This window comes from Pseudomonas sp. RGM 3321 (assembly GCF_022836805.1).
Taxonomy (GTDB): Bacteria; Pseudomonadota; Gammaproteobacteria; order Pseudomonadales; family Pseudomonadaceae; genus Aquipseudomonas.
This window is the reverse complement of the sequence record NZ_JALHBH010000120.1, coordinates 115344-173014: the sequence shown is the minus strand read 5'-3', so window position 1 is coordinate 173014 and position 57671 is coordinate 115344. Positions and strand designations below refer to the sequence as shown.

The window sequence follows — 57671 nt, the reverse complement described above, 5'->3', positions numbered from 1 at the left end:
ATCACGGAATCGCAAATCCTGATGCCGCGCCGCCACGACGACCGCCGCCCGGACTTGTGGAGCGTGTTTAACCGCACGCAAGAGAACCTGACCCAAGGCGGCCTGCGGGGGCGCAGCGTCAACGGACGCCGCCAGCAAACCCGCCCGGTGCAGGGCATCGACCAAAACATCCGCCTCAACCGTGCGCTTTGGCTGCTGGCCGATGGCCTGCGCCAGTTGAAAGCCTGAACCCCCACGCGGCAGGGGCAGGCAGCAGCCCTTGCCGCTTCTCTCGCTGCTGCATCCCTAACCGCAAGGAGTTATCACCATGAACGCCGTTACCCAAATCGAAACCCGAGCCATCGAAACCGCCGCGCCGCTGGAAGTGGCCGACCCGACCAAGAACCTGATTTTGGTTCCGCTCTCGCAGTTGCTGCCGCGCCGCTCCAAGCGCAACGCACGCAAGACCCCGCGCCTGTCCATTCCCGAACTGGCCGCGAGCGTCGCCCGCATCGGCCTGCTGCAAAACCTCGTCGTCATCCTCGCCGCCGATGGCGAGCAATACGAAGTGGTGGCCGGCGACCGCCGCCTGACCGCCTTGAAGCTGCTGGCGAAGAAGAAGCGCATTGCCGCCGACTTTGAGGTGCCTTGCCTGCTGGTGCCCGACGCTTCGGCCCGTACCGTCAGCCTCGCGGAAAACCTGCTGCGCGAGCAGATGCACCCGGCCGACCAGTTCGAGGCGTTCGCCGCGCTGGTCAAGGAAGGCCGGCCCATCGAGGACATTGCCGCCGACTTCGGCGTGTCCCCGCTGGTGGTGCAGCGCCGCTTGAAGCTGGCCAACGTCTCGCCGCGCCTGCTGGCCGACTACCGGGCCGCAGCCGTCACGCTGGAACAGTTGATGGCCCTGACCATAACCGACGACCACGCCGCGCAGGAAGCCGCGTTCTACGGTGCGCCCGAATGGCAGCGTGGCGCGTCCGCGTTGCGCGAACGCCTGACCGAGCGCGAAATCGACGCCACGCATCCGCTGGTGTGCTTCGCCGGGCTGGACGCCTACACGGCGGCGGGCGGTGGCATCTGCCGCGATCTGTTCGCGGAAGGCGATGCCGGAACCTACCTGACCGACGCCACGCTGCTGGAAACGCTGGTGCGCGGCAAGCTGGATGCGCTGGCCGGGGACGTGCGCGCCGAGGGTTGGGCGTGGGTCGAAGCCGTGCCGCACATGAGCTATGCAGAGCGGCAGGCGTTCCAGAACGCACCGCGCCAGCGCCGCGAACCGAGCGCCCGCGAAGCCCGCCGCATCGCATCGCTGCAAACCCGCCTCGACAAGATCGACGCCGAACTGGAAGAAGCGTACGACGCCGAGGACGAAGACAAGACCGAAGCGCTGGAACCGCGCCGCGAACAGGTCGCCGGGGAACTGCAAGCCGTGGAGGAAGCCTTGCAGGGCTACGCCCCGGACGTGCGTGCCGTGGCCGGTGCCATCGTCACCCTCGACCGCAGCGGCGAAGCCGTGATTCATCGCGGGCTGCTGCGCGAAGCCGAAGCCAAGGCGCTGCGCACGCTGGAACGCTTGCGGCAGGGTTTCGGCAGCGCGGAAGGCGAAGCCGGGAACGACGACGAAGGCGAGGCCGCCGAGCAACCCAAGGCCGCGAGCCTGTCCGACCGGCTGGCGCAGCGTTTGAGCGCGCATCGCACCGCCGCGCTGCAAATCGAAGTGGCCCGGCATCCGCAAGTCGCGCTGGCCGCGCTGGTGCATGGCATGGTGCAGACCGTCTTGCAGGACAGCCACTACCGCCACGACTTGCCGCTGGGCGTCAGCCTGAAAGTGCAAGACCGGCTGGAAGGCATGGCCCCCGACTGGCCCGAATCGCGCGCCGCCGTGGCCCTGCGCGAGTTGCAGCGGGTCGCGGGCGAAGCGCTGCCGCAGGACAGCGCCGAACTGTTCGCCGCGCTGCTGGCGATGGAGCAAGGCGAACTGGTGCGGTTGCTGGCGGTATGCGTGGCGGAGACCGTGGACGTGGTGACGCCTCGCGCCACGGCGCACCAGCCGGGCGCGGAACTGGCGCAGGCCGTGGGGCTGGACATGGCCGCATGGTGGCAGCCCACCGCAGACGGGTATTTCCAGCATGTGCCGAAGGCCGCGATTCTGGAAGCCGTGGGCGAGTTCGCACCGTCGCACGCTGCCCGACTGGCGAAGTTGAAGAAGGCCGACATTGCCAGCGAAGCCGAACGGCTGGCCGATGGTACGGGCTGGATGCCCGCCATCTTCAAGACCGAAGGCCCGGAAGCTACGCCGGAGGAAACGCAGACGCAGGACGCCCCGGAGGATGCCGAGGCAATGGCGGATGAACCCGCCGAGGCACTGGCCGCTTGACCCGCGCCGAAGGCAAGCGCCCCGGCCTCAACCGGGGCGCTTCGCTTGAAGGAGAAGCCCCCATGACCCGCACCACCAGCCGCCCACGCATGGCGGCGACCTATGCGCCCGGCACGGTACGCGCCCGCCGCTGGCACGGCGAAGGCGACGTGCGTGGCTACCGTCCGTCCCCCGGCTGGACAGCCTGCGCCGACCTGACCGACTTGCATCCCATCACGGGCCGCGCCTTGCCGCGTGCCGTGTGGTGGATCATCGAGACCAAGGAATAACGAGCAGCGTCCAGAGCAAAATCGCCACGTCGCCGCCTTCGACCAGGCGGCGACGTGGCGGACGTGCAAGTGCCTTGCACGCGGTACAGCCATCGGCGCCCGCTGGCGCGGGCAAGGTTTCGATGGCGCCCCGCCGCAATGGGCGGGGCTTGTGAGGCTACGCCCCGGCTTGCTGCGGCAGGTTGTGCCAAAGCGTGCCGTCCTCGACGCTGGCGGTTCGCGCCTGTACGTCACGAAGGACGGTTCACCGACACGCCACCCGGCTTCGCTATGGAGCATCCACGCCACGCCTCAAGCCCGTCGTCGCAATCTGCGGCAAGGAGCGTTCTCGCTCGTCGTTGGGGTATTGGCCTTGCCCGCGTCAGGGCGCAAGCCAGTGAAGCCGTCATGCGGGGATGCCGAGTCGGCCACGTCTCCATTCGGGAGCGGGCGGCCGGTGCGTCCTTGGCTTGTCGTGAATCCTGGCGAGGGAACGGCTGTGCCTTGGGCTTCATGGCCGCAACCTTCCAGGCTCTCCACGGTGTTGCGACCGCTGCGCGGTGCGGCCAGCCCATCCCCCGCCGGCCGGATCACAACAAGGACGCACTGGCGCGACCTTGTTAAACCCGAAAGGAAAAACATCATGGCTAACATCGGCACCTTCACCGCAGAGAAAGACGGCTTCACCGGCCAGCTCCGCACCCTGACCCTCAACGTCAAGGTCAAGCTGGTTCCCAACGACAAGGGCGAGAGCGAGAACGCCCCCGACTTCCACCTTCAGGCGGCCGGCCACGAGATCGGCGCGGCGTGGAAGAAGACTAGCGAAGCCGGGCGGCCCTACGTGTCCGTATCCCTCGACGACCCTTCGTTCCCGGCGACGGTCTATGCCCGCCTGATCGAAAACGAGGACGGCACGCACGACCTGATCTGGTCGCGCAGCAAGCCCAAGGCAGCCTGACGGTCGCCCACCGCGCCCCGCCCATTGCGGCGCGGCGCTTTTCGCCGACAGCCTACCTCTCGGACACTGACGCGAGCTGGCTTTCCGTCGCGGCCATCAGCACGGCGGTACTGCAACCAAGCGCGCTGGCGATCTTGAAGATGATCGCCAGCGTGGGCATATGCTCGCCGCGCTCGACCTTGCCCATGTGGGAACGTTCGATGCCAGCCAGGTTGGCCAGCGATTCCTGCGCAATCCCGCGCTCCATCCGCAGCGCACGCACCGCCGCGCCGAAGGCTTGCGCCAACTCGGCATCGAAGGTGGTGGCACCGGCCGGTCGGCCGGGTTGAACGGGTCGCTTCTGCATAGACAGAAGCGTCCAGTCGCGGGAAAATTAAAACCACGTTATCTTTAACTCATTGCAAAAATTTAGTCCGCTTCCGTGCCTTTCCTGCCCCTCACAATTCCGCTTCTGCGTTTCTGTGCATGTACGGATTCGATGGCTTGCGCCTTCGTGCTTTCCCGCCAAAGCATGCATCCGCTTCGGCGGTTCCGCGCTTCGGTGGAAAATCGTATCCGTGCATCCTCGGATGCGTGGGGATTCGGGCCATGACCCAGCCACTCGTCACCGCTGAACAGCGGGCGCAACTGCTTGCCGTCGGTGCGGCACGCGCCGCTGGTCGGGGCATCGACCCGCTGCCGTCGGTGCGGCTATTCACCCCTGACGCGCACGCCATCTGGCTACTGGCCGCGCTCGACCCGGCCGATGGCGATACGGCATACGGGCTGATCGACCTGGGAATAGGCATGCCCGGCCTGGGCCATGTGAAGCTGTCCGATCTGGCGTCTATCGTCGGGCCGCGCAAGCAGCCGGTGATGCGCGATCGCTACTTCCAGGCGGCGCGGTCGCTGTCGGAGTACCTGCGGCTGGCCGAAGAAAACGGCTCGATCACCGACTGACCAACCCCAGCCAACGACGGCGCGTTCTGACTATTTCAGTCTTACCCAAGACCCGGAAGGTCTGAATCCACACTCTTGCACCGAAGCGGCGCGCTTCTGATGCAAACAGTCATGATCTTTGGCGCGGGCTGCTGCACGGTGCTCCACGCTGCGCACCATTTTTGTGGCGACGCAGCCGTCGCATTCAGACGATTTCCGCAATGCCCCGGAGCCAATCGGTCTTGACCCCAGCATTTAACAGCGCACCCCGATTCTGATGACGACTTGATGGCGATTCGATAGCTCCCGCGTACTGGAATCCGTGGCGACGTTCCTGCTGATCGACAGGAGGTTGCGTCATGGCTGACCCGAGCGCCAAACACTGGTATCCGACCGCCGCGTATGTCTACACGCTGCACCTCGACGGCCCCGCGCTGGCGTGGGAGTACCTGCGCCGCCACCCCGACTACCGCCGCGACTGGCTGCGCCGACCGGAGGCCGCCGGGCGCTGGGGACTGCGCCTGCTGGAAGATCCCGCCCTGGATGCGCGCGACGCGCATCCGGCCTGGTTCCCTGACCATGATGCCGTCGTGCAGATCTACCCGGACGCCGACCCGCCACCCGACGCGGTGGCCTTCGCGTTCTGGCACATCCCCGGCCACAAACATCTGATCCACGATGGCAAGCGCCTGCTGCTGCTGACACGCTGGCCGGGCTGCTGCCTGCGGCTCGTGGTCGCTCCCGGCTTGGCCGATGGCATGGCCTACGCCTATGCCATCCGTGCTTGCGCCGCGCCCTGCGCGCGCTTTCAGGCGCTGGCGACCGAACTGGACAAGCTGGCCGCTGCTGGCGATGCCGTGCCTGCGGGAACAGCACGGCCACGGCCGTCAACCGCCGCGTTGCTGGAGTTGAACACGCTTCAGGCGCTCGATGGCGCCTTGGCGGGCGCGTCCCTGCGCGACGTGGCCGAAGGGCTGTTCGGCGCCGATGCCGTCGCGGATGACTGGTACGCCGACAGCGCCTTGCGCGCCCGCGTTCGCCGGCTGGTGCGCCGGGGCGAGGCGCTGATGCGCGGCGGCTATCGCCGCTTGGCACAGCTTCCGCCCGTTGCACAGGGACGCGCGGCATCCCCTGCAAAACGTCCCTGAGCAGGAAGCCATGCTTTCTTGAGACTGCCTCCATCCGGTCGTGCTGTGTGGCCGGTCGTTTTCAAACGATGGAGGTTCACACCATGCGTCCCGCTCCCTTGCGGCCTGCCGCCACTGCCTCGACCGCTGCCGCGCAGCCCCAACGCTATCTCACCAACGACGAAGCCGCCGAGTACCTCCGCCTGTCGCCGCGCACGCTGGAGAAACAACGCGTGATCGGCGGCGGCCCGCGCTTTCGCAAGTTCGGCCGCCGCGTCATGTACGCCGTGGCCGACCTCGACGCCTGGGCCGCTGACCGCAGCTTCGAGACGACTTCCGATCCCGAGTACGCCGAGCACCACTCGGCCGACAGCCGTGCGCGCTGATCGGCGGCGCGCGGCAGGCCATCGCCATGTCCAGCACCGCGCTGCCGTCCCGGCAGCGGCCGTTGCAAGAGCGCGAACAGCTCGACCTGTTCCGCGCCTTGCCCGGCGACATGGCGCCGCGCGACAGCCAGGATTTGATGGCCTATCCATTCTTCTCACTCGGCAAGTCCAAGCGCGTCAAACCCATCGACTTCCGCGCGGGCAACGTGACGATCCGTGTGGAAGGCACGGCCGAGCACGGCATCGCCACGATTTGGGATGCGGACATTCTCATTTGGGCGGCCTCGCAGATCGTGGAAGCGAAGGACGCGGGCCTGCGGCCATCGCGGCTCATGCGCGCCACGCCTTACGAGATCCTGCGCTTCATCGGCCGTGGCAAGTCGCTACGCGACTACCAGCGCCTCAAGGCCGCGCTCGACCGGCTGCAATCGACCACGGTGGCCACGTCGATCCGCGAGACGACCGGGCGGCGCCTGCATCGCTTCTCGTGGATCAACGAATGGAAGGAACTGGCCGATGCCAGCGGCACGCCGCTGGGCATCGAGCTGATCCTGCCGGACTGGTTCTATGCGGGCGTGCTCGATGCCGCCCTGGTGCTGACCATCGACCCGGCGTATTTCCGGCTCACGGGCGGCATCGAGCGATGGCTGTACCGCCTGGTGCGCAAGCATGGCGGCAAGCAGGAATACGGCTGGCAGTTCGACTTCCGCTACCTGCACCAGAAATCCGGCAGTACCGCCAAGCCGTACGACTTCGCCTGCGACCTGCGCGCGCTGGTCGCGCGGCAATCGCTGCCCGGCTACGTCCTGGGCATCGAGCGCATGCCGGACAACGGAACGGAACTGCTGACGTTCCGGCCCGTGCCGCAAACGGCACGGGGATAACTCCGGGAGAACCTGTGCATGGTGTCGTGCTATCAGGCGTGCGGGGTATCGTGCTATCGGGCGTGCCAATCGGCCGCGAACCCGCGCCAGCATTGGGTTTGCGCGCCCCTTAACTTCCCTAACTTAAATTCTCTAACTTTTAGTAGAGCAGAGCCGTTTCGGTGGACAACTGCCGAAAGGCAAAAAGCACCGCAACCCCAAAGGCAAAAACAACCCCAAAACCAACCCCGTTCGGCAGGGCAAAACCGGGCCGGCTTTCCAGATCGGAGGGCCGCGCCATGATCGTCGCCTTGCTCAACCAGAAAGGCGGCGTCGGCAAGACCACGCTTGCCACGCACATCGCCGGCGAACTCGCGCTGCGTGGCCAGCACGTCGTCCTGCTGGATGCCGACCCGCAGGGATCATCGCTGGACTGGACGCAGCGCAGAAGCCAGCAAGGTCTGCCACGGCTGTTCAGCGCCGTGGGCCTTGCGCGGGAAACGCTGCATCAGGAAGCACCAGAACTCGCCAGGCGGGTCGATCACGTCGTCATCGACGGGCCGCCAAGGATCGCCGCCTTGGCGCGCTCCGCGCTGCTGGCGGCCGAGCGCGTGCTGATCCCGGTGCAGCCCAGCCCCTACGACCTGTGGGCCAGCGCTGAGATGGTGGCGCTGATCCGCGAGGCGCAAGTCTTTAGGCCTGCGCTGCGCGCGGCCTTCGTCATCAATCGGCGCGTCAGTACCACCGTGATCGGGCGCGAAGCACGGCAATCGCTGGCAGAGCAGCCGTTGCCTGCGCTGCGTGCCGAGGTGCGCCAACGCATCGTTTTCGCCGACAGCGTGGCCGCCGGGCGGCTCGCCCGCGAGACGGCGCCACACAGCGCCGCCGCGCGCGAAATCACAGCGCTGGTGGAAGAACTGCTGCGGTGGCCGACATGAGCAGCGGCAACAGCACACGCAACGGCGCGCGCATCAGCAAGCGCGTCGGCATCGGCGCACGTCCGCCCGCGAATCCGCACGCCGAAGCGTGGATTCGCCAGGGCGACGCCGATGCGCTCAACAAGGGCGACCTCTACACCGCGCGCCTGACGCTCGACATCACGCCTGCGCTGCGCGCGCGCATCAAGGTGTCGGCCTTCACGCAAGGCGTGACCGTGGCCGACCTGCTGCGCGGCTTGCTGGAGCGCGAGTTTCCATAACACCGCAGGGAGAACACGCCATGACGGCATCCGCAATGCCTGCCACGAACGCGGCATCGGCTGCGCCGCTACCTGCGCTGTCGGGACTCGCCGGCCAGGCCGGCAACGCGCCGCTTACGCGCGTGTCGCTGGCCTACATCGAGCCGCAATTCAAGCTCTATCTGCGCTTCGGCGAACCTGCGCGCACGCTACGGCTCGACCGCTGGCGGCGCTGCGCGGTGTTCCTGCCGGGCGCGATGCTCTGCCGCATCCGCTGGCAGGCCAACGACTATGGCACGATCCGTTGGCAGCTCATGGTGATGCAGGCTTGCACGCCGCTGGACGCCATGCAGCGCATTGCCGGTGTGCAGCCGGGCGCGCGCTTGCTGCTGCACGCCGAAGGCGATGCCAACGTGCGCGCCGTGCTGGAACGCATCGACGCCAGCGAGGCGCTGGGCATCGCCGCCATCGACGTGTCACCCGCGTACTGGCGCACGCTGGGCAACCGCCTTGCGGCTCGCCTTGCATTGCCCGAATACACCGCCGAGCGGCACGCCGCCTGGCTGGCCGGGAAGGTGCTGCCATGACGGCCCCGACCACCACGGCCAGCATGCCCGCTGTCCCGCCGCATCCTCGTTCGCGCATGCGCGAACGCATCGTGCTGGCGGGCCTGTCCGCCCTCGGCTTCGCTGCGCTGGCCTGGGAGGCTTTCGTGTCGCCACTGCCGCGCATGACCTACAACCCGTCCGACAGCGTGGCGGTCGGCTGGTATCGCATCGATCCGTTCGACCCGCGTACCGCCTCGCTGCCACGTCCGTTGTCCGTGGACAGCATCGTGCTGGTGCCGCTGCCGGCCACGGCTTCCGTGCTGGCTGCGCAGCGCGGCTACCTGCCGACGCGCATTCCGCTGCTCAAGCGTGTGGGCGCGATCGCGCCGCAACACGTCTGCATCGCCGCCGGTCATGTACGCATCGACGGCGTGCCTGTGGCCGCTGTGTGGTCTGCCGACCGGCTGGGCCGGCCGCTGCCGTCCTTGCAGCTTTGCCGCCGCCTCGAATCGGGCGAGCTGTTCCTGTTGAGCGTGACCAATCCGGCATCGTTCGACAGCCGGTATTTCGGGCCGGTCAGCGCATCCGCCGTGATCGGCGTTGCGTATCCGGTCTGGCTGGATACTCGCCCATGATGGCCGCCTATTCGCTGCACGTTGCCGTGCATCTTGTCGTGCCATCGGGCGTGTCATTTCAGTGGTTGCTGCCGTGTCGTCGCGCGTGCAGTGCGAGCGCATCCGCGCTGCACTTCGCGCTGCCTCCGGCGCAGCCGTCCAACGTGCAGGCGTCTTGCCTCGAACGCACCCGGCCTGTGGCCGTCGCCGCGTTCGCCGGCGCGCTGCCGGCTCACGCAGCAGCGCCGCCGGGCCGACGCTGCCCGGAGCGCCAGCGAGGGGCAAAGGCGGAAGGCAAGACAAAAGGACGCGGCACCGGGCCGCGTCGAAAGCCAGTCTGCACATGGGGGTGGCGCAGCACGGCGCGGCTTCGCCGTCGTGCCGCGTGGGGCGCGAAGCCCGCGCCGATGCAGGCATGTCCGCGTGCTTCGCACGACAGGACACGCCATAGCTTGCAGGGAGAGCGGCCATGACCGACCGCCGCGACGACGATTTCCGCGTGCGCCCCAGCGCCCCGAAGAACCGGGGCAAAGGCCAAGGGCAAAGCTTCGTGTCCAAGGTGCTCAAGCAGGCTGGCAAGGCCAGCAGCGGCAAGTCCTCAGTGCGCCGCCCGGCGTCGGCGCGTGGCACCGGCCAGCGGCCCGGCGCGCGGCTGGGGCGCGGTCACACGGCGGCGCGTTTCGCGGGCGCGAAGCTGACGCCCATGTCGCGGCGCGTGACCATCAAAACGCTGCTGGTCAACCAGCGACAGGCCAGCCCGCAGTCGCTCGCCAAGCACCTGCGCTACATCGAGCGCGACGGCGTGGGCCGCGATGGCGAACCAGGCCGGGCCTACGGACCGCAGACCGATGAAGCCGACCTCGACGCCTTCAAGGAACGCTGCCAGGACGACCGGCACCATTTCCGCTTCATCGTCTCGCCCGAGGACGGGGCCGCGCTGGACGACCTGCGCACCTACACCCGGCATCTGGTGAACCGCATGGAAGCCGACCTGGGCACGCGGCTGGATTGGGTGGCGGTCGATCACTGGAATACGGACAACCCGCACACGCACCTGATCGTGCGCGGGCGCGACGACACCGGCAAAGACCTCATCATTGCGGGCGACTACATTGCCCACGGCTTCCGCCACCGGGCCGCCGAGCTGGCGACGGAATGGCTGGGGCCGCGCACCGAACTGGAGATCCAGCAGACCTTGCAGCGCGAGGTGGAACAGGAGCGGTGGACGAGCCTCGACCGCACGCTGCAACGCGAGGCCGGCGAGGATGGCCGGGTGCAGGTCGAACGCTTCAATGAACCCCGGTTGCAACGTCAGCGACTGTTGTTGATCGGCCGCCTGCAACGCTTGCAGCGCCTGGGCCTGGCCGACGAGACGCAGCCCGGCACCTGGGCCATCCATGCCGATGCCGTGAAGACCTTGCGCGCCCTGGGCGAGCGCGGCGACATCATCCGTACCATGCAGCGCGCCATGAGCGGGCAGCCGCGCGAGCTGGCAGTGTTCGAGCCGGGCGAGGATGGCCGTACCGTCATCGGCCGCGTAGCTACCAAGGGCTTGGCCGACGAACTGCACGACCGGGGCTATCTGATCATCGACGGCACGGACGGCAAGGCCCACTACGTCGCGCTGAACGCCCGCGACGAGCTGGCGAACTACCCCACCGGCGCGGTGGTGGAAGTGAAGGGATCGGCCGACGTGCGCGCGGCCGACAGAAACATCGCCGCGGTGGCAAGCGATGGTCTGTACCGCACCGACCACCACCTGGCGATCGAGCAGGGCCGGGCCAAGACCGGGCGTGACCCGCAGGAGGTTGTCGCCGCCCACGTCCGGAGGCTGGAAGCGTTGCGCCGGGCTGGCATCGTGGAACGCGTGGCCGAAGGGCTGTGGAAGGTGCCGGACGACCTGGCCGAACGTGGTCGCCAGTACGACGCGCAGCGCCTCGGCGGGGTAGCGATAGAACTGAAATCGCACCTTCCCATTGAGCGGCAGGCCCGCGTGATCGGCGCTACATGGCTAGACCAGCAACTGATCGGCGGTGGCCGCGGGTTGGGCGACCTGGGTTTTGGTGCAGAGGCCAAACAGGCGATGCAGCAGCGCGCCGACTTCCTGGCCGAGCAAGGGCTGGCGGAGCGGCGTGGGCAGCGTGTGATCCTCGCCCGAAACCTGCTGGGTACGCTGCGCAACCGGGAACTGGCGCAGGCCGCCAAGAACATTGCCGCCGACACCGACCTGAAGCATCGGCCTGTGGCGGACGGCCAGCGCTTCGCTGGCATCTACCGGCGCAACATCATGCTTGCCAGCGGGCGCTACGCGATGCTCGATGACGGCATGGGATTCAGTCTGGTGCCGTGGCGGCCGGTGATCGAACAGCGGCTGGGGCAGCACATCGCCGCGACCGTGCGCGGCGGTGGAGTATCGTGGGAAATCGGACGCCAGCGTGGGCGCTCTGTCGGGTCGACTTAGACTCAGGTCAGCATCGCTGACGCTGGTCTGCAGCGGAGTATCAGTTGTTTAACTTGACTCGATCGGACGATATTCCAAGAGCCGCCTGATATCGCCGACCTCCAGCACACGGCGTCCCGAACCTATGCGAGCAGCATTGAGCATGGCGCCAGCCACCTCCTCAGTGGTGAGAAAGTATTTAGGGAGCAGCCGCTTTATCAAAGGCATGAAGGGTCGGGTGAATTGATACAGCCTTCTATAGCTGGCAGTTTTTGATTGCGCACCATGTAGCGGCTGAATGAACGCGGGACGAAAGAGATAGACGCCGCCGAAGGGCAGCTTCAAAAGATCGTTTTCGGTTCGCCCTTTTACGCGTGCCCACATGGCGCCTGATGCTTCCGTACTGTCCGTGCTGGCACCAGAAACATAGACAAACACCATGCTGGGATTGATGGCCGCCATAAGCCGCGCCACGGCGAGCGTAAGGTCGTATGTGATGCGCGTGTACTGGTCTTCGGTCATGCCGGATGAAGAGGCGCCGAGACAGAAGAAGCAGGCATCGAATCCCGTGAGTTCGGCTGCATGATCCGCGATAAGCTTGAGGTCAGGAACAAGAACCTGAGTCAGTTTCGCGTCTTGTTGGTCTACCCGAGTCCGTCCGACCAGCGTGATCTGTGAAACATCGGATGCCAACAGGCACTCGCGAGTAATGCCGTGTCCCAACATTCCAGAAGCACCGAAAACAAGAACTTTCAGAGTACCGCTCATGGCGCTACCAGCCGGCGTACGGCCTCGATGAGAGCCTTGCGCAATGATGCTGTCTCCCCATCATCTGATTTCGCATGATCGAGCTGCACCGTCGAGAGGCGATAGATAAGGATCAAGAGATGTTGCGCGGGGATTGCGTTTGTGACTGCGCCGGCCTTCTGAGCTTCGATTAGCTTTGCTACTTTTCCCGCGTTGGCTTCGGCCGCCGCACCCCCCATTTCCGCGATGCCACCGCGTTCAAGCTGCTGCCATGTGGCCAGCCGAAGCACTTCAGGATGGGTTTGAAACCAGTCAAATGTTTGCGCGGCATAACTCGGTAGATCATGCGGGTCGAAATGAATGTTGCTGACAACGTTCAAGACCATCGCGTCAAAAACCGCATCAAACAAGCCGTCCTTGCTTCCAAAGTGGCCATAGATCGACTGTTTGTTGCAGGAAGACGCTTCTGCGATGCGCTCCACACGCGCACCGGCGATGCCGTAAGCCGCAAATTCGGCAGTGCCGGCCTCTAGCAGGCGGCGGCGTGTCCCTTCTGGATCTCGCACAAATAACCTCAAATTAGTTAACAACTGGTTGGTTGACAAGTCTAGCAGAGAGACTAGAATCATACAAACCAACCGTTTGGTTGCAATAAATGGAAAGAGATCATGCTCGACATCACTCACAATTTCATCGGCGGTCGCCGGGTGGCGCCCCAAGGGACCGAAATCTTCGAGGTCCGCTCCCCATTTGATGGTGCTCTGGTGGGCACCGTGCCAGCGGCCACCCCCGCTGATATCGACTTGGCTGTCAGCGCCGCTCGCCAAGCCTTCGACACCGGTCCGTGGCCGCGTCTTAGTCCAGAGGAGCGCCAAGCCGTTCTCAAGAAGTTCTCGGACCTTCATGCCGCCGCAGCCAACGACATTGCTACACTCATTAGCCGGGAGAACGGCACCCCGATCAGCGGTGCCCTCGGACTCCAGCAGGGGATCGTGCCGCAAAACCAGGCTTATCTCGAAGCCGCCGCAGCCTTCCCGTGGGAAGAGCGTCGCCCCGCTTTCATCAAGGGCGATTCGATCTGGCGCCGCGAACCGCTGGGTGTGGTCGCAGCCATCATTCCCTGGAATGCGCCGCACCAATCGGCGCTGGTGAAGTTGTTCCCGGCATTGCTGGCTGGGTGCTCCGTCATTCTCAAACTGGCGCCTGAAACAGGACTTGACGGCCATCTGCTGGGCGAACTGTTCAACGAAGCCGGCCTTCCCGAAGGTGTGTTGAGCATCGTGACGGCCGAACGTGAAACCAGCGAGTATCTGGTCAAGCACCCTGGCGTGGACAAGATCGCCTTTACGGGCTCTACAGGGGCAGGCAAGCGCATCGCAAGCCTGGCGGGTGAAAACCTCAAGCGTATCAGTCTCGAACTGGGCGGCAAGTCGGCGACCATCGTTTTGCCGGACGTGGATATCGCGGCAACAGTCGCCGGCATCCAGTACACCTCGTACATGAACAACGGCCAGGCGTGCATTGCTCATACCCGCGTTCTGGTTCCCGCCGAGCTGCATGACCGCTTCGTCGAAGCACTGGCCAAGGTAGTCAATGCCATCAAGGTCGGTGACCCGAGTGATCCCACGACTGCGCAGGGGCCGCTGGTTGCCAAGCGGCAGCAGGAACGTGTCTGGGGCTACATCGAAAGCGGGATCGCAGAAGGTGCAACGCTCGCCGCGGGTGGCCTAGGCATGCCCGAAGGGATCACTGAGGGTTCCTTCGTCCGTCCCACGCTGTTCGCCAACGTCAAGAACAGCATGCGTATCGCCCAGGAAGAAATCTTCGGCCCTGTGGTGTGCGTCATCCCGTACAAGGACATCGACGAGGCAATTGAGATCGCCAACGACTCCCCCTACGGATTGTCTGGTGGCGTCTGGACCAATGACGAGTCCAAGGCGATTGCAGTCGCTCGACAGATCAGGACGGGTGCTGTTGCCGTCAACGGCCAGTGGCCTGACTTCCGTGCTCCGTTTGGCGGATACAAGCAGAGCGGCATCGGCCGCGAGTTTGGTGCCGAGGGCATCTCCATCTACTTGGAGCACAAGGTCATCAGCCTTTAACAGCGCCGCAGGCCAAGCATCGCGGAGATTCGCCAGTTCACTTGCGCGCAAGTGCTTCTGGCGGACTCCGTTTATCCAAGAGTGTTTTTGCCCGCCGCAAGCGAGAGTTCTCCAATGACTATTCTGTCGTTTTCGTTCATTGCACGGCCCATCGCGCTGCTGATGCAACGCGCAAAGCCCAATCCGCCTGCGCATCTGAGTTTTCCTGAGATACCCCGCAACATGCAGGCCATCGTTATTCCGACCAGCGTCGGCGATGCCACCTGCACGGCCTATCGCCCCTCCGAACACAAATCCGCATGTCCGCCGGTCCATGTCAACTTCCACGGCGGCGGATTCATCATGGGCTACCCGCAGCAAGATGATCCACAGTGTCGCTACCTTGCGGCACGTGGCGATCTGGTCGTGATCAACGTTGACTACGTCCTGGCGCCACAGAACCCGTTTCCGGCCGCCGTACACCAGGCTTTCGAGATCGTGCGGTGGGTCGCCGGGAACGGCGCAGCCAATGGCTGGGACGGCGCAAGGCTTACCATTGGCGGGCAGAGCGCCGGAGGTGCGCTGGCCGCCGCCGCCGCACTCCAGGCACTGGATGCTGGCGGGCCGGACATCGCGCTGCAGTTCCTCCACTATCCACCTCTTGATCTGGTGACCTCCGGCTACGACAAGCACGCCAAGATCGACAATCCGGTCGTGTCGGCGCGCGTGTCGGAAATCATCAACACCGTCTACATCCCCAACGCCGCTGATCGCGCCAGCTCGCTCGCCTCGCCCGTCCACGGTTCAAACGCCGATGGCATCGGGGGCATTGCCCCGGCCTTCGTCGTGACCGCCGAGTTCGACCTGCTGCACGACGAAGGTGTCGCTTATGCCAACAAGCTGCGCAACGCTGGCGCCCTAGTCGAGCATCGGGATCTCAAGGGTGTGGACCATGCCTACAACATTCTCGGCAAGGACCAGGATGGTTCGCAGGCGCTGACCCGGGAAATCTACGAATTGCTTATCACGCACATCCATGAAACTCACGCCACCAATGGGAGAAAGGCCCTTGTCCGAAACCATGATTGATGTCGCCCAACTGGCGGTACGGAACTACTTCGCCGGCGAGCGCAACGAAATGCTGGCGATCCTGGCGGTATCCGTTGTGCTCGCGTTGTCTGCGTTCGCCCTTTACTACAGTTCCGGGTCCGGCCTAGCCAAAGGCTTCCTGATCACCACGCTAGTGTGCGCGGGCCTGATGTCGGCGACGGCACTGTCTCTGATGGTTCGCGACGGCAATGCGCCCACAAACCTTACCGTCGCGATAGGGTCCGAGCAAGCACCGCAGGCTATCGCCAGTGAGCGGGATCGTGTCGCCGTGGTGATCTCCAAGTACAAATACTACCGATACGGCGCCGGTGTGCTGGGCGCGATTGCGCTCGCTGGTCTTCTGCTGTCATCGCGGGGATGGGTTCATGGGGTCGCGGCGGGTCTGTTGCTGCTTGTCGTCGCCCAGGTGCTGATCGACCATTTCTCAGAGCGGCGTGCCCACCTCTATCACGAGCAGCTTTCGGCTTGGAAATCGTCTTGAGGTCGAATGAAACTATTAAAAAAATAAAAAGGAGTTATTTTTAATGAAGCGATTTCAAGGAAAAACAGCCATCGTCACGGGGGCAGGCTCCGGCATTGGCCGGGCAACGGCCTTGGCCTTTGCTCGTCAAGGCGCACGCGTAATCGCGACCGACATCAATGCCGCCGCACTGGAGAAGCTGGCTGCCGAAGCGGACGGGTTGGTCGAAATCGTGCCCGGTGACATTACCCGACAAGAAACCGTGGATGCGGTTGTTGCGTCCGCCAGCCCTCACGTCGAAATACTGGCCAACATTGCCGGCATCATGGACGGCTTCCTGCCGCTTGGCGAGGTGGACGACGGCACCTGGGACAAGGTGATCGCGGTCAATCTCACTGCCATCATGCGGCTCAGCCGGGCAACGATTCCATTGATGCTCGCGGCTGGCGGTGGCGCGATCGTCAATATCTCATCGGAAGCCGGCTTGCGTGGGTCGGCGGCTGGAGCGGCTTACACCGCTGCCAAGCACGGCGTCATCGGCCTTACCAAGAGCGCCGCCTTCATGTATGGCCCACAGGGCATTCGCGTGAATGCGATTGCTCCGGGGCCTGTCACGACGGGCATGCACGAACCGATGCGGTCCGGGCTTGCCGGTGAACGCATCGGCGCCTTGATGCCCGTCATCCTGCCACCGTCAGCATCGGCTGAAAGCCTCGCTTCCAATGTCCTCTGGCTGGCGAGTGAGCAGGCGGAGAACATCAACGGCATCGTGCTCCCATCGGACGGTGGGTGGTCCGCCGCGTGACAAACGTTGGTCGCCGCTGGAGCAAGCCGGTGCCAGTGAATCCGATCCGGGAACGCCGGCGCCAGGAGCCATGGGTCGCCGAGGCCACGAACTCGCGATCGAATGGGATAAGTGCGGTCAGGTGGATGGTGCGGCGCAGTTCCTGGCCACTTCCCGTCGCCGGTTCCTGCCCTTCTTCCAGTGTCACCAGCGCGATCCGCGCCCATTCGACGATGGTCCGGCCTTCGCTGGTGATGCGCGGCTGGCGCGGTGTCCCGCCTTCCTGCGCACAAGGGTTTAAGGATAGGTGAATCATGGAACTTCGGCATCTGCGCTGCTTCCTGGCCGTGGCCGAAGAACTCCACTTCGCCCGGGCGGCCGAACGACTGCACATCGAACAGTCGCCACTGTCGCGGGCTATCAAGGAATTGGAAGAAGAATTGGGTGTGGTGCTGTTCGCTCGCACCACGCGCAGCACACGGCTGACCCGTGCTGGCAAACTGTTCTTGGAGCACGTGCGGCGCGTCTTCGCCGCGCTGGAACAAGCGCGCGACAGCGTGAAAGCAGCGGCGAATGGGTTTCATGGGCAGTTACGCGTGGCCTTGTCCGACGGCATTACACCGTCGCGCCTTCCTGCTTTGCTTGCCCTCTGCCGGCAGGAAGAACCCGAGGTCGAAATCCGCTTCTTCGAGGTGCCGCTGGCGCAGCAGATCAAGGGGTTGCATGACGACCTATACGACGTGGGGTTTGCACAGTCCGAAGATGTGGGCGATGGCATCATCACCATACCCGCTTGGAGCGATGCGCTCATGGTGGCGGTGCCCGCACGGCATCCGCTGTTGGCCCACAAGCGTATTCCGCTGGATGAACTGCTGCGCTATCCGCTGGTCCTTTGCGATCCGCAAGCCTGCGAAGGCCATGCCAAACACGTTGATCGGGTGCTGCGCCGGGCGGATATGGAGCCGCTGATCGCAGAACGGGTCGCTACGTGTGATTTGATGATGGCGCTGGTATCGGCTGGCTTCGCACTTGGCTTGACAGGTGCAGCCCACATAGCCACCAGCCGTGAACCGGGCGTAGTGGCACGTCCGCTGGCCTCGCGCGTGCCACCGCTGACGACCTATCTGCTGCGCCTCAAAGGCGAGCCGTCCGATGAACTGGCGCGCTTCATTGATCGTGTGCAAGCCATCGAATCGCCAGAATCCCCTAGGCCAACGCCGGGCCAGCATCCCGATCCACCGGAGGAACCGAAGCCATGAAGAAGATCATCCCATTCCTGTTCGTGGCAACCCTGACGGCCTGCGGCCAGTCCGAGACACCTCGAAAGGCCACCGATTCAGAGGCGAGCGTCCCGACAGTCGAAGAACTGGCAGCCAACCCCGAACGGCTCAAAGAGCTGCGCCAGCAATGCAAGACGGATCGCCCCAAGCTGGGCGACGTGCTGTGCAACCGGGTGGCCGAAGCCACGCGAAAGCGGTTCTACGGCGACGGCCAAACGCCATACACGCCGCCGAAAGAATCGCCCAAGTTCTGATCTTTGGCGGCTCGCCGCATCGACTTCATTTTTCTGTTCAACACGTCGCAACGCGCTATCGCTTGCGGCGTTTTTCTTTGCCTCGACGCTGCACGAATTCTTTCCTTTTGCTCGACCTTTCTGCCGATAACGGTCTTTGACCGGCACTGACCCGGCACTGACCCGGCACCGATCCTGACGCCTGCGGCACTTCCTTGTGCCGCTTCTTCCATGAGGATTCAGCGCAGGAGAAATCGGAGGCCAGGTCATGCAGGGGACGAACGTGCCGTTCGGGCAGATCGCCGTGGTATTCGGCATCGTGATCGCCGGAGTGTGGGGCGCCACACAATGGGCAGCAGCGGCCCTTGGCTATCAAGTACGCCTCGGCTCGCCCTGGTTCGACTTTCTTGGCACGCCCATCTACCACCCGTGGAAGCTGTTTGAGTGGTGGTTCTTCTTCGGCGCCTATGCGCCGGAGGTCTTCGACACCGGCGGTGCCATTGCTGGCACCAGCGGCATGGTCGCCGTGGTGGTCGCCATCGGCATGTCGATCTGGCGCTCGCGGCAATCGCGGCTGGTCACGACCTACGGCTCGGCACGCTGGGCGAACGCGGACGACATCCGCAAGGCTGGCCTCACGCAGTCAGCCGGCGTTTTCCTCGGTCAGCACGATCGCCAGTACCTGCGCCACGAAGGCCCGGAACACGTCCTAACCTTCGCGCCCACGCGCTCGGGCAAAGGTGTCGGCTTGGTGGTGCCGACCCTGCTGTCCTGGCCCGCGTCGGCCGTCATCCATGACATCAAGGGCGAGAACTGGCAGATCACCGCCGGCTGGCGCTCGCGCTTCTCGCACTGCCTGCTGTTCAACCCGACCGATGCCAAGTCGGCGGCCTACAACCCGCTGCTGGAGGTGCGGCGCGGCGCGCATGAGGTGCGCGACGTACAGAACATCGCGGACATTCTGGTCGATCCCGAAGGCGCACTGGAGAAGCGCAACCATTGGGAGAAGACCAGTCACGCGCTGCTGGTCGGCGCGATCCTGCATGTGCTCTACGCGGGCGAGGACAAGACGCTGCGCGGCGTCGCCAATTTCCTGTCCGATCCGGCCAGTCCGTTCGAGCTGACCTTGCACCGGATGATGACGACGCGGCACCTGGGCGATACGCCACATCCCGTCGTCGCGTCCGCCGCCCGCGAAGTCCTCAACAAATCGGACAACGAGCGTTCCGGCGTGCTGAGCACTGCCATGTCTTTCCTCGGCCTGTACCGCGATCCCACGGTGGCCGAAGTCACCTCTCGCTACGACTGGCGCATCGCCGACCTGATCGCGGCCAAGCATCCGGTATCGCTGTATCTGGTGGTGCCGCCTTCGGACATCAGCCGCACCAAGCCGTTGATCCGGTTGATCCTCAACCAGATCGGACGGCGGCTGACCGAATCCCTCGATGGCAGCGACGGCATCGAGCGCCACCACAAGCTGCTGCTGATGCTCGACGAGTTCCCGGCGCTGGGGCGTCTGGACTTCTTCGAGACGGCGCTGGCCTTCATGGCGGGGTACGGCATCCGCAGTTTCCTCATCGCGCAGAGCCTGAACCAGATCGACAAGGCGTACGGCCAGAACCATTCCATCCTCGACAACTGTCATGTCCGGGTGACGTTCGCCACGAACGACGAACGCACCGCCAAACGCATTTCGGAAACGCTCGGCACCGCGACCGAGCTGCGCGCGCAACGCAACTATGCCGGGCACAGATTGGCCCCTTGGCTGGGGCACCTGATGGTGTCGCGGCAGGAAACGGCCAGGCCGCTGCTCACCCCTGGCGAGGTGATGCAGCTTCCGCCCGACGAGGCGGTGGTGATGGTGTCCAGCGTCGCGCCGATCAAGGCAAAGAAGCTGCGCTACTACGCCGACGCCAATTTCAAGCAGCGCGTCCTTTCCCCGCCCACGCTCGCGGCCGGGCGCTATGCCGATGCACCACCGGCCCGACCCGACGATTGGAGCGGGCTGGCGATTCCCGCCGTGCCAGCCGCGCCTCTCGCCCCGGAAGCCGAAGGCTTCATCGCTGGCGCCGACGACGGCGGGCCGCGCCGTCAGCCAGAACTCTCCGAAACCGTCGTCTACGACCCCGAGCCGGACGCGCACGCGACCGACCTTGCGCTGCTCGACGACGACGACCTGCCGCTGCCGCTTCCCGGCCAGCTCGACCCGGCCATGCAGCGCACGGCCCGGCTGGCATCGCTGAACCCTAACGACGGAATCGACCTATGAGCCAATACCGCCTCAATCTGTTCATCCAGCCCGAGCACGCCAAGCGGCTGGAAGAACTTGCCGCCAAGAAAGGCGTGTCCAAATCGTCCATCGTCGCGGCGGCGCTGGCGTCCTGGCTATCACCGGACGCGGGCGACCAGCGCGAGGCCGCCATCGCCAAGCGGCTGGATCGCCTGTCGCGGCAGGCCGAGCGCCTGGAGCGCGACCAGAACATCCAGATCGAAACGCTGGCGCTGTTCATCCGCTACTTCCTCACGGTCAGCACGCCGGTGCCCGAGGCCCATCAGAAGGCGGCCCGCGCTCAAGGCAAGGCGCGTTTCGAGCAGTTCATAGAACAGCTCGGCAGGCACCTGCTGCGCGGCCGGAGCCTGGTGCGCGACGTGGTGGAAGAACTGCACCCGGACACCGCGCGCATGGATGACGCGGCGGCACTGGCCAAAGCCCATGAACGTGCTGCGGAGCGTGCCTCATGAGCGCCATTCCACAGATCCCGCCCGAACCACGCTCGTCGGCCACTACTTCACAAGATCGCCGCATCCAGATGCTGCGCACGGCAATGGGGCCGTTGATCGCCGCCGCGCTGGAAGACCCGGACGTGGTGGAAATCATGCTCAACCCTGATCGCACCTTTTGGGTGGATCGGCTGTCGTCGGGTCGCGCGCCGCTGGGCCTAGAACTGCCCGAAGCCGACGGCGAACGCATCATCCGCCTTGTCGCCGCCCACGTTGGCGCGGAAGTGCATCGCGGCCAGCCGCTCTTGACCGCTGAATTGCCCGAGACGGGCGAACGCTTCGAGGGCATCTTGCCGCCGGCAGCGCCGGGGCCGGCGTTCGCGCTGCGCAAGCGGGCCGTGAGCATCATCAGCCTGAATCGCTATGTGGCCGACGGCATCCTGACTGCCGGCCAGGCGGACTTCCTGCGCCGCGCCGTGCGCGAGCGCCAGAACATCCTGATCGCCGGGGGCACCAGCACTGGCAAGACCACGCTCGCCAACGCGCTGCTGGCCGAGATCGCCGCTACGGGCGACCGCGTGCTGGTGCTCGAAGACACCATCGAGCTGCAATGCGCCGCCCGCGACCATGTGCCGCTGCGCACGCGCGCGGGCGTGGTGTCGATGCAGGAGCTGGTGCGCGCCACGATGCGCCTGCGCCCCGACCGCGTGATCGTCGGCGAGGTGCGCGGCGGCGAGGCGCTTGATCTCATCAAGGTGTGGGGCACCGGCCACCCCGGCGGCATCGCCACCATTCACGCCGGTTCCGCCTTGGGCGCGCTGCTGCGCCTGGAGCAACTGATTCTCGAAGTGGCGGTGAATCCGCCGCGCGCGTTGATCGCCGAGGCCATCAACGTCGTCATCCACATCGCCGGGCGTGGCCGCAAGCGCCACGTCGAAAGCATCGCCCGCGTCGTCGGTTTCGACGGCGCGGGCTATCGCATGGCGGATGCGCTGGAAACGCCGTTTCCCGAGCTGCCGCCAGTTCCTTCCCCGTCCCCTGAACCCTCTGGAGAACTGCCATGACGCAGATGCACATTCATGCTTTCCGCATTTCCGTAAATCCGGCTTCGGCCTTCGCACGCCTGCGGCGCCTGGCCGGGCCGGCGCAGCACGGCCTGCTGCTGGCTGCCGTCATGCTGATGACAGCTGGCACCGCGCAGGCCGCCGGTTCCTCGATGCCCTGGGAAGGGCCACTGACCTCCATCCTCGAATCCATCCAGGGGCCGGTGGCACGCATCGTCGCGGTCATCATCATCATTTCCACCGGCCTGGCGCTGGCCTTCGGCGATACCAGCGGCGGCTTCCGCAAGCTGATCCAGATCGTGTTCGGCCTATCCATCGCGTTCGCGGCGTCCTCGTTCTTCCTGTCGTTCTTCTCGTTCTCCGGCGGGGCCGTCGTATGAGTGCCCTGGACGCCTTCGCGGCAGGCTTCGAGGTGCCGCTGCATCGCTCACTGACCGAGCCGATCCTGCTGGGCGGTGCGCCGCGCACCGTGGCGATCGCCAACGGCACGCTGGCCGCCGCCGTCGGGCTGGGCCTGCAACTGTGGATTCCCGGTGCGGTGCTCTGGATCGTCGGCCATTCGCTGGCGGTCTGGGGCGCGCGCGTCGATCCGCAGTTCATGCAGGTCTTCGCCCGGCACATCAAGCACAAACCGCTGCTGGACGTGTAGAGGGGACGCCGCCATGCTGAACCTTGCCGAATACCGCCAGCGCCCGGCCTTGCTCGCCGACTGGCTTCCGTGGGCCGGGCTGATCGCGCCGGGCGTCGTCTTGAACAAGGACGGCAGTTTCCAGCGCACGGCGCGCTTTCGCGGGCCTGATCTGGACAGCGCCACGCAGGGCGAACTGATCGCCACATCGGCGCGGCTCAACAACGCGCTACGCCGCCTGGGTTCGGGCTGGGCGCTGTTCATCGAAGCCGAGCGCCGGCCGGCGGCAGACTACCCGCACTCCGACTTTCCCGAACCGCTGTCCTGGCTCGTGGACGAGGAACGCCGCGCCGCCTTCGAGGAATCGGGACATCACTTCGAGAGCGGCTATCACCTGACGCTGGCTTACCTGCCGCCCGAGGAATCGCGCGCCCGTGCGGCCAAGCTGCTCTACGAGAACGCCCCCGGCGATGGCGTGGACTGGCGTGGTCGGCTCGATGCGTTCGTGGCGGAAACCGATCGTGTCTTCGACTTGCTCGATGGCGTGATGCCGGAAATCACCTGGCTCAATGACGCCGAGACGCTGACCTACCTACACGCCACGGTGTCCACGCGGCGCTACCGCGTGGGCGTACCCGAAGTCCCGTTCCATATCGACGCGCTGCTGGCCGACTCCGCGCTGGTGGGTGGTCTCGCGCCGACACTGGGTGACCAGCACCTGCGCGTGGTGTCGGTGCGCGGCTTTCCGACCTCGACCTGGCCGGGCCTGCTGGACGACCTCAACCGCCTGGGCTTCGCCTACCGCTGGAGCACGCGCTTTCTCTGCCTGGACAAAGCCGAAGCGGAAAAGGAACTCGGCCGCCTGCGCCGCCAATGGTTCGCCAAACGCAAGAACGTGGTGGCGCTGCTGCGCGAAACCATCTTCCAGCAGGAATCGCCCCTGGTGGATACCGATGCCAGCAACAAGGCGGCCGACGCGGATGCCGCCATGCAGGAGCTGGGCGGCGATCAAGTCGCCTTCGGCCACTTCACTGCCACCGTGACGGTGCTCGATGCCGATCCGGCCGCGGCCGACGAGAAGCTGCGCATGGTGGAGCGCGTCATCCAGGGCCGGGGTTTCGTGACCATCCCCGAAACGCTGAACGCCGTGGATGCGTGGCTGTCGTCCATCCCCGGCAATGCCTACGCGAATGTCCGCCAGCCCATCGTCTCGACGCTGAACCTGGCTCACATGATGCCGCTGTCCGCCGTATGGGCCGGACCGGAGAAGAACGACCACCTCGACGGCCCGCCGTTGATCGTCACCCGCACCGATGGCGCCACACCGTTCCGGCTGGTGACGCACATCGGCGACGTAGGCCACACGCTGGTGGCTGGCCCGACTGGCATGGGCAAGTCGGTGTTGCTTGCCATTCTGGTGCAGCAATTCCGCCGCTATCGCGGCTCGCGCGTGTTCGCCTTCGATATGGGCCGCTCGATGCGCGCCACCATCCTCGGCCTGGGTGGCGAGCACTACGACCTGGGCGCCGACGGTGGCATCGCGTTCCAGCCGCTCGCGCGCATCGACCATGACGGCTACCGCACCTGGGCGGCCGAGTGGGTAGAAGGCCGGCTGCTCCACGAAGGCGTGACCATCGGCCCGGACGAGAAGGCGGTCATCTGGTCGGCGCTGGGCAGCTTGGCCGGGGCGCCTGTTGAGCAGCGCACGTTGACCGGTTTCTCGGTGCTGCTGCAATCGAACGCGCTACGGCAGGCACTCGCGCCCTATGTGCTCGGTGGCGCGCACGGAAAGCTGCTGGACGCGGACACCGATCGTCTCGGCTTCGGTGACGTGCAGGGCTTCGAGATGGAAGAACTGATGCACAGCCCCGCCGCCGTGCAAGCGGTGCTGCGCTACCTGTTCGCCCGCTTCGATGAGCGTTTCGACGGTGCGCCCACGCTGCTAATTCTCGATGAGGCGTGGCTGTTCCTCGATGAGCCGTCTTTTGCGGCGCGCATTCGCCAATGGTTGAAGACGCTGCGCAAGAAAAACGTGTCGGTGATCTTCGCCACGCAGTCGCTCGCCGACATCAAGGATTCGAGCATTGCGCCAGCGATTATCGAGAGCTGCCCGAGTCGGATTTTCTTGCCCAACCCGCAGGCGACCGAACCGCAGATTCGCACGATCTACGAGGGCTTCGGCCTCAACAGCCGGCAGATTGAAATCGTCGCCACCGCCCAGCCCAAGCGCGACTACTACTACCAATCGCGCCTTGGCAATCGCCTGTTCGACCTCGACCTGGGGCCGGCGGCGCTCGCGTTCGCTGGCGCGTCCACACCGCAAGACCAACGCGACATTGACCGCGTACTGACGCAGGCCGGCGCTCCCGGCTTCGCCGGGGCGTGGCTGCGCCATCGCGGCCTCGACTGGGCCGCCGACCTGCTGCCGTCCTCACCGGCGGCGGCTTCTTTCCTCGCTTCTCAACCGCTGGAGGTTTCGCTATGAAGACCCGTGTGCTTTCCGCTTCGCTCGCCGCCGCGCTGGCCGGCTCGCTGATGCTCACCCAGCCGGCGGCGGCGCTGACCTTCGTTGATCCCGTCAACTTGGTGCAGAACACGCTAACCGCCATCCGCACCCTTGAGCAGATCAACAACCAGATCAATCAGCTTCAGAACGAGGCGCAGATGTTGATGAACCAGGCGCGCAATCTCGCGAGCCTGGACTTCAACGTCGTCAACCAGCTGCGCTCCACGCTCGCCACCACCGAACGCCTGATCGCCGAGGCGCAGGGACTGGCCTACGACGTGCAAAGCATGGATGCCACGTTCGCCCGTCTGTACCCGGAGCAGTACGCCGCGACCATCAGCGGCGACCGCATGGCGCAAGACGCCCGCGAGCGCTGGAAGAACACGCTCGATGGTTTGCATACCGCGATGCGGATGCAGGCGCAGGTGTCGCAGAACCTGGCCCAAGACGAAAGCGCGCTGGCCGACCTCGTGAGCCGGAGCCAGTCGGCCACCGGCGCCTTGCAGGCGCAGCAGGCGACCAACCAGCTTCTTGCCTTGCAGGCCAAGCAGTCGATCCAGTCCCAGCAGCTCCAGATCACGCAAGAGCGCGCGGCGTCGCTGGAAATGGCGCGGCAGGCGGCGGCCACCGAGCGCGCCCGCGAAGTGCGCCGGCGCTTCCTCGGCACCGGAACGCCCTACACGCCGCAGCCCATCAATTTCTACAACAACTGACGGAGGCGGCCATGCGATGCGCTTCCGTCTTGTCGGTTTCGCTGCTGGCCCTGCTGCTGACCGCGTGCGGCCAGCAGCCAGCCGAGAACTTGGCCGACGCATTGGTTGCCGATCCCGTGCGGCTCAAGGCGTTGCGTGCGCAGTGCGCGGATGACCGGCAGGGTGTGGGCGACGACGACTGCCGCGCCGCCGCGGAAGCCTTCCGGCGGCGCTTCTTTTCCGGCCAGGCCGGGTCGGACGAATATCGGACGCTGGCCGAGCTGCCGCCGATTCCGGCGAGCTTCGATGAACCCATTGGAGGGGACGCGCCATGAACGACGTGACCATCATCGACCGCTTCCTTGATACGTTCTCGCGCTACATCGACTCCGGCTTCGGGCTACTGCAAGGCGAAGTAGCCTTCCTGACGGCCACGCTGATCGTCATCGACATGACCATCGCCGGCCTGTATTGGGCCATGAGCCACGCCACCGGCCAGGGTGAGGACGTGATCGCCAAGCTGCTGCGCAAGGTGCTCTACGTCGGCGCCTTCGCCTACATCATCGGCAACTTCAACTGGCTGGCGAGCATCGTCTTCCGCTCGTTCGCCGGGCTGGGCCTCACGGCCACCGGCTCGACCATGACGATGGAGAACTTCCTGCAACCGGGGCGGCTGGCCAAGACCGGCATTGACGCCGGCGCGCCGATCCTCGACCAGATCGGCGACATGGCGGGTTTCCCAGAAGTCTTCGTGAACATCGACCCCATCGTGGTGATGTTCCTCGCCTGGCTCACCGTCATCCTGTGTTTCTTCGTGCTGGCGATCCAGCTTTTCATCACTCTGATCGAGTTCAAGTTGACGACGCTGGCTGGCTTCGTGCTGGTGCCGTTCGCCTTGTGGAACAAGACCTCGTTCCTCGCGGAAAAGGTGCTCGGCAACGTGGTGTCGTCGGGCATCAAGGTCTTGGTACTGGCCGTCATCGTCGGCATCGGCTCGGGCCTGTTCGCGGAGTTCCAGATTCATCCCGACGAACCCTCCATCGACCACGCCCTTGTCGTGATGTTGGCCTCGCTCGCGCTGCTGGCGCTGGGTATCTTCGGCCCCGGCATCGCCACGGGTCTGGTGTCCGGTGCGCCGCAGCTCGGCGCAGGCGCGATGGCGGGTGCCGCGGTCGGTGCCGCCGGCTCGGCCGTTGCCATCGGTGCTGCCGCGACCGGCGTGGGCGGTGCCGTGGCGGCTGGAGCACGCATGGCGCCAGCCGCCGCCAAGCTGGCCGGCGCCGGTGCGCGTGCCGCCACGTCGGCCGCCGGCAGCGCACGCTCGGCATTCCAGACCGGTTCCGCCGCTGCGGGCGGCGGCGCCAAGGGCGCGATGGCCGGCTTGGGCAATGTCGCCAGGACCGGCGCGCAGGCTGCCGGGCGCAGCGCCGCATCCAGGGCTTCCGGCGCTGCGCAGAAGATGACCGGCTCTTTCCGTGCTGGATGGAACGGCACAGAGGCCGGCGGCGGCGCTGCGTCCGGTGCGGCTGGCTCCCGCGAGGCGGCCGCAGGCGAAGCCGCCGACGGCGGCACCCGCTCGCAGAAGCAGGAGCAGCCCGCCTGGGCCAAGCGGATGCACCGCCGCCAGCAGATCACCCATGCCGCGACCACTGCCGCACACACGTTGCGCGGAGGCGATCGCGGCGGCTCCGGGCAAGGACCGAGTCTGCGCGGCTCCGACGACTAAAGCGGTTCATAAGGAGAACTGACCATGCGATTCAAAAGACCGCAGGTGCGCTATGCCGATACGCCGCAGCCTGCCACTCCGTATCAAGCCGCCGCCCAGGTGTGGGACGAGCGCCTCGGCTCGGCCCGCGTGCAGGCGAAGAACTGGCGGCTGATGGCCTTCGGCTGCCTGGTGCTGGCCTTGCTGATGGCCGGCGGCCTGGTGTGGCGCTCCGCGCAGTCCATCGTCACACCCTACGTCATCGAAGTCGATCAGTCCGGCCAGGTGCGTACCGTGGGCGAAGCGGCGACGCCGTACCGGCCAGGTGATGCGCAGATCGCGCATCACCTGGCGCGCTTCGTGACGCTGGTGCGTTCGCTGTCCATCGACCCCATCGTGGTGCGGCAGAACTGGCTCGACGCCTACGACTACACCACCGACCGCGGTGCAGCCGTGCTCAACGACTACGCGGGCAAGAACGATCCGTTCGCCCGTGTCGGCCGCGAGTCGGTGACGGTGCAGATCACCAGCGTCACGCGCGCCAGCGATGCCTCTTTCAACGTCCGCTGGACGGAACAGCGGTTCGTCAATGGCGCACCCGCTGGCACCGAACGCTGGAACGCCGTGCTTTCCATCGTCCTGCAAACCCCGCGTACCGAACAGCGCCTGCGCAAGAACCCGCTGGGGATCTACGTCAATGGGCTTTCGTGGAGCCGCGAACTGGATTCTTCCGAAGGAGCCAAGCCATGAACCTGCCTTTCCGCTTTTACGCTTTGCCGTTGATCCTGCTGGCTTCGACTGTCCTGTTCTCAGGCTGCGCATCGCAGGGCAAGTCGCCGCCGACCATCTCGCTCGATGAGCCGGTGCAGGTGCAGGCGCTGCCGCTGCCCGAGCCGCCCAAGCCGGTCGAAGTCGTCGACGTGCCCGAGCCGCTGGCGCTGCCGGCGCAGTTGAAGCCGCTACCGGAGCTGGACGAGGCGGCGACCGTGCCGGAGCCGGCCGACGAGAAGGTGCGCGTCTCGCGCGCCAACGCCGAGGCGCGCATCGCGCCGACCCGCGAGGGCTACGTCAACGCGATTCAGGTGTGGCCGTATAGCGACGGCGCGTTGTATCAGGTCTATGCGGCACCGGGGCGCGTCACCGTGGTTTCGCTCCAGCCCGGCGAGGCACTTGTCACTGTCGCCGCTGGCGATACCGTGCGCTGGATCGTGGGCGACACATCCAGCGGCAGCGGCGAGGCGCTGCGCGTCAACGTGCTGGTCAAGCCCATCCGCTCGGGCCTGAAAACCAATCTGGTCATCACCACCAGCCGGCGGACGTACCTGCTGGAGCTGACCTCGACGGAAAAGGCATGGATGGCGTCGGTGTCATGGGACTACCCGAAAGACCGGATGCTGGCCTTGCAGCGCCAGGCGCAGGCCGCACAGACAGCCGCGCCGGTCGATACCGGCCTGGCGCTGGAGAAGATCCGTTTCCGCTACGCGATCAGCGGCAGCAATCCGCCATGGAAGCCGCAGCGGGCCTTCGATGATGGCGAGAAGGTCTATATCCAGTTTCCGCTGGGTATCGGCCAAGGCGAACTGCCGCCGCTGTTCATCATCGGCGCGCAGGGTGATGGTCAGCTCGTCAACTACCGCTTCCGCTCGCCTTACTACATCGTAGATCGGCTGTTCGGCGCGGCCGAACTGCGCCTGGGTGGCGATGGTGGTGACGTGGTGCGGATCGAGCGCACCGACGGCGTGGCGCGGAGGAACTGACAATGAGCCAGGACGACACTCCCGACCTCGCCGCGCCGCAGGCGGCGGGCAAGATCGCGCCCGAGGCGGTGGCGCTGCGCGCCCAGCCGCGCCCGGTCACGCGCCTGAACCGGCACACGCTGGCCATCCTCACCGGCGGCCTGTCGGTCGCCGTACTCGGCGCGCTGATGTGGTCGCTGCAACCGCAGCGGCGTGGTGCTGGTGAACAGACCGAGCTTTACAACGTCGATCGTGTCTCCAAGTCCGAATGGCTGGATGCGCTGCCAGCGGACTACTCCAAACTGCCGCCGGCCTTGCCGCCCAAGGTGCCCGAACTGGGACCGCCGCTGCCGGGCGATCTTGGCCCGGCCATCGTCAAGTCGCAGCAGCCAGTGACGGCCGCCTATGCGGCCCCCGGCCACGACCCGAACGATGCCCTGCGCAAGGAAGCCGAAGCGGCCGCGGGTTCATCGGTGTTCTTTCGCTCTGGTACGCAGAAGGCCGCGCCGGTGGCGCAGTCGCAGGCTACCGCCGCGCCGGGCTTCGCCGCCAATGCGGCGTTCGACCCGATGGCTGCCGGGCCTGCATCGACGGCGGCCCAGCTCGCCGATCCGACCGCCGTGCAGAACAGGCAAGACCAGAAGGAGGCGTTCCAGCAAGCCGGAACCACGGAAACCCGTAATTCCGGCAACCTGACGCTGCCGGCTTCGCCTTATCAGGTTATGGCCGGGACGGTCATCGCCGGTGCGCTAGTGACGGGCATCAAGTCGGATTTGCCGGGCGATGTGATCGCCACGGTGACGGAGCAGGTCTATGACACGGCTACCGGGCGCTTTCTGCTGATCCCCCAGGGTTCGCGCATCCTGGGCCGCTACAACAGCCAAGTCAGCTACGGGCAGAGCCGCGTGCAGGTGGTGTGGAACCGGATCATCCTGCCCGACACGTCTTCGCTCACGCTCGACAACTTGGTCGGAGCCGACCCGGCCGGCTATGCCGGACTGGAAGACGACGTGGACTACCACTGGGGCCGCATCTTCGCCGGCGCGGCGTTGACCACGCTGCTGGGCGTCGGCGCCGAGCTGGCCGCGCCGGAGAACCGCCAGGATGGCGACCGCATCATCATCGCCGGGCGCGACAGCGCGCAGGACAGTATCAATCAGGTCGGCCAGGAGATGACCCGGCGCAACATGAACATCCAGCCGACGCTGACCGAGCGGCCGGGTCTGGCGGTTCGCATCATCGCCAACCGCGACTTGGTGCTGCGGCCCTACCAGCCGTTGTTCTTCAACAAGGGGACTTCACGATGATGACACGCAAGCTGCGGCTCGGCCCGCTACCGAAAACGGAATCCATGAAGCTGACCTTTGCCTGCCCGGCCAGCCTGAAAGCCGACCTCGACCGCTACGCCGCACTGCACGTGCAGATCTACGGCGAATCGGTCGATGCCACGGTGCTGATCCCGCACATGCTCGAAGCCTTTATGGCGGGGGATCGGGGTTTCAGGAAGGGAGGCGTGGGCAAGGCAGCGCCGCCGAAACCAAGCTGAAGCCGCCTGCTTCCGCTGGTGTCCGTCGCTCGAACGCGCAGTCCAAGGCTGCGCGTTCTTCGTTCTGGAGAGCGTCGCTCGACTGGGCTACGTTGAAGAACGGCGGCCACCGACTGCTGGCAATCGTCTTCGATACAGCACGCTCCGGCTTTCCACCGCGACGCTCTTATGTGGCTCCTAGCCCACAACGCTGCGGCTTCGCAAAGCGACCACAAGTAGAGCTAAATTCGCGCCCTACATAGACTTCCGGTCATCACGCCGACCTCACCAATCGCTTGACTTCGGACATTTTTTATGCGCGCAAGTAATGGCACGCGCCTACAAACGTAATTGCCCTCGACTTTATAAGTCGAACGGTGCGGTGATGATAGTTGGCGAATGCCGGTTGGCGCAGCGGTAGCGAATCGAGGTGTGGATCAACCGGTCGACAGATCGCACCGCTGCATGATGGGAGAATCTCTGAAAGTGATGCAACAATAAAACCTGCTTCTGCTCAGACGGCCTTCTGAAGCATCTCGACAGCGACGGGACGCTGCACCCGGTGTGCGGCATGCAGCCATCGAAGGAGTGCACTACGACCCCCGATGCTCATTTTTATCGCTGCGCGCTTGAAGTAGCTTTCCACTGTGCTGACTTTCAGATCAAGCCTGTCCGCCAGTTGAGGCACAGTGAGACCAGCCAGCAGCCCTACGCAGACTTCGGTTTCGCGGGAAGACAGGCTAAGTTCCGATGCCTCAAGGCGACTGAGGAAACGCTGACGCAGGCCTTCCATCGCATCATTGTTTTTCAAGCTGTTCAAGGCAGACGAGGGTGTCGTCGAAACAAGGGTAGGGGTCACAGTTGCAATGTGTTGCTTCACGATCGGCAAAACGACCCAGGATAAGTCCTTGAGCTGGGCACGCTCCTGACTGGTGAATGCCTTGGCAGAGGGGGCTCGATAAACCGACAGTACATATTGCCCCTTGCCCGGGTACGCAAGGTGTACTTGGGGGCGAGAAGCATGAGCGTGAAGGTGACCTGGATTTTTTTGCGCATTGTAGGCCGGCGATTCAAACCTGATGGATTTATCGACCCGTGTATCTGCCAGCTCTGTGGGGCTCAACAGAACAGGCTCCAGGCGCCTGCTATCGATACCTGGGTTGAGCACCTGGTGCAAATTTCCACCGAAGGCACCAATGGGGGGAGCGCCGGCCGCTTCGCTCGTAGACCGAGTAAGCCCCTGAATGACATGTGTAGCATCCACGGGGAGCGAGGCCGTGATCATCTCATGGAGCAGGCGGGCGAACTGGCGGCTTCCGATACCGGAGATCACTTTGCCAAGATGCGGGAAGAGCTGTTGCATGTTCATCGGTATTCCTTTTTCCGTTTAAAAGAGACACGCCAAGGCGCAGCCTTGATTCAGTAGATGAGTTCAGGAGTACATTGTCTTTTCGAAGACTGCGGTTAAACAGGTTATATGTAGGCCTTAATATAATATTCACGTTTACTGAGCAGAGGCTGAATGGGAAGCCATAGCGAACGACGCTGAAGAGCATGCCGTAATAAAAAGTCAATCGTGTTACGGAAAACGAAAACACTTGCCATGATCAATACACCTTATTAGGACGGACTTTTTTATCGATTTTTATTGAACTTGGTATTGCCGTGGGCGAGAGCGGTAAATGCGAATCACTCTGGGCGATGACAGCGCTATCCGAGGGTACGCTGCGCACGACGGGCCTGTGCGTGGCCTGTAGCAACGTTGCAGAAACATTCAATAGCGTAGGCGTGATGGTTCATTGCTATCAATATCCATGTTGTTAGCGCATCAGGACAGGTCGCTGGCGATACGGGAGGGTGCCACACTGTGTTTATATTAAGGCAATCATGTTAATCACAGAGAAGTAGATATTAGTTGATTTTTAGGTATGACCCGCGACAGCCCGTGTGGTTCAAATTCACGTCTAGATTATAATAAAAAAAACACAATGAAAAGAAAAGTAGTGGGTCAGAGGATTTTTAACAGGCAGGTGAGTGAGGGCTTACCTGGTACGTTAGTGCAAACGGACTGCGCAAAGTAAAAAGCATTTTTCAGAATACGCTTGTTTTTATTTTATTTTCTGCCGGTTTTCCTGCAGGTCATTTTTTAATTCTTTCTCGCGGAGTCGTAGCCTCAATCGGTTTAGCCGATTGACTGGCTGCGCGAGACGATTGGGCAGGAGACGGCTTCTGCGGGTACGGTGAACGCGGAGCGTCCGGCGACGTGATGCCACTTTGCAAGACCGCCCGGCAACGTGCTTCTGCCGGCAGGTGGCCATCGTGGTTGATACCGCCAGAGCACCTGGCACGAGATGCGTCATACCGCGTACCTTCAAGCTCATCCGCCAAACTCAGGCCATTTGGGCGACGCCTGTCATCCACTTGACCAAACCGTGTCGTCCTTTCACACCAAGCTTGGCCGCAGCACGCTTCAGATAGGTCTCGATGGAGCTGTTTTTGACGTGAAGCTTGTCGGCCAGCTCCGGAACAGTCGCCCCGGCAAGTATGCCAAGGCAGATTTCCTTTTCACGGAGTGACAATCTGACCTCGGAATGGCTGAGCTTTTCGTTGAACTCGCGCTGAAGCTGCTGCCCGCCCTGTGTGATCGCATCGTTGTCAGCATGCGCAGTGCACAATGTTCGGGTGGTCTGAGCGTGCCGCTCCAACAGTGGCAGCAGGGCCTCTGAAAAATTCTTTAAAAACGATAATTCGTGCAGTGAAAAGTCACGTTGGTGATGTTGGCGGTGCAAGGAAATGACGCAGCGTCTGTTCGACTTGCGCGACACCAGACTGCAATGGTAGGTACCCGCCGAACCACAGCTGGCCGGTCCAGTGCAACTACTAAAGGGTGGCTTCAGATGAATGAGCAGGAAGTCGTCCACATTGACCATTCGAGCGAGCAGCATGTCATGGTCCTGCGAAACCGTCAGATTCTCCGGCTTCTGCTCAGCGTACTCTCGCCCAAGGGGCTGAATGCTGATGATGCTTCCTTCATTTTCGTCAATCGTCCATTCACTCAGGTCCAGGAAATCGATCGGTACGGTGGCCGCGATGATCTGATGCATATTTGAAGCAAATCTTGCATCGCCTACGCTCGAGATCAGTTTTCCCAATTCCAGAAAATACGCTGACTGGTCACCCGTCATTCGTAAATTGGCTTTCATCACACATTTGCCCCCATGGCGTTAGTCTCCAGTTGAATCAAAAGCAACCTCATCTCACATACTGCTCAGCCCTCTTGATGCCTAGCATTAAGCATAATGTAAGATTGTAGGACAATACTACTAGCGCGTTAAAGAATTTACACATAGCGACTATTCCTAGTCTGTAGGGGAAAGGGGGGACAAATGCCTCGATACAGGCCGATGCTCCATTCTAGACACTGTTCCGTAACGCCTGCCAAGGCCGGTAGTGGCTATAGGTTATTGCGTCTCAGAATAAAGATGCTCTAAATGTCATGGCTGCTAGAGGAAAATCAGACGAATAGGGCCGCCAAATAGTGACATTTAAATTGAGACATCACACTTGTGTGCGGTCTCCGAAATAATGTCCCTGAATGCGGGGACAGACGTACGTACGACCTGATGCTTCCATAAGCATGTGGCTGCAGGGACGTTTGCTGCTGCATAAAACAGTCGCGGTGGCGCGGGGAGATTCTCATGTACGCCCTTTATTTCAGTGTTGAACAGTTGATCCAGACGAGATCAAGGATTCCTGTTGAGCGGGAAATACAGTGAGGATTTTCGAATTTTTCAGGAAATTGAATTTCCGCAAAATCCTTTTAAGGATCGTATTGATTGATCTTGCGTTCTCGCTGGCTGGCTATGCCTTCTATAAGGGCGTTAGCGGGGAAGAAGAGCCTGTTTTTCTATCCGCCGCAGCGGAAATAACGGATATCGAACACGCCGTACTGGCACAGGGCGTGCTACAGGGCCGTAACCAGGTAGACGTAGGGGCTCAGGTTTCCGGGCAATTGCAGTCACTGAAAGTCGCACCAGGTGATAAGGCTCGGAAAAATCAGCTATTGGCGGTGATCGATCCGCTGCCAGCAAAAAACGCTTTGCGACAGGCAGCTGTGAAGCTCGAGCAACTCACTGCAGAGCGGGACGCGACCGTTCATAAATTGACGCTGGCAGAGTCGAATTACCGCAGATATCGAGAGCTGGGTTCAACGATGGCTGTTTCTAAAGCGGATCAGGACAACGCCCGATTTGAACTCGAGAACGAGCGCGCCAACCTGACGTCGCTCTCCGCGCAGTTACAAAAGGCCGGCATCAACGAAGAGGCCTCTCGTATCAAACTCGACTACACACGAATCCTGGCCCCCATGGATGGTCAGATCCTCGCTATTGTCACCCAGGAGGGCCAGACGATCATCGCAGACCAGATCGCACCGGTCATTCTGAAGATGGCCCAACTCGACACAATGACCGTGAAGGCGCAGGTTTCCGAAGCCGATGTGGTCAAGATCAAGCCCGGGCTTGCGGTTTACTTCACCATCCCAGGCGATCCGGATACACGCTATACCAGCACCCTGAGCGCCATAGAGCCTGGCCCTCTGGACGCTGCGAGCACGTCCGGTGGATCAGGTGAAAACAAAAAGGCCGTGTTCTACAACGCTCTATTCGACGTACCCAACCCCAAGGGCCGGTTCTACATCAACATGACCGCCAACGTCAGAATAGTGCTCGAAGCGAAGACTGGTGTATTGACGATTCCTGTTGGCGCGCTTGGCGAACGCCGGGAAGACGGCACTTATAGCGTACGGGTATTGGGCGAGGGCAACGAAGTCAGGACACAGCAAATAGGGTCAGGGATCAATAATCAGGTAAGGGTTGAAGTACTTTCGGGGTTGAAAGTTGGAGACAGGGTTGTCATTGGGGAGGCTGGGGGCGGTCAAGGTGTGTGACGGTATGGCGATGATGTTCCGTAAACGTCGACGCTTGTTTTAGAACTTCCCTGAACACTTGGGTGCTGGCACTGCACACCAGTAGATTTCCTTTTTTTGGGAAATAAGGGGGTTGAAAAGTACATCTATTCTGGAGTGTTGGTGATGACCATGTATTACGTCGCAATTGCAATGCTCACGCTGCTGCTGGTGCCGGGACCGACCAATTCGCTGCTGCTCCAGTCCGGGGTAAATCGCGGCCTTGGTATGTATTCACTGAAATTGATCGCTGCCGAATGGACGGCCTATCTGATTCAGATTACCGCCTGGGGTATGTCCATTGACGCACTCGCGAATTACGGGTGGGTGGTGATAATAACCAAGATCCTGGCGGTGGCTTTTCTGTTTTATATTTCTCTGAAACTATGGTTTTCAACGCGTCAGAACACAGACGGAAAGCCCGTTGTGATCTCGATATCGGCATTATTTCTGGCAACACTAAACAATCCGAAAGGGCTTTTTTTTGCGACGTTCATCGCGCCCGCCGGCACCTTCTTGCAGTTCGAAAGTTATGTTTCATTCATGGCGGTATTTTCGTTGGTCGTTCTGCCTGTGGGCATAGCGTGGGTCGGGTTGGGCGCTCTGTTTGGCCGAAGCCTGCCAACGCTGATGTCGAGCAATCGAGTCAATAGATTAGTGTCGCTAGTGATTGGGCTGTTCGCGATTATTGCGTTGTATAACGTGGCTTCAACAGCGCTATTCACCTGACCTGCCAGTACGCGTTCGCAGGCCGCATTTGAAATAAATATGTAACACTGGCGGTGTGTCTTTGGTCAGTCAGTGCGTGGAGCAGTCATATGAACTCTCAGGGCATCGTGCTTAGCGACGATGAGAAAAGCGAACTGAGTCGGCGCGTAAAAGCTTCAGCCACTATCAGTCAACGCGAATGTCGCCGGGCGCTGGTGATTTTGCTGGCGGCTCAAAAGTTTTCTCGTAACGAGATTGCCCGATTGACCGGTCTTTCCGTTGTTTCAGTCACGCGCTGGTGCAAGCGTTTTCAAGAGCTGCGCCTGCAAGGTCTGATGGATCTGCCTGGAAGAGGCCGCAAGCCGTCCCTACCCGCCGAAGCGCTGAGACTGACCCTTGAGCAAGTCACTCAGCCGTGTACCGATCAGGCCCGCTGGAGCTGTCGAAGCATGGCACGAGTCGCTGGCATATCACCGGCCAGCGTTCAACGCATCTGGGCCGCAAACGGCATAAAGCCGCACCTGACATGCGCTATTGAGTTGCCCGAGCATCCGGACTTGAAAGATAAATCCTGAGACGTTATTGCATCGTAAATGCTAGGTTTTGTACGAAAAGTCGGCGAGAGAAGGTCAGGCAAGGCTAAAACAGGCGAGGAACGGCCGGGGTCGCGCTCGACTCTACGTGTTGTAAATGAGCATTCCGATCGGACTCGCGCTCGAGCCTGTTTTTAATGCAGCATCACCGAGCGCAGCTACTTTACGTACAGAGCCTAGGCAGGACGCTCGCTCGCGACGCGAGATGCCAGACGCTCTGATTGATGGCTGTCATATGGCTATCGCGGGCACGATCACTTTTGATATTTCATAAGCCGGTCGCAGCGATTGGCACATAGCTCCAACGCAGGCCAAGGCTGCTGTCAGCCATGATTGTGCATCGGCTCCCGGCGCGCGGGAATCAGATCCCGGGCCGAATAAAAGCCCTGCACCAGGCGATTCTTGGCTCGGTACTCACACATCACGAGCAGAGTATCCGGGGGAGGAGTGACCGTTGATTCGTGCTTGACCACCATGATTTTGCCGCCCGAGCGAAGGCGTACATGTGCTCCGGATTCGAATGTGCCCATCTTCATTACCTCACAAGGGTTTTGATGTAAGTTCCGTCCAGCCGCCGCCCAGTGCCTTGTACAGATTGACTTCGGCGGTCAGTTGCGACAGTCGGTCGGTGATCAGGTTTTGTTGAGCGCTGAACAAAGAGCGCTGTGCGTCGAGAAACGTCAGGCTGTTGTCGACGCCAATGCGATAGCGGCGCTCGGCCAGGCGGTAATACTCCTGGTTGGCCTGTACCAGATCGCTCTGCGCCTTCAGCTGGCGTTTGTAGGTCTGGCGTGCAGCCAAGCCATCGGAAACCTCCTGAAAGGCGGTCTGGATCGATTTTTCGTACTTTGAGACACTGATATCTTTCTGGATCTTCGAATAATCCAGGCTCGCCCGCAGGTTGCCTGCGTTGAAAATCGGGATGTCGATCTGCGGTGAAAACACCCAGCCTCCCGAGCCGCCTTTAAACAGGCCGGACAGTTCGGTGCTCGATGTGCCGGCGTTGGCAGTCAGGCTGATGCTCGGGAAGAACGCCGCACGCGCGGCACCGATGCTGGCGTTGGCCGACTGCAACTGGTATTCGGCTTCAAGAATGTCCGGGCGTCGCTGCAGCAGATCAGAAGGCAAACCAGCCGGTACTTCGGCGAGCCATTCGGAGGCCAGCGGGCGGTTTGGCGCGCTGTCCGCGACCGTCGTACCCACCAACAAAGTCAGGTTGTTGAGATCCTGTGCGACCTGGCGCTGGAACGACGCCAGGCTTGCCCGTGCGCTTTCCACCGAGGTACGCGCCTGGGCCAGGTCCAACGATGAAGAGGCGCCGACTTGCTGGCTGCGAGCGGTCAGGTTCAAGCTTTTTTCGTAGGACGCCAGCGTGTCCTGATTCAAGGTCAACAGTTCCTGGTCTGCGCGCCAGGTCAGGTAGGCGGTGGCGACACTCGCCACCAGACTTAACTGAGTGCTGCGCCAGGCCTCTTCGCTGGACAAATAAGTAAGCGAGGCCTGATCGGTCAGGCTGCGTATGCGTCCAAATAAATCCAGTTCGTAGGCGCTGATACCCAGCGTTGCCGAGTAGCTGCCACTGGTGACCGGGCTGCCGGTCTGCGTGATGCTGGCGGGCTGGCGCTGCCGGGTCCCGCTACCAGCTGCGCTGATCGCGGGAAACAGATCGGCGCGCTGGATGCGATATTGCGCTTGGTAGGCCTCGACGTTGAGGGCTGCCACACGCAAGTCACGATTATTGAGTAAAGCGCTCTCGATGAGCTGTTGCAGCGTCGGGTCGCGGAACAGGTCGCGCCACCCCATGTCCGCCGCCATGGGGCCAGAGAGTGCTGGAGCGTAGTCGGGTGCTTGTGGGTAGTGTGCGGCAACCGGTGCTGCCGGGCGCTGATAGTCCGGAATCAATGAGCAACCGCTCAAGGACAGCGCGGCAACCAGCCAAGGGCTAATGGATTTGCTCATCATGTTCCTATCATCCACTTGACCAGCCCATGTCGACCGCTGATACCCAGCTTGGCGGCGGAGCGCTTGAGGTAGGTTTCGATGGAGCTGTTCTTGACGCAGAGTTTTTTTGCGACCTCAGGGACTGTGGCGCCAGCCAGAAATTCCAGACAGGCTTGCTTTTCCCGCGCTGACAGCACGACATCGCTGGCACTCAAGCGATCATTGAACTCGCGCTGTAGTTGCGTGTGCTCCATGGCAGCCAGGCTGTTCGTTAGTGTTCCTCCGCTTTTCACGCGGTATTGGCGGTGGACACTGGCGTGTCGTACCGACAGGGGCAACAAGGTTTCCGAGAGGTATTTCAAAAATGACAGTTCTTGCAACGAGTAATCTTTGTCTGCTTGCGGGCGGTGCAGTGAGATCACACAACAACGATTGGCCTTGCGCGAGACCATGCTGCACTGGTGGGAGGTGCCGGAAAAGCTATCGTCCTTGTTGTTTTTCATCCGTGCATTCAAGTGGATCAACAGATCATCGTTCGCTTCCAGCACGCGCTTGACCAGCGGATGATCGCTGCGGTGCCTGGCACGGGGCGGACACGCCGTTTGCATCTGCGGATTCAACTCAGTGCCCGCATAGCCTAGCAATTGCACATCGGTCACCGCCGATTGACTGTCGTCAACGGTCCATTCGCTCAGCTCGACCCGGCTGACGGCCAGCGATGTGTTGATGAACTGATGCATGTTACTCAGAAACATGTCATCCCCGACGCTGGATACCAGCTTCCCGAGTTCCAGATAAATGTGCGGCTTCACTTCCTCTTTGGCATTCGCTTGTCGGTTCATATGTCCATTCCTGCAGATCAGAAGTTGCGTGCAATTCTGTCGACCAGACTGTGATTCCGTCCTCCGGATGCTCAAACCTTTCGCGCTTCAACATCACTTGAATCCGGCATCACGCATGAATGTCTTCAAAAAAACGATTCAGCTAGAGGCTCCAATTAAGCTGGGTTGCGCAGGAAAAGTCTGTCACGGGATACCGGGACAACCCTGCGCAACCCCGCGGTCTACTCAGCTGGCGCTGTTATCGAACGTGAAACCTCTTCTCGGCTGATCTTGTGGGCCGGCTCCTTGTTCAGCGCCCGGGAGATCGCCTGGCCGAGTGTGCTGACATGAGGCGCCCGGACAAGGGTCTCGTGGGTCCCAGGAAGCGCTGTCACGCTCACCGGGGTCTCAAGCAACTCACTCCACCCCAGCAGCGGATCGTTGCGCTCCTCCCCGCTAGCGGTAAACAGCGTCACCGAGAGCGGAGCGGGTGGGCTGACATAGGCACCGACTGCGATATTGGTCGCATAGGCCACCGCTAGATGGCTGCGTAACAAGTTGGCATCGACGTCCTGTGGCAGTTCCTCCGGAAGCAGGCTATGTGCCATGCAGAGTGTCAGCATTTCATCGATGGCATCCGTGCTGGCCAGCTCGGTGAGTTGCTGGAATACCTCGGGGTCGAACTGCTCGGGTAGCCAGCTCATCAGGAATTGACCTTCGCTCTGTGCCTCCTGCGCTTGCTGATCAAGACGCGCGGAGGTGTCGATGATGCCGAGGAACTCCAGCTGTTCACCGCTGGATTGCAGCTGACAGGCCATTTCATAAGCGATCAGACCACCGGCAGACCAGCCACCGATCCGGTAAGGCCCTTTCGGTTGCACCTGGCGAATCGCCGCCAGGTAACGCGCAGCCATAGCCGGTACTTCAAACAGCGGCGTTTCTCCAGCCGCCAGACCACTGGCGGCCAAGCCGTAGAGCGGCACCTGCGGGTCGATTGCAGCGGCCAGATCACGCACGTATTGCACTTCGCCGCCCAGCGGGTGGACCAGGAACAGCGGCCTTTGCGAGCCTGTGCGCCGGACCGGGACCAGATTGCTGTGCTGACCGGGACGTGCCTGGCCGTCCAGTGTTCTGGCAAAACCGGCAATGGTCGGTTCGATGAACAGATCGCGGACCGCGATCGGTTTGCCGAGCACCTTGCGCAGGCGCGAGGCCATCTGCACCGCCATCAGCGAAATGCCACCCAGCTTGAAGAAGTCGTCATGGCGACTGACCTTGTCCAGCTTGAGCAACTCCTTCCAGAGGTTGGCGAGGGCGATCTCGGTGTCGCCTTCGGGCGCTTCGTAAGGGAGTGCCTCAGGCTGTTCCTCCTCGACCGTCGCAGCGACAGCCACGGTATGAGCCGAATGTGGCAACGCTGGCGTGTTGTCCAGCACCTGACCGATCGACTGCTGTGCGTCGGTCACCATATTCTCCAGGACCTTGGTAAACAGCTGCGTGATGGTCTGTACGGTCGTGATGTCGAACAAGTCGCTGGCGTATTGCAGGCCACCGATCAGGCCTTCGCCGGTATCTGCCAGCGACAACGAAAGGTCGAACTGAGTGGTGATATGGGTGCTGTCCAGCGACTCGACTTGCAGGTCGGGTAGTTGCAGCAGCGAAGGTGGTGTGTTGTCCAGACTCAGCATTACCTGGAACAACGGGCTGTGGCTCATGCTGCGAGTCGGCTGCAAGGCACTGACGACTTGCTCGAACGGCAAGTCCTGATGACTGTAGGCAGCCAGCGTCAGGTTCTTGATCCGACCGAACATGTCGCTCAGGCGCGTCTCTCGGCCGGTTGCCACACGCAATGCCAGAGTATTGGCAAAGAAGCCGATCAGCGGCTCCAGCTCCGGACGCTGACGATTGGCGACAGGTGTACCGACCACCACATCATTCTGTCCACTCAGGTGACTCATGAGCACCGACCAGCCCGCCAGCAGGACCATGAACAGCGTGCTGCCCTGAGCCTGGCTGAAGGCGCGCAAGTCAGTACTCAGTTCTGGCGAGAGCATAAACTCGACGATCCCACCGGTGTAACTCTGGATGGCCGGACGCGGACGGTCCAGTGGCAGGCTCAACAAGCCCGGTGCGCCTTCCAGGTGCTTGCGCCAGAAGTCGATCTGGGCTTGCAGCGCAGGTCCGTCGAGGGATTGCCGCTGCCAGGCGGCGTAATCCACGTATTGAAGTGGCAGCGCTGGCAGTGGGTCCTTTTGGCCTTGACTGAAGGCGCTGTAAAGCACACTCACTTCCTGGGCCAGAACACTGTTGGACCAGCCGTCAGAGACGATGTGATGCAGCGTAATCAGCAGCACATGCTCGGTATCCGTCACTTGCAGCAGATGCCCGCGCAGCATAGGCCCTTGAGTCAGATCGAACAGTTGCGTGGCATTTTCCTGACCCAGACGGGTCAGGGTCGCCGTGCGTTCATCACTGGAAAGGCCGCGCAGATCCTGGTGCAACAGTGGAAAGCGGGTATCGGCCGGGGCGATCTTCTGCACCGGTTCACCGTCAACCAACTCAAAGCGCGTGCGCAGGGTTTCGTGGCGTGCAACCAGACGATCAAGCGTCGCCTGCAAGGCAGCCGTGTCCAGTGTCCCTGTCAGGCGCAAGGCCATCGGCAGGTGATAGGCCGCACCGGCAGCATGATCCAGGTGATCGAGGAACCACAGGCGTTGCTGAGAGAAGGACAATGGCAGGCGGCCCGAGCGGTTGGCCTTGGGAATAGATTGCGCTTCACTTGGCGCCGTGGCGTTGACCAATGAGGCCAGGCCACGCACGGTCGGTGCGTCGAACAGTTCACGCAAGGTGATGCGTGTACCGAGCTTGCGTCGCAGTCGAGACAGCAATTGCACTGCGAGCAACGAATGGCCGCCCAGTTCAAGGAAGCCATCGTTGCGGCCGACCTGATCCAGATTCAGCAGGGCTTTCCATATCTCGGCGATGGCCTCTTCGGTTTCGCCTTGCGGCGCCTCGTAAGCCTTGCTGGCCAACGCATCCTGACCGGGGGCCGGCAGCGCACGGCGGTCGAGTTTGCCGTTGGCGGTCAGCGGCAGGGCGTCCAGATGGACGAAAGCGCTGGGCACCATGTACTCAGGCAGATGCTTGAGCAGCTCGCTACGCAAGTGCTCGGCCGCCACCGATTCACCACAGACATAGGCCACCAGGCGCTGGCTTTCCGAATCACCCTGGCTGTCGTTGCGGGCAATCACCACCACCTCGCGGATTCCTGGTACGGCCAGCAGAACGTTTTCGATTTCACCCAGCTCAATACGGAAACCGCGAACCTTCACCTGGAAGTCGTTGCGGCCCATGTATTCCAGCGTGCCGTCAGCCAGCCAGCGACCCAGGTCGCCGGTTTTGTAAAGGCGGGCGTTAGCGATACCGGAGAACCGGTCAACGATGAAACGTTCGGCACTCAGCTCGTCACGGTTGAGGTAGCCACGGGCCACACCGCTACCACCGATATGAATTTCCCCGGCAACGCCCAGTGGAGCCGGCTCGCCACGCGCATCCAGAACATGCACCTGGACGTTGGCAATAGGCCGGCCGATGCTGGGTTTTTCACCCAGGTCGCGGATCAGATCAATGGTCGCGTCCACCGTACATTCGGTCGGGCCATACATGTTGTAGAAGCGGATGGTCTGGCAGTTGCGCAGCTTTTCCCAGGTGCTGGCGTTGATCGCCTCGCCACCCAACAGCACGCTGATCGGCTGGTAACTGCTGCGTTCCAGCAAACCAGCCGAGAGCAAGGTGTCGAGCTGCGACGGTGTTGAGTCGAAGGCATGAACTTGATGGGCTTCGAGGAAGTCCAGCAGTTCGCTGCCGTTGGCACGAATAAGTTGCGGGATGATCACCAGCTTGTGGCCGGAGAACAGTTGCGAGATGCCTTTGATCGACATGTCGAAGAAGAACCCGGCGTTGAGCGCCACGTTGGCCGGTGTCGGGCAATGCTGGTGGGTCGTACGGGTCAGCACGTTCCAGAAGTTGAACACCGAACGGTGCTCGACCATGACACCTTTCGACTGGCCGGTGGAGCCTGACGTGTAGATCACGTAGGCCAGGTTTTCCGCCGTCAGGCCGTCTACCAATGGATTGGCGTCGAACGCCTGATCATCCGCCGCCCGCAGCGACTCAGCACTGTCCAGCAGCATCAGCGGTGTGTCGCCGACCGGCAGACTGAGCGCGCTCTGGGTCAGCAGCGCACGCGGCAGGCTGTCCTGCAGCATGAAGGCCATGCGGTCAGTCGGGTGGGCAGGGTCAATCGGCACGTAGGCAGCACCGGATTTGAGCACGCCCAGCAGGCCGACAATCATGTCCAGACTGCGTTCGGCGCAGATGGCCACGCGCTCGTCCGGCTGCACACCGAGTTGCAGCAGCTGTCGGGCCACGTGGTTGGCGCGGCGGTTGAGCTGGCGATAGCTCAATTGGCGGTCTTCGTAGACCAGCGCTACAGCCTCGGGATTGCAGCGGACCTGGTGTTCGAACAAAGCATGGATCGGCACTGCCGGAGCGAATTCGCTGGCGGTGTCGTTGAAGTCGTTGAGCACCAGTTGCCGCTCGTCCTCCGGGACCACTTCCAGGCTGCTTGCCAGACGTTGCGGATCTTGCTCAAGAGCGTTGACCAGCTCGGCAACAGCCTGACCGAGGTAGGCGGCAATCCGCTGCGGGTCGATGCCATTGATAGACTGCGCTGTCAGCGAGAACCCATTGGCCTCATTGGCTACGGCAATCTCGATCGGGTAGTTGGTACGGGTTTCGGAGCCCAGGAAATGAATACCTTCCTGCTCCTCACTCATGTCCTCGATGTTTTCCCCGGCAGTGTTCACCAGATCACCGTGACGGCAGTTGAGGATCACTGTGAACATCGGCAGCGATGCATCCACTGCGCTGCAGCGCTGCGCCAGGGCCAGAGGCGCCTGCTCGTGAGTCAGCAGGCCGCTGAGCTGTTGGTAGGCGTCCTGAACGATATCGCGCACGCTGTTTTGTTGCAGGCGAATACGCATCGGCAAGGTATTGATGAACATCCCCAGCGCATGGTTGGCGCCAGAGGTGCCTTGGGAGCGTCCGGAAAGCACGGTGCCGAAAATCCCGTCGTCGCGGCCGCTGGTGGCGGCCACCACCAAACCCCATGCCGCATGGAACAGCACCGAGGTTGGCACACCCTGGGCCCTTGCGGTGCTGTGGACCCGCGCGCTGAGGTCGTCGCTCAGATCCTGCACCGAACGCAGGATTGCTGCATCGCCGCCACGCACATCGAGCACGCCGTAGGGCGCAGTAGTGGTGTCGACATCCCCCAGCAGTTGACGGAAGTAGGCTTCATGTTCGGCCTGGGAAACGCATGCGGCCTGGGCAATGAAGTTGCGGTAAGGCTGGGATGGCGGCAGGGCGTCGGCGCGTCCGTCCATCACAGCATGGATCTCACCCATGATCAGGCGCAGGGTGACGTTGTCGCTGATAAGGTGATGGTCCAGCAACGCCATCAGCCACTTTTCCTGCCGGGTATCGTAAGTGATGTACACGGCTATCAGCGGTGCCTGTTGCAGGTCCAGGCGCATATGGTAGGTATTGGTGCGTTCACGCAGCATCTGCAAGGCGTCTTCACCGGGCGCGCTGTCGAGCTGAATGACTGGCAACGATGCCTGGCGATGGACCACCTGTACCGGTTGCGGCAGACCTTGCCAGCGCAGGGAGCTGCGCATGATGTCGTGGCGGTTGATCACCACTTGCAGCGCGCCGAGAAATTTGTCGAGCAATGCACGGCTGTCGAACGTCGCTAGGGTGCGCATCAGGTAGGCGTCGCCTTCTGACTGCAGCAGGTGGTGAAACAGGATGCCTTCCTGCAACGACGACAGTGGGTAGATATCCTGAATATTGGCGACGCCGCCTGGCACATCGGCAACGATATGCTCCAGTTCCTGCTGGGTCAGTTTCACCAACGGCAGCATGTCCGGGGTCAACGCGGTGCAATCGACGGGAATCAGGTTCGCCGGGGCGACCCGTTCCGCCGCAGTGCCGCCCGCCAGGACCGCGGCCATGGCTTGCAGGGTTGGCGCCGAGAACACCGTGCTCACATCCAGTACCAAGCCGATCTGACGCAAGCGTTCTATCAGGTTAATGACGAGGAAGGAGTGACCGCCAAGTTCGAAGAAGTGATCCTGGCGACCGACACGTTCAACCCCGAGCAATTCCTGCCAGGCAGCGGCCAGGGTCGTTTCGATAGTGCCTAGCGGTGCTTCGTAGTCACGACTGACCGTGGCGAACTGGTCCGGCGCGGGCAGGGCGGCACGATCCAGCTTGCCGTTGGTGGTCAATGGCCAGCTTTCAAGGATCACAAAGGCGCTTGGCAGCATGTGTTCGGCCAGCACGCTGGCCAGTTGGCTGCGCAGGAGCGCTGACTCGGGAGCGGTGCCGTCCTCGGCAATCAGGTAGGCGACCAGGCGTTTGTCGCCGGGGCGATCCTCACGCACGATGACCATCGCTTCACGTACATCGGGGCAGGCGAGCAATTGGGCCTCGATCTCGCCCAACTCGATACGAAAGCCGCGAATCTTGATTTGCGAGTCATTGCGGCCGACGTAGACCACGCCGCCGTCGCTGCGGTAGTGCGCAACGTCGCCGGTGCGATAGAGCCGAGCGCCGCTTTGCAACCCATAGGGGTCGGCAATGAAACGTTCGGCATTCAACTCCGTGCGGTTCAAGTAATGCCGGGCAACCCCGGCGCCACCGATGTAAATCTCGCCATTGACACCCACCGGCACTGGCTGCTGATAGTCGTCGAGGATACGCAGGCACAGGTCATCAAGTGCCGGCCCGATCAGACTTGGCATGGCTGTGTCGATTTCCGACTGGCTGATCGGGTAGTAGGTGGCATGCACGGTGATTTCCGTGATCCCGTACATGTTCACCAGACGGGTACGCGACAGCGGTGTGCGTGCGGTCCAGGGCTGCAGGCTGCGGAAATCCAAGGCCTCACCTCCGAACACCACTTCACGCAGCGCATGCTCGCGCGGGCTGCGTTCGCGGGCCTGGATGAACTGGCGGAAAGCGCTTGGCGTCTGGTTCAGAACGGTGACCTGCTGCTCGCAGACCAGCGCGTAGAAGTCATCCGGCGAACGCGCCACCTCGCTCGGGACGATGACCAGTTTGCCGCCGTAGCACAGCGCGCCCCAGATTTCCCAGACCGAGAAGTCAAAGGCAAAGGAGTGGAACAGCGTCCAGACATCCTCACGCCCGAAGTTGAATTGTCCGGCGGTAGCGTCAAACAGGCGTGCCACGTTGCCGTGCTCCACCAGTACACCTTTGGGCAGGCCTGTAGACCCTGAGGTGTAAATGACGTAAGCCAGGTGCTCGCGGGACAGACCCAGAGCATCAGGCTCAGGGTTGCAGTCCAGCGATTCATCCGCCAAGCCAGCACTGTCGTTATCCATGCCGAGGGTCAGTACCGGCACGCTGTGTGTCGGCAGCACGTCGAGGCAAGCCGGCTGGGCCAGCAACGCCACCGGCGCACTGTCTGTCAGCAGGTAGCCGAGACGCTCGGTGGGGTATGTCGGGTCCAGCGGTACGTAGGCCGCACCGGCCTTGAGCACGGCCAGCACCGCGCAGACCATCTGTGTACCACGCTCGGCAAGGATCGCCACCCGGTCATCAGGACGCACGCCTTGGGCGAGCAGTTCATGGGCCAGACGGTTGGCTCGGCGATTGAGCGCCTGGTAACTCACCTCATGCCCGCCAAAGACCAGCGCGATGTTCTGCGGATGGGCGGCGGCGAACTGTTCGAAGCGCTGATGCACCATCAGACCCGACGCGAATACTGCCTTGGGCTGCAATAGCGCAGGCGAGGCCAGGCGTTGCGCAGGGCTGAGCAGCGGCAGGCCGAGCACAGGTTGCGCGACATCCTCTACCATCGCCTCCAGCAGGGTATGAAAATGCTGGGCAAAGCGCTCGACGGTCGCGTGGTCGAACAGGTCGCTGGCGTACTCGATCATCCCGGTCAGAGTGCCGTTTTCGCTACCCAAAATCAGCATCAGGTCGAACTGCGCGGTTTCATGGGCTTGCACCATCGGATGCAGGCTAAGGCCCGGCAGGCTCAACTCGCCACCGACGCTGGTGTTATCCAGCGAAAGGGCGACCTGGTACAGCGGGTTATGGCTCATGGAGCGTGGCGGTTGCAAGGCCTCGATCACTTGCTCGAACGGAATGTCCTGATGCTCATGGGCCGCCAGAATGGTCTGGCGGACCTGTTGCAGCAGTTGCGCCACGCTCGGGTTTTGCGCGAGATCAACGCGCAGGGCCAGGGTGTTGACGAAGAAGCCGATCAGGTTCTCGGTTTCGGTGCGCCCACGGTTCGCGGTGGGCACGCCGATCACCACATCGCGTTCATTGCCTAGACGCGCCATAAGTACCGACCAGGCGCTGAGCAGACCCATGAACAGGGTGACGTTCTGGGTCTGGCAGAAGCGTTCCAGACGCTGATATTGCGCTGAATCGATCTTGAACGGCACGTTGCCACCGCGATAGCTTTGCACCGCCGGACGTGGTCGGTCGGTGGGCAGCGACAGCAGCGTCGGTGCACCACCCAGGTGCTCACGCCAGAAACCGGCTTGCTCTGCCAGGCGCTCACCCGTAAAGGTGCGGCGTTGCCACGCGGCGTAGTCAGCGTACTGAATTGACAGGGCCGGCAGCGGGTCGGGCTGATGCTGACTGAAGGCCTGGTAGAGGGCGGCAAATTCGTTGACCAGCACACCCACCGACCAACCGTCGGAGATGATGTGGTGCTGAGTGATCAACAGCATGTGCTCGTCATCCGCCAAACGCAGCAGACACCCGCGAATCAGCGGGCCCTGGCGCAGGTCAAACGGTGCAGCGGCCTCGCTGTCAGCGATACGTGAAGCGCTGAGGCTGGCCTGTTCATAAGGCTGCGAGCGCAAGTCCTGCTCCGCCAGGGCGAAACCACTGTCCGCCGCAGCGATGACCTGCATCGGCTGTTCGCCGTGCAACTCGAACGTGGTGCGCAAGCTTTCGTGACGCGCGATCAGACGGTCGAGCGCAGCCTTGAGCGCGCTGTGATCAAGCTCGCCGCGCAGCAGCAGCGACATCGGCATGTGGTAAGCGCTGCTGGCACCAGGGTCGAGCCTGTCGAGGAACCACAGGCGTTGCTGGGAAAAGGACAGTGCCAACGGCGCGTTACGCTCGATGGGTTCGATACGGTCGGTGTCGGCCGCTTGCAGACCGTCGACCACCTTCGCCAGTTCGGCAACGGTCGGGTGACTGAACAGCTGGCGCAGCGCCATGTCGCCGTTCAACTGCTGGCGCACCCTGGAAACCAGTTGCGCAGCCAGCAGCGAGTGGCCGCCAAGCTCAAAGAAGCCGTCATGGCGACCCACTCGTTCGAGGCTCAGCAGCTCCTGGAATATTTCCGCGAGGGCCTGTTCGGTGGCGCCCTCCGGCGCAACATAGATTCGCTCGGACATGGCGTTCAGGTCCGGTGCCGGCAGTGCTTTCTGGTCGACCTTGCCATTGAGCGTCAGCGGCAAGGCATCCAGGCGCACGAACACACTCGGAACCATGTACTCCGCCAGATCGGCACTCAATTGCGCACGCAGATCCTCCGGATCAGGTGCTTCAACGCCCGCATGCACGGTGTAATAGGCGACGAGACGGGTGTCACCCGGGCTGGCTTCGTGCGCCACCACCACGGAGTTACGCACGCCGTCGCACAGGTGCAGGACGCTTTCGATTTCGCCAAGCTCGACGCGGAAGCCGCGGACCTTCACCTGACCATCGTTACGCGCGATGTATTCAAGGTTACCGTCCGGCAACCAGCGCGCCAGGTCGCCGGTGCGATAGAGCCGCGCACTGTCCTGCGGGCTGAACGGGTCGTCGCTGAAACGTTCGGCGGTCAGTTCCGGGCGGTTCAGGTAGCCGAGTGCAACCCCGGTACCACCGATGTAGATCTCGCCGACCACACCCATCGGCACCGGCTCGCGCCTGGCGTCAAGCACATAGACCCGCACGTTGGCGTTGGGCTTGCCGATCGGCAGGCTCAGGGTGTCAGGCAGTACATCGAAGATTTCGTAGCTGGTGGCACAAGTGGTGCCCTCGGTCGGGCCATAACCGTTGAACAGGCGTACCTGAGCAGAGTGTTCACGGACCCGACGGAACGAGGCCGGATCAGCCCGCTCGCCACCACACATGATCATGCGCAAGCGTGCCAGCGCCTCTGGAATCAACCCCGCATACAGGTTGAACAACGCGGTCGAGCTGATCATGGCTGTCACTTTGTGGCGTTTGAGCACGGCAGCAAAGGCCACTGGCTCGAGCAGCACATGGGGCTCGATAATCACCGACTGGCCGCCATTGAGCAACGCACCCCATATTTCCGGAGTACTGGCATCGAATGCCGGGTTGGACGAAAACGCTACACGGTCCTCGGTCGAGAAGTCGTAGTAACCGTTGTCCTGGACCAGCCGCACAATACCGTTGTGGGTCACGATCACGCCCTTGGGCAGACCGGTGGAGCCGGAGGTGTAGATGATGCACGCAGGGGTCTCGCCTGCAACCTCATCTGCAAGCACGACTGGCCCTTGGTTCAGCGCTGACAGGTCCAGGGTGTCCAGATCCAGTCTTGCCGTCATGTCAGGTGCCGTCAGGTCGCTACGGCTCAGCAGCATGATGGCTTCGCTGTCCTCAAGCATGAAGCGCAGGCGTTCTTCAGGAGCCAGGCGATCCAGCGCCAGATACGCCGCGCCGCATTTCAGGGTGGCCAGCATACTGGCCAGCAATTCCACCGAACGATCCAGCAGGATCGCCACCCGGGTTCCAGGCCCCACACCGTGCTGACGCAGGTGCTGAGCCAGAGCATTGGCGCGGCTGTCGAGTTCAGCGTAGGTCAGTGTCTGCTCACCCTGGCGGACTGCAATTGCCTGCGGTGCAGCTTCGACATGGGCCTCGAACAAGCGATGCATCAACTGACCGACAGGGTAGGTGCGCTCTGTGGCATTGATATCCTTCAGCAGGTACTCGCGCTCGGCAGTGTCGAGCAACGGCACCTGTTCCAGCATTTGCTGATCATCGGCCACCATGGCCTCCAACAAGCGCAGGAAGTAGCCTCGATAACGACGCATGGTGCTTTCGTCGAAAAGCGCCGTGGCGTACTCCAGCGTGCCGATCAGTTGCCCGTCCACCTCGCCGATGTCCAGCGCCAAGTCGAACTTTGCCGTATCACCGGCCACTGCGACGCCTTGCAGGGTCAGGTCGCCGAGCACCAGAGCGGTGTCCTCGTTGTTTTGCCATGACAGCATGGCCTGAAAAATCGGGCTGTGGGACAGGCTGCGTTGCGGTTGAACCACTTCAACCACTTGTTCGAACGGCAGGTCCTGATTTGCTTGGGCAGCCAGAGTTCGCTGTTTGACTTGTCGTACCAGCGCTTCGACGCTCGGCGTGCCTGAGAGGTCGACCCGTATAGCGAGGGTGTTGACGAAGAAGCCAATCAGGTTCTCCACCTCGGCGCTCATACGGTTGGCCACCGCCGTACCAATCACCACGTCATTCTGACCGGACAGACGTGCCAACAGCGCGGCCCAGGCGGCCATGACCGTCATGAACAGGCTGCTGCCATGTCGTTGGCTCAACGCCTTGAGACCATGAGTCAATTGTGTATCGAGCATCAGTTCCAGCGTCTGCCCGCTGTAGTCCTGTTGCGCCGGACGTGGCCGATCGGTCGGCAGGGTGAGCAAGGCTGGTGCACCGGCCAGGGCCTTTTGCCAGTACTGACGCTGTTGCTGCAGCACGTCGCCACTTAGCCAGTCACGTTGCCACAGTGCGTAGTCGACGTATTGCACCGGCAAGGCCGGCAGCGGATCCTCCGCCCCCTGACTGAAGGCTTCATAGAGGGCGCCCAGCTCGCGGTTCAACACCCCGGTTGACCAGCCATCGGAGACGATGTGGTGCATGGTCACCAGCAACACGTGGTCATCATCGGCCATGCGCACCAGACGCCCGCGCACCAGTGGTCCATTGACGAGGTCGAAGTGCTCGCTGGCCTCTTGTGCAGCGATGGCAAGCAGCTTTTCTTCGGCTTCGGTCTGCCCGGCCAGTACCTGAAGTTGCAGTTCGAAACCTGTATCAGCGGCAGAGATGCGCTGTTCCGCAGGCTGTCCCTGCTCTTGGACAAAGGTCGTGCGCAGCGCCTCATGGCGGGCCACGATACGATCCAGCGCGCGTTGCAGCGACGCTTGATCAAGTTTGCCACGCAGACGCAGTCCCGCCGGAATATGGTAAGCGGCGCTGCCACCTTCCAATTGCGCGAGGAACCATAGGCGCTGTTGGGCAAACGACAGCGGTAGCGCTCCCGAACGTTGCACAGGCTTGATCGCCAGGGGAGCGTTGTCCTGCGTGTTGCCCAGCCGCTCGGCGAACTGCCGCAGCACCGGTGCCGCGAAAAACACTGACGGTGAAACCTCCAGATTCAATTGCTGACGAACCTGAGCCAGTACGCGCATGACCAGCAATGAATGACCGCCGAGCGCGAAAAAGTCATCATGACGGCCGACTTGCGCGACGCCCAGCACATCGGCCCAGATTGCGGCGATTGCCGTCTCGAGCGGACCTTCGGCTGCCTCGAAATCATGCAGATCGAAGGCTTCGGCATTCGGCTCGGGCAACGCTTTGCGATCCAGCTTGCCATTGGCGCTCAGCGGCAATGCGGCCATGCGCACGAACGCTGCCGGGATCATGTATTCCGGCAGGTTGAGTTGCAGTTGCTGGCGCAGCGCGCGTGGCGTGAGGGCAGGGGCGGCAGGTTCGCGGGTGGCATATTCCACAAAATATGCGATCAGTTTCGGCGTGCCGCTGCTGTCCTCGCGAATCACGACCAGGCTTTCGCGCACGCCCGCGACCTCGGCCAGACGTGCTTCGATTTCGCCCAGCTCCAGACGCAGCCCGCGCAGTTTGGCCTGTGAGTCGTTGCGGCCGAGGAATTCGATATTGCCATCAGCCCGGTAGCGCGCCATATCGCCGCTGCGGTACAGCCGTTCGCCCTTGACAAAGGGACTGTCCATGAAGCGTTCGGCGGTGAGTTGCGGCAAATTCAGATAGCCGCGAGCAATACCTGCGCCACCGATATACAGCTCGCCCGCAACACCCGGTGGAACCGGTTGGCCCAGCTCATCGAGCAGATAAATCCGCGTGTTGGCCAGTGACCGGCCAATCGGTAAGACCCCGTCGACCTGGCTGTTTGCCCCGAACTCGAAACAGGTGCTGTCGATGCTGGCTTCAGTGACACCGTAGGCCTGGACGATCTGCACGTGATTGCCACAGAGTTTGCGCAGTTGCCGGGCGCTGTGCGCAGTCCAGATATCCGAACCACAGACCACAGTGCGCATGAACGACAGGTCGTGCCCCGTCTCTTCCACCCAGCCCAGCAACGAGTTGAGCACGGCAGGCACAAAATCCCCAAAACCTATCGACGCCTCACGCAGCAGACGGTAAAGCGCAGGCGGGTCCATCAGGGTCTCACGTGGGCACAGCACCAGTGTGCCGCCGAAACCCAGTGAGCGAATCAGGTCGGCGCTGAACACATCGAAGGAAAACCCGGCCATCTGCAAGTGATTGAGTGGTGCGTGTAACGGATACAATTGCTTCCACGCCGCGCTGACGGCGACCAATCCGCGATGCTCGACCATTACGCCTTTCGGCACGCCGGTGGAGCCAGAGGTGTAGATCACATACGCCAGATTGTGTGCGCCGAGAGTTGCCACAAGCGGGTTGTCGTCACGCGCGGTGAAAGTGTCGCGTTGATCGTCATCGAGTAGCACCAGCGGCAAGGCCAGCGTTGGCAGACGCTCCTGCACATCACGCTGGGTCAGCAGTGCCGACGGCGTACTGTCTTCGATCATGTAGGCCAGACGCTCGGCCGGGTAAGCCGGGTCCAGTGGCACATAGGCAGCACCCGCCTTGAGTACACCGAGCACGCCGATCAGCATTTCCACGCCGCGTTCGACGCAGATCGCCACTCGATCATCCGGGCTGATCCCCAGGCCGATGAGATGATGAGCCAGACGGTTGGCCTGACGGTTCAATTCGGCATAGCTCAAGCGCTGCGCCTCAAAGGCCACGGCGGTGGCGTCGGGCTGCGCCTGAACCCTTTCTTCGAACAGCTGATGAATCGTGCAGTCCTGCGGGTAGGGCGCCTCGGTTGCGTTGAGGCCCGCCAGCAGATGTTCACGTTCGTCGACACCCAGCAAGGTTATGTGCTCCAGCACCTGTTGGTCGTCGGCGACCATGGCCTCCAGCACACGCTGGAAGTAGCCCAGATACCGCCGCATGGTGCTCTCGTGGAACAACGCTGTGGCGTACTCCAGTGTGCCGACCAGTTGCTCATCCACCTCGGCCATGTCCAGCGTCAGGTCGAATTGAGCGGTATCAGCAGCCAATTCAATGCTTTTCAGGGTCATGTCGCCGAGCGTCAGATCAGACGCCTCGTTGTGCTCCCACGACAACATGGCCTGGAAAATCGGGCTGTGGGACAGGCTGCGTAGCGGATTGATGACTTCCACGACCTGTTCGAACGGCAAGTCCTGATGCGCCTGTGCATCGAGCGTCTGCCGCTTGACCCGCGCCAGCAGAGTCTCTGCCGTGGGCTTGTCACTGAGGTCAACGCGGATCGCCAGGGTGTTGACGAACAGGCCCACCAGCCCTTCGACTTCACTGCGTGTACGGTTGGCCACTGGTGTACCAATGACCACATCGTCCTGACCCGCCAAGCGTCCCAGCAGCCCGGCCCACGCGGCCATGACCGTCATGAACAGGGTGCTGCCGTGACGTTGGCTCAATGCCTTGAGGCGATGGGTAAGGTCTTTGTCGAAAACGATGGGCAGTGCTGCGCCGGCATAGTCCTGCAGCGCCGCACGCGCACGATCGGTGGGCAACATCAACAGCGCCGGAGCGTCTGCAAGGGCTTTCTGCCAGAAGCTGCTTTGCTGTTGTAGCAGATCGCCACTCAGCAAGCGACGTTGCCACACGGCGTAGTCCAGGTATTGCAGTTCCAGTGGTGCCAACGGGTCGTTCTGGCCCTGGCTGAATGCTGCATAGAGAGCAGACAATTCGCGGGTCAGCACATCAACCGACCAGCCATCGGAAACGATATGGTGCATGGTCAGCAACAGGACGTGATGGTCCTCGGCCATGCGAATCAGGCGGCCACGAATCAGCGGGCCCTGTTGCAAGTCGAAGCTTTGCAGCGACTCTTCGCTGGCCAGCGCCTGAAGTTGTTCCTCGGCATCTTCCAGCCCTTGCAGGTCGTGCAGTTGCAGGTTGAAAGCGGCATCCGCCGGGCTGATGCGTTGTACCGGCTGTCCGTCATCACCCTGAATGAATGTGGTGCGTAAGCCTTCGTGGCGTGCAACCAGGCGCTCCAGCGCCCTTTGCATTGCCTTGAGGTCCAGTTTGCCATGCAGGCTCAGACCGGCAGGTATGTGGTAGGCGGCACTGGCACCTTCCATCTGAGCGAGGAACCACAGACGTTGCTGGCCGAATGACAATGGCCACGCCTGATCGCGTGCCACCGGCACGATGTCCGGCAAGTTGCTGCGCCCGGCCTGAGAAATGGCTACGGCCAGGGTACTCAGTTCGGGATGGGCGAACAGCGCGGCCAGACCCAGTTCGACGCCCAATTGATGGCGCACCTGGGAAATCAGACGCATCGCCAGCAAGGAGTGGCCACCCAGTTCAAAGAACTGATCATGACGGCCTACCTGTTCCAGACCGAGCAGGTTTTGCCAGATCTGCGCCAGCGCAATCTCGGTTTCACCTTGCGGCTCCACGTGTTCGCGGTTGGCAAAGGCATTGGCTTCCGGAGCCGGCAAGGCGTTGCGATTCAGCTTGCGGTTCGGCGTCAACGGCAAGGCATCGAGGATCACGAATGCGCTCGGCAGCATGTACTCGGCCAGTTGTGGTGCCAGTTCGGCACGCAGTTCAGCGGTTGTAAGCTGGCTTTGCGGCTGGGCAACCACATAGGCCACCAGGCGTTTGTCTCCCGGGTTATCTTCCCGAGCGACCACCACCGCCTCCTTGACTCCTTTGCAATTACCGAGACGGGCTTCGATTTCGCCCAGTTCGATACGGAAACCGCGAACCTTGACCTGGAAGTCGTTACGCCCCAGGTATTCAATACGTCCGTCAGCCATGTAGCGCGCCAAGTCACCGGTTTTGTACATCCTGGCATCAGGGCTGTTGCTGAACGGATCCGCCAGGAAACGCTCGGCGTTGAGCTCTTCAAGGTTCAGGTAACCGCGTGCCACGCCGTCGCCACCGATGAAAATCTCACCGGCCACGCCGTACGGCACTGGCTGCTGATGAGCATCGAGCAGGTAAATGCGGGTGTTGGCCATCGGTTTGCCGATGGTCGCGTTGCCACTGCCTTCGCTGCCGGCCACGACGTCATGGCTGACGTAGGCCGCAGTGCAGGACACTGTCGCTTCGGTCGGCCCGTAAGTGTTGATCAGGCGGGTATGCGCCGGGCGCACTTCGTCCCAGAGCTTGAGTTTCTGCGCCGACAATGCGTCACCCGTGACGTTGATCAAGCGCACATGCTGCAGACGTTGCTCAGCGACCTGCGGCTGGTTGTGCCATTCGGCCACCAGCGTATGCCAGTGCGCGGCGGTCAGGTGCAGGACGGTGAGTTGAATGCCGTGAGTTTCAGTGCCTTCGCTGCCGAAGATATCGCTGCTTGGCGCCAGAGTGGCACCAGCCAGCAAGGCCGGGAAGATTTCCTCCACCGACAGGTCGAAGTTCAGGGTGTTCTGTTGCAGTACAGTGTCGGTTGGGGACAGATCAAACAGGCGTGCAGCATCGACGCTGTAGTTGACCAGGCCACGGTGTTCAATCATCACGCCCTTCGGATTGCCAGTGGAACCCGAGGTGTAGATCACATAGGCCAGGTTTCGCACGCCGAGGGCTTCCACCACCGGGTTGTCGTCACGCTCGGTAAAGGTGCTGCGCTGATCGTCGTCGAGCAACACCAGGGGCAAGGTCAGAGTCGGCAGATATTCCTGCAAGTGGCTCTGTGTCAGCAACGCCGATGGCGTACTGTCTTCGATCATGTAGGCCAGGCGCTCGGCCGGGTAGGCGGGGTCCAGTGGCACGTAAGCTGCTCCGGCCTTGAGCACACCGAGCAGGCCGACCATCATTTCCACCCCGCGCTCGACGCAGATCGCCACCCGATCATCTGGTCCGATGCCCAGGCCAATCAGGTGATGAGCCAGACGGTTGGCATGACGGTTCAACTCGGCATAGCTCAAGCGCTGCGCCTGGAAAGCTACGGCGATGGCGTCAGGTTGCGCCTGTACCTGTGCTTCAAACAGGTGCTGAATGCACAGGTCCGTCGGGTAGTCCTGGCGGGTCTGGTTGAAGGTCTCCAGCAGTAGATTGCGCTCTGTGGCAGGCAGCACATCGAGCTGCGTAATGGTCATCTGCGGCGTGTGCGCCAGCGCGTTGGTCAATTGCTCCAAGGCACACTGCATCATGGCGCACAGGCGTTGCGGGTCCGCGGGCTGTACGCCGTGTATCACCAGGCTGAGCTCACTACCGTAATCGTCCACCGACAAGCACAGCGGGTAGTTGGTGCGTTCGGCGCTGTCGAGCAAGCGCATGCCCGGCCATTGCAACTGGCTGTCCTTGCCCTGATGCCGGTAGTT

The 57671-nt window shown here is 62.6% G+C and carries 44 protein-coding genes and 1 pseudogene (2 of these 45 cut by a window edge); 35 read left to right on the top strand and 10 right to left on the bottom strand.

What is annotated here, in order from left to right; all coding sequences use genetic code 11:
• The 4 genes from RGM3321_RS24480 to RGM3321_RS24465 all read left to right on the top strand — a co-directional run.
• On the top strand, positions 1 to 228 hold the final stretch of the coding sequence (locus RGM3321_RS24480) for a DUF932 domain-containing protein (protein WP_244395185.1). It extends 600 nt beyond the left edge of the window; 228 of the gene's 828 nt are visible here — the last part of the coding sequence; its start codon lies off the left edge, out of view; the stop codon is at positions 226 to 228.
• Positions 229 to 307: 79 nt separating this feature from the next.
• Positions 308 to 2356, top strand: coding sequence for a ParB/RepB/Spo0J family partition protein (locus RGM3321_RS24475; RefSeq protein WP_244395184.1), 2049 nt, complete (start codon positions 308 to 310; stop codon positions 2354 to 2356).
• 62 nt (positions 2357 to 2418) lie between these two features.
• Positions 2419 to 2625: a hypothetical protein gene (locus tag RGM3321_RS24470; protein ID WP_244395183.1), complete on the top strand. Its 207-nt coding sequence runs from the start codon at positions 2419 to 2421 to the stop codon at positions 2623 to 2625.
• A gap of 622 nt (positions 2626 to 3247) precedes the next feature.
• Positions 3248 to 3562, top strand: coding sequence for a DUF736 domain-containing protein (locus tag RGM3321_RS24465; protein ID WP_244395182.1), 315 nt, complete (start codon positions 3248 to 3250; stop codon positions 3560 to 3562).
• Between the two features lie 52 nt (positions 3563 to 3614).
• On the opposite strand, the gene RGM3321_RS24460 is transcribed toward RGM3321_RS24465, so the two are convergent.
• Positions 3615 to 3908 (bottom strand): helix-turn-helix transcriptional regulator, encoded by a 294-nt coding sequence (locus RGM3321_RS24460; protein WP_244395181.1) that lies wholly within the window; start codon positions 3906 to 3908, stop codon positions 3615 to 3617.
• Positions 3909 to 4150: 242 nt separating this feature from the next.
• Here RGM3321_RS24460 and RGM3321_RS24455 point away from each other — a divergent pair, with 242 nt between their 5' ends.
• The 4 genes from RGM3321_RS24455 (at position 4151) to RGM3321_RS24440 (ending at position 6877) form a co-directional block, all read left to right on the top strand.
• Entirely contained in the window at positions 4151 to 4501 is a 351-nt protein-coding gene (locus RGM3321_RS24455; protein WP_244395180.1) for a DUF2958 domain-containing protein, read from the top strand.
• A gap of 338 nt (positions 4502 to 4839) precedes the next feature.
• Entirely contained in the window at positions 4840 to 5628 is a 789-nt protein-coding gene (locus tag RGM3321_RS24450) for a DUF2285 domain-containing protein (RefSeq protein ID WP_244395179.1), read from the top strand.
• A gap of 83 nt (positions 5629 to 5711) precedes the next feature.
• Complete coding sequence (locus RGM3321_RS24445) at positions 5712 to 5993, top strand: helix-turn-helix domain-containing protein (protein ID WP_057505169.1); 282 nt, start codon at positions 5712 to 5714, stop codon at positions 5991 to 5993.
• Positions 5994 to 6019: 26 nt separating this feature from the next.
• Positions 6020 to 6877 (top strand): replication initiator protein A, encoded by an 858-nt coding sequence (locus tag RGM3321_RS24440; RefSeq protein ID WP_244395178.1) that lies wholly within the window; start codon positions 6020 to 6022, stop codon positions 6875 to 6877.
• 139 nt (positions 6878 to 7016) lie between these two features.
• On the opposite strand, the gene RGM3321_RS24435 is transcribed toward RGM3321_RS24440, so the two are convergent.
• Entirely contained in the window at positions 7017 to 7157 is a 141-nt protein-coding gene (locus tag RGM3321_RS24435) for a hypothetical protein (protein WP_244395177.1), read from the bottom strand.
• Between RGM3321_RS24435 and parA the strand changes: the two genes are divergently transcribed.
• The 5 genes from parA to RGM3321_RS24410 all read left to right on the top strand — a co-directional run bounded on the left by parA (position 7156) and on the right by RGM3321_RS24410 (position 11656).
• Positions 7156 to 7794, top strand: a complete 639-nt coding sequence (gene parA / locus RGM3321_RS24430) for a ParA family partition ATPase (protein ID WP_244395176.1) — start codon at positions 7156 to 7158, stop codon at positions 7792 to 7794. The genes RGM3321_RS24435 and parA overlap by 2 nt on opposite strands.
• Positions 7791 to 8054 (top strand): chromosome partitioning protein ParB, encoded by a 264-nt coding sequence (locus tag RGM3321_RS24425; RefSeq protein ID WP_244395175.1) that lies wholly within the window; start codon positions 7791 to 7793, stop codon positions 8052 to 8054. Before parA ends, RGM3321_RS24425 begins: the two co-directional genes overlap by 4 nt.
• A gap of 20 nt (positions 8055 to 8074) precedes the next feature.
• Positions 8075 to 8620 carry a DUF2840 domain-containing protein gene (locus RGM3321_RS24420; protein WP_244395174.1) on the top strand — a complete coding sequence of 182 codons (546 nt, stop codon included), beginning with the start codon at positions 8075 to 8077 and terminating at the stop codon, positions 8618 to 8620.
• Positions 8617 to 9216: a S26 family signal peptidase gene (locus tag RGM3321_RS24415; protein WP_244395173.1), complete on the top strand. Its 600-nt coding sequence runs from the start codon at positions 8617 to 8619 to the stop codon at positions 9214 to 9216. The genes RGM3321_RS24420 and RGM3321_RS24415 overlap by 4 nt, the downstream gene beginning before the upstream one ends.
• Before the next feature lie 448 nt (positions 9217 to 9664).
• On the top strand, positions 9665 to 11656 hold the full coding sequence (locus RGM3321_RS24410) for a relaxase/mobilization nuclease and DUF3363 domain-containing protein (protein WP_244395172.1): 1992 nt from the start codon (positions 9665 to 9667) through the stop codon (positions 11654 to 11656).
• 48 nt (positions 11657 to 11704) lie between these two features.
• On the opposite strand, the gene RGM3321_RS24405 is transcribed toward RGM3321_RS24410, so the two are convergent.
• The gene (locus tag RGM3321_RS24405) at positions 11705 to 12391 is read right to left on the bottom strand and encodes an epimerase (protein WP_244395354.1); all 687 of its coding nucleotides are present in this window, start codon (positions 12389 to 12391) and stop codon (positions 11705 to 11707) included.
• Between the two features lie 8 nt (positions 12392 to 12399).
• The gene (locus RGM3321_RS24400) at positions 12400 to 13068 is read right to left on the bottom strand and encodes a TetR family transcriptional regulator (RefSeq protein WP_244395171.1); all 669 of its coding nucleotides are present in this window, start codon (positions 13066 to 13068) and stop codon (positions 12400 to 12402) included.
• On the opposite strand from RGM3321_RS24400, the gene RGM3321_RS24395 reads away from it, so the two are divergent.
• From RGM3321_RS24395 to RGM3321_RS24305, 19 genes are all read left to right on the top strand, one after another.
• The gene (locus RGM3321_RS24395; protein WP_244395170.1) at positions 13051 to 14484 is read left to right on the top strand and encodes an aldehyde dehydrogenase; all 1434 of its coding nucleotides are present in this window, start codon (positions 13051 to 13053) and stop codon (positions 14482 to 14484) included. The two genes, RGM3321_RS24400 and RGM3321_RS24395, sit on opposite strands and share 18 nt — an antisense overlap.
• Before the next feature lie 114 nt (positions 14485 to 14598).
• Positions 14599 to 15552 (top strand): alpha/beta hydrolase, encoded by a 954-nt coding sequence (locus RGM3321_RS24390; RefSeq protein ID WP_244395169.1) that lies wholly within the window; start codon positions 14599 to 14601, stop codon positions 15550 to 15552.
• Positions 15533 to 16054 carry a hypothetical protein gene (locus RGM3321_RS24385; protein ID WP_244395168.1) on the top strand — a complete coding sequence of 174 codons (522 nt, stop codon included), beginning with the start codon at positions 15533 to 15535 and terminating at the stop codon, positions 16052 to 16054. The genes RGM3321_RS24390 and RGM3321_RS24385 overlap by 20 nt, the downstream gene beginning before the upstream one ends.
• Before the next feature lie 43 nt (positions 16055 to 16097).
• Positions 16098 to 16838, top strand: a complete 741-nt coding sequence (locus RGM3321_RS24380) for an SDR family NAD(P)-dependent oxidoreductase (RefSeq protein ID WP_244395167.1) — start codon at positions 16098 to 16100, stop codon at positions 16836 to 16838.
• A 293-nt stretch (positions 16839 to 17131) separates the two neighbouring features.
• Positions 17132 to 18076 carry a LysR substrate-binding domain-containing protein gene (locus tag RGM3321_RS24375; protein ID WP_244395166.1) on the top strand — a complete coding sequence of 315 codons (945 nt, stop codon included), beginning with the start codon at positions 17132 to 17134 and terminating at the stop codon, positions 18074 to 18076.
• Positions 18073 to 18351, top strand: a complete 279-nt coding sequence (locus RGM3321_RS24370; RefSeq protein ID WP_244395165.1) for an EexN family lipoprotein — start codon at positions 18073 to 18075, stop codon at positions 18349 to 18351. The genes RGM3321_RS24375 and RGM3321_RS24370 overlap by 4 nt, the downstream gene beginning before the upstream one ends.
• 247 nt (positions 18352 to 18598) lie before the next feature.
• Positions 18599 to 20599 carry a conjugal transfer protein TraG gene (locus tag RGM3321_RS24365; RefSeq protein WP_244395164.1) on the top strand — a complete coding sequence of 667 codons (2001 nt, stop codon included), beginning with the start codon at positions 18599 to 18601 and terminating at the stop codon, positions 20597 to 20599.
• Positions 20596 to 21072: a CopG family transcriptional regulator gene (locus RGM3321_RS24360; protein ID WP_244395163.1), complete on the top strand. Its 477-nt coding sequence runs from the start codon at positions 20596 to 20598 to the stop codon at positions 21070 to 21072. Before RGM3321_RS24365 ends, RGM3321_RS24360 begins: the two co-directional genes overlap by 4 nt.
• The gene (gene trbB, locus RGM3321_RS24355) at positions 21069 to 22115 is read left to right on the top strand and encodes a P-type conjugative transfer ATPase TrbB (RefSeq protein ID WP_244395162.1); all 1047 of its coding nucleotides are present in this window, start codon (positions 21069 to 21071) and stop codon (positions 22113 to 22115) included. Before RGM3321_RS24360 ends, trbB begins: the two co-directional genes overlap by 4 nt.
• Positions 22112 to 22495, top strand: coding sequence for a TrbC/VirB2 family protein (locus tag RGM3321_RS24350; RefSeq protein ID WP_244395161.1), 384 nt, complete (start codon positions 22112 to 22114; stop codon positions 22493 to 22495). The genes trbB and RGM3321_RS24350 overlap by 4 nt, the downstream gene beginning before the upstream one ends.
• Positions 22492 to 22764 carry a VirB3 family type IV secretion system protein gene (locus tag RGM3321_RS24345; protein ID WP_244395160.1) on the top strand — a complete coding sequence of 91 codons (273 nt, stop codon included), beginning with the start codon at positions 22492 to 22494 and terminating at the stop codon, positions 22762 to 22764. Before RGM3321_RS24350 ends, RGM3321_RS24345 begins: the two co-directional genes overlap by 4 nt.
• Before the next feature lie 13 nt (positions 22765 to 22777).
• Entirely contained in the window at positions 22778 to 25228 is a 2451-nt protein-coding gene (trbE, locus tag RGM3321_RS24340) for a conjugal transfer protein TrbE (protein WP_244395159.1), read from the top strand.
• Positions 25225 to 25962, top strand: coding sequence for a P-type conjugative transfer protein TrbJ (gene trbJ / locus RGM3321_RS24335; RefSeq protein ID WP_244395158.1), 738 nt, complete (start codon positions 25225 to 25227; stop codon positions 25960 to 25962). The genes trbE and trbJ overlap by 4 nt, the downstream gene beginning before the upstream one ends.
• Before the next feature lie 11 nt (positions 25963 to 25973).
• A complete protein-coding gene (locus RGM3321_RS24330) occupies positions 25974 to 26276 on the top strand; it encodes a hypothetical protein (protein ID WP_244395157.1) in 303 nt (100 codons plus the stop codon).
• Complete coding sequence (gene trbL / locus RGM3321_RS24325) at positions 26273 to 27667, top strand: P-type conjugative transfer protein TrbL (protein WP_244395156.1); 1395 nt, start codon at positions 26273 to 26275, stop codon at positions 27665 to 27667. Before RGM3321_RS24330 ends, trbL begins: the two co-directional genes overlap by 4 nt.
• Positions 27668 to 27691: 24 nt before the next feature.
• Positions 27692 to 28396: a conjugal transfer protein TrbF gene (trbF, locus tag RGM3321_RS24320; protein ID WP_244395155.1), complete on the top strand. Its 705-nt coding sequence runs from the start codon at positions 27692 to 27694 to the stop codon at positions 28394 to 28396.
• Positions 28393 to 29403, top strand: a complete 1011-nt coding sequence (gene trbG / locus RGM3321_RS24315; protein WP_244395154.1) for a P-type conjugative transfer protein TrbG — start codon at positions 28393 to 28395, stop codon at positions 29401 to 29403. Before trbF ends, trbG begins: the two co-directional genes overlap by 4 nt.
• A gap of 2 nt (positions 29404 to 29405) precedes the next feature.
• Positions 29406 to 30689, top strand: coding sequence for a TrbI/VirB10 family protein (locus tag RGM3321_RS24310; protein ID WP_244395153.1), 1284 nt, complete (start codon positions 29406 to 29408; stop codon positions 30687 to 30689).
• On the top strand, positions 30686 to 30928 hold the full coding sequence (locus RGM3321_RS24305) for a DUF2274 domain-containing protein (protein WP_244395152.1): 243 nt from the start codon (positions 30686 to 30688) through the stop codon (positions 30926 to 30928). Before RGM3321_RS24310 ends, RGM3321_RS24305 begins: the two co-directional genes overlap by 4 nt.
• Before the next feature lie 493 nt (positions 30929 to 31421).
• Here RGM3321_RS24305 and RGM3321_RS24300 read toward each other — a convergent pair whose 3' ends face one another.
• Together RGM3321_RS24300 and RGM3321_RS24295 are read right to left on the bottom strand one after the other, a co-directional pair.
• Positions 31422 to 32276: a helix-turn-helix transcriptional regulator gene (locus tag RGM3321_RS24300; protein ID WP_244395151.1), complete on the bottom strand. Its 855-nt coding sequence runs from the start codon at positions 32274 to 32276 to the stop codon at positions 31422 to 31424.
• Between the two features lie 1021 nt (positions 32277 to 33297).
• Positions 33298 to 34110, bottom strand: coding sequence for a helix-turn-helix transcriptional regulator (locus RGM3321_RS24295; protein WP_244395150.1), 813 nt, complete (start codon positions 34108 to 34110; stop codon positions 33298 to 33300).
• Between the two features lie 569 nt (positions 34111 to 34679).
• Between RGM3321_RS24295 and RGM3321_RS24290 the strand changes: the two genes are divergently transcribed.
• From RGM3321_RS24290 to RGM3321_RS24280, 3 genes and pseudogenes are all read left to right on the top strand, one after another.
• Positions 34680 to 35855 carry an efflux RND transporter periplasmic adaptor subunit gene (locus RGM3321_RS24290; RefSeq protein ID WP_244395149.1) on the top strand — a complete coding sequence of 392 codons (1176 nt, stop codon included), beginning with the start codon at positions 34680 to 34682 and terminating at the stop codon, positions 35853 to 35855.
• 144 nt (positions 35856 to 35999) lie between these two features.
• Positions 36000 to 36602, top strand: a complete 603-nt coding sequence (locus RGM3321_RS24285; RefSeq protein ID WP_244395148.1) for a LysE family transporter — start codon at positions 36000 to 36002, stop codon at positions 36600 to 36602.
• A gap of 89 nt (positions 36603 to 36691) precedes the next feature.
• Positions 36692 to 37153, top strand: a pseudogene (locus RGM3321_RS24280) (helix-turn-helix domain-containing protein); the annotation flags it as partial.
• 344 nt (positions 37154 to 37497) lie between these two features.
• Here RGM3321_RS24280 and RGM3321_RS24275 read toward each other — a convergent pair.
• From RGM3321_RS24275 to syrE, 4 genes are all read right to left on the bottom strand, one after another.
• A complete protein-coding gene (locus tag RGM3321_RS24275; protein WP_122280360.1) occupies positions 37498 to 37704 on the bottom strand; it encodes a hypothetical protein in 207 nt (68 codons plus the stop codon).
• Positions 37705 to 37714: 10 nt separating this feature from the next.
• Positions 37715 to 39133, bottom strand: coding sequence for an AdeC/AdeK/OprM family multidrug efflux complex outer membrane factor (adeC, locus tag RGM3321_RS24270; RefSeq protein WP_244395353.1), 1419 nt, complete (start codon positions 39131 to 39133; stop codon positions 37715 to 37717).
• Entirely contained in the window at positions 39133 to 39957 is an 825-nt protein-coding gene (locus RGM3321_RS24265; RefSeq protein ID WP_244395147.1) for a LuxR C-terminal-related transcriptional regulator, read from the bottom strand. Before RGM3321_RS24265 ends, adeC begins: the two co-directional genes overlap by 1 nt.
• A 221-nt stretch (positions 39958 to 40178) precedes the next feature.
• A protein-coding gene (gene syrE, locus RGM3321_RS24260) for a syringomycin E biosynthesis non-ribosomal peptide synthetase SyrE (RefSeq protein WP_244395146.1) crosses the window boundary here: on the bottom strand, positions 40179 to 57671 show its 3' portion. Its footprint extends 10878 nt past the window's final position; only the last 17493 of its 28371 coding nucleotides appear in the window; the start codon falls outside the window, past its right edge; it ends in the stop codon at positions 40179 to 40181.

What these genes read in the sequence shown, in the direction of transcription:
- RGM3321_RS24395 (WP_244395170.1), top strand. Translation starts at nt 13,051, where the DNA reads ATGCTCGACATCACTCACAATTTCATCGGCGGTCGCCGGGTGGCGCCC.
- RGM3321_RS24365 (WP_244395164.1), top strand. Translation starts at nt 18,599, where the DNA reads ATGCAGGGGACGAACGTGCCGTTCGGGCAGATCGCCGTGGTATTCGGC.
- RGM3321_RS24360 (WP_244395163.1), top strand. Translation starts at nt 20,596, where the DNA reads ATGAGCCAATACCGCCTCAATCTGTTCATCCAGCCCGAGCACGCCAAG.
- RGM3321_RS24445 (WP_057505169.1), top strand. Translation starts at nt 5,712, where the DNA reads ATGCGTCCCGCTCCCTTGCGGCCTGCCGCCACTGCCTCGACCGCTGCC.
- RGM3321_RS24265 (WP_244395147.1), bottom strand. Translation starts at nt 39,957, where the DNA reads ATGAACCGACAAGCGAATGCCAAAGAGGAAGTGAAGCCGCACATTTAT.
- RGM3321_RS24390 (WP_244395169.1), top strand. Translation starts at nt 14,599, where the DNA reads ATGACTATTCTGTCGTTTTCGTTCATTGCACGGCCCATCGCGCTGCTG.
- RGM3321_RS24330 (WP_244395157.1), top strand. Translation starts at nt 25,974, where the DNA reads ATGCGATGCGCTTCCGTCTTGTCGGTTTCGCTGCTGGCCCTGCTGCTG.
- RGM3321_RS24275 (WP_122280360.1), bottom strand. Translation starts at nt 37,704, where the DNA reads ATGGGCACATTCGAATCCGGAGCACATGTACGCCTTCGCTCGGGCGGC.
- RGM3321_RS24475 (WP_244395184.1), top strand. Translation starts at nt 308, where the DNA reads ATGAACGCCGTTACCCAAATCGAAACCCGAGCCATCGAAACCGCCGCG.
- RGM3321_RS24380 (WP_244395167.1), top strand. Translation starts at nt 16,098, where the DNA reads ATGAAGCGATTTCAAGGAAAAACAGCCATCGTCACGGGGGCAGGCTCC.
- RGM3321_RS24425 (WP_244395175.1), top strand. Translation starts at nt 7,791, where the DNA reads ATGAGCAGCGGCAACAGCACACGCAACGGCGCGCGCATCAGCAAGCGC.
- RGM3321_RS24345 (WP_244395160.1), top strand. Translation starts at nt 22,492, where the DNA reads ATGAGTGCCCTGGACGCCTTCGCGGCAGGCTTCGAGGTGCCGCTGCAT.
- RGM3321_RS24450 (WP_244395179.1), top strand. Translation starts at nt 4,840, where the DNA reads ATGGCTGACCCGAGCGCCAAACACTGGTATCCGACCGCCGCGTATGTC.
- trbB (WP_244395162.1), top strand. Translation starts at nt 21,069, where the DNA reads ATGAGCGCCATTCCACAGATCCCGCCCGAACCACGCTCGTCGGCCACT.
- trbG (WP_244395154.1), top strand. Translation starts at nt 28,393, where the DNA reads ATGAACCTGCCTTTCCGCTTTTACGCTTTGCCGTTGATCCTGCTGGCT.
- parA (WP_244395176.1), top strand. Translation starts at nt 7,156, where the DNA reads ATGATCGTCGCCTTGCTCAACCAGAAAGGCGGCGTCGGCAAGACCACG.
- RGM3321_RS24295 (WP_244395150.1), bottom strand. Translation starts at nt 34,110, where the DNA reads ATGAAAGCCAATTTACGAATGACGGGTGACCAGTCAGCGTATTTTCTG.
- RGM3321_RS24350 (WP_244395161.1), top strand. Translation starts at nt 22,112, where the DNA reads ATGACGCAGATGCACATTCATGCTTTCCGCATTTCCGTAAATCCGGCT.
- RGM3321_RS24470 (WP_244395183.1), top strand. Translation starts at nt 2,419, where the DNA reads ATGACCCGCACCACCAGCCGCCCACGCATGGCGGCGACCTATGCGCCC.
- RGM3321_RS24410 (WP_244395172.1), top strand. Translation starts at nt 9,665, where the DNA reads ATGACCGACCGCCGCGACGACGATTTCCGCGTGCGCCCCAGCGCCCCG.
- RGM3321_RS24415 (WP_244395173.1), top strand. Translation starts at nt 8,617, where the DNA reads ATGACGGCCCCGACCACCACGGCCAGCATGCCCGCTGTCCCGCCGCAT.
- RGM3321_RS24370 (WP_244395165.1), top strand. Translation starts at nt 18,073, where the DNA reads ATGAAGAAGATCATCCCATTCCTGTTCGTGGCAACCCTGACGGCCTGC.
- RGM3321_RS24300 (WP_244395151.1), bottom strand. Translation starts at nt 32,276, where the DNA reads ATGAACATGCAACAGCTCTTCCCGCATCTTGGCAAAGTGATCTCCGGT.
- RGM3321_RS24465 (WP_244395182.1), top strand. Translation starts at nt 3,248, where the DNA reads ATGGCTAACATCGGCACCTTCACCGCAGAGAAAGACGGCTTCACCGGC.
- RGM3321_RS24285 (WP_244395148.1), top strand. Translation starts at nt 36,000, where the DNA reads ATGACCATGTATTACGTCGCAATTGCAATGCTCACGCTGCTGCTGGTG.
- RGM3321_RS24305 (WP_244395152.1), top strand. Translation starts at nt 30,686, where the DNA reads ATGATGACACGCAAGCTGCGGCTCGGCCCGCTACCGAAAACGGAATCC.
- RGM3321_RS24310 (WP_244395153.1), top strand. Translation starts at nt 29,406, where the DNA reads ATGAGCCAGGACGACACTCCCGACCTCGCCGCGCCGCAGGCGGCGGGC.
- RGM3321_RS24375 (WP_244395166.1), top strand. Translation starts at nt 17,132, where the DNA reads ATGGAACTTCGGCATCTGCGCTGCTTCCTGGCCGTGGCCGAAGAACTC.
- RGM3321_RS24420 (WP_244395174.1), top strand. Translation starts at nt 8,075, where the DNA reads ATGACGGCATCCGCAATGCCTGCCACGAACGCGGCATCGGCTGCGCCG.
- trbL (WP_244395156.1), top strand. Translation starts at nt 26,273, where the DNA reads ATGAACGACGTGACCATCATCGACCGCTTCCTTGATACGTTCTCGCGC.
- trbJ (WP_244395158.1), top strand. Translation starts at nt 25,225, where the DNA reads ATGAAGACCCGTGTGCTTTCCGCTTCGCTCGCCGCCGCGCTGGCCGGC.
- RGM3321_RS24455 (WP_244395180.1), top strand. Translation starts at nt 4,151, where the DNA reads ATGACCCAGCCACTCGTCACCGCTGAACAGCGGGCGCAACTGCTTGCC.
- RGM3321_RS24440 (WP_244395178.1), top strand. Translation starts at nt 6,020, where the DNA reads ATGTCCAGCACCGCGCTGCCGTCCCGGCAGCGGCCGTTGCAAGAGCGC.
- trbF (WP_244395155.1), top strand. Translation starts at nt 27,692, where the DNA reads ATGCGATTCAAAAGACCGCAGGTGCGCTATGCCGATACGCCGCAGCCT.
- RGM3321_RS24460 (WP_244395181.1), bottom strand. Translation starts at nt 3,908, where the DNA reads ATGCAGAAGCGACCCGTTCAACCCGGCCGACCGGCCGGTGCCACCACC.
- adeC (WP_244395353.1), bottom strand. Translation starts at nt 39,133, where the DNA reads ATGAGCAAATCCATTAGCCCTTGGCTGGTTGCCGCGCTGTCCTTGAGC.
- RGM3321_RS24435 (WP_244395177.1), bottom strand. Translation starts at nt 7,157, where the DNA reads ATGGCGCGGCCCTCCGATCTGGAAAGCCGGCCCGGTTTTGCCCTGCCG.
- trbE (WP_244395159.1), top strand. Translation starts at nt 22,778, where the DNA reads ATGCTGAACCTTGCCGAATACCGCCAGCGCCCGGCCTTGCTCGCCGAC.